The following is a 47,531-nucleotide window of genomic DNA, read 5'->3' on the forward strand; positions in this document are numbered from 1 at the left end:
CCGAGGGACTTCGGCTTCTCGAAGCGGTGCGCGGTGTGCCAGGGCTCAGCCCAGGTGAGGCGCTGCGCCTGCTTCTCCCAGAACTCGACGCGTGCCTCGTCAGATTCGAGCGCGGGGTTCGGAGTGGGGTTCAGCGGGTCGGTGAACGAGTAGGGGGTGGGCAGTCCCATTATTCTCCCATCGGTTGCTGGCATTAGCACCCTTGCTCGCCGTGCCGCTGTCTGTGTGACCGTGGGGTCTGTGTGTGCGTTGGCGAGGGGGTTGCTGCGACGTCACGGAGCCAGGTCTCTCGGTCGCTCTGGATGGTTTGCCTTCTTAGTAAAGCGCGCTCCGGGCCAGGACGCAAAGGGGACCGTCATATTCGGCATGCTGTGTATCGGTTCGTAATATTCCGAAATATTTAAAGACCCCGCCCCGCGCTCACTACTGTGGGGCGCGGGGCGGGGCACATCATCATCATTCAGTAGGCGACAGGTTTCCCCGCCGACTTCTTTCTCCGGCGCGTAGCGATGATTAGCTCACCTTTGGGGAGCAACCACGCGGCGGACATCTCTCCTAAAACTCAGCGCGTGCTGAGTGTTGCGTTTAGCTGTGGTGCTAATTGCTGGTGGCGTTAGTTGCTGGGGTACTTCGCCTTCACCCAGCGCTCGAAAACACCCACCAAGGCGTCGGTAATCTTACCGAGCACCGCCAGCGCCACAATAGCCAGCAGCAGGCGGTCGGTGCGGCCGTTGTTCTGCGAGTCGGTCAGCAGATAACCCAGGCCCATGGATGCACCCAGCAGCTCAGCGGCGACCAGGAACAGCCACGCCTGAGCCAGCGCCAGACGCAGACCCGAAACGACCGACGGCAGAACCGCGGGAAGCTGAACCGTGGTGAACAGGCGCAGACCCTTCAGGCCGAAGGCGCGTGCCGCCTCCACAAGCTTGGGGTCAACGTGCGCCAGAGCCGCAGAAACCGTGGTGTACACCGGGAAGAATGCACCAATAGCAACCAGGGTTACCTTGGAATTCTCGCCGATACCGATCCACAGCAGAAGCAGCGGAACCCACGCCAGGGACGGCACGGCACGCAGTGCACCAATGGTCGGTGCGGCAATCAGACGCACCGGCGCAGACAATCCAATCAGTGCACCCAGCACCAGGCCGAGCACGGCACCAATGCCGAAACCAATCAGCACACGCTGAGTAGAAATTGCCACGTGGCGGCCCAACTCGCCGCGCTGCGCCAGCTCAACACCGGCGCTGACCACACGGTCGGGGGAGGGCAGCTGAACCTGGGTGAACACACCGTTCGTGCTCAGAATGTACCAGAGGGCAATCAGCGCCAGGGGAAGAATCAGGCCCAGGTACTGCTTACCGGCGAACGGGTTCGACGGTAGCTTCACGGAAGAGACACGCTTCTCGGCACGCTCAGCGCGAGCGCTGGAGGCGGCGGTAACCGTTGCGGCGGTCATTACTTCTCAACCACCTTCGCGATCTTCTCGACGGCTACGCTGTCAGCCTTCTTTGCGAACTGGTCGTCCACAATGCTGTTCAGCGCCTTGTCCACGTCGGACTGGGAGGGAACGTCGCCGGACTCCACCAGAATCGGGCCGACACCCTTCAGAACCTCAACCTGCTTAGCGCCCGGAACCGGGTCGATATCCAGGTGGGTGCGCTCCATGACGACCTGGGCGGTCTCGTGCTTAATGCCGGACTCCTCCTCGACAATCTTCACAGCCTCTTCGGGGTTCTTCTTAGCCCAGGCGCGAGCGTACTCGTACACGTCCACGATGGTCTGTGCGGCGGTCGGGTTGGACTGAATGAACTTCTCGGTGGCGTTCAGGAAGCCGTAGGTGTTGAAGTTCAGGTTGCGGTAGAAGAGCACGTCGCCGCTTTCCACCTCGGCGGCAGCCATGATCGGGTCCAGGCCGCTCCACGCGTTGACCTGACCGTTATCCAAGGCGGTGCGGCCGTCGGCATGCTGCAGGTTCTGAATGGTCAGGTCCGAAGCGGAAATACCCTCCTGCTTGAGTGCCTGCAGCAGCAGGAAGTACGGGTCGGTACCCTTGGTCACGGCAACGGTCTTACCCTTCAGGTCCGCAACCTTGGTGATGCCCGAATCCTTGCGGGTCACCAGAGCCGACCATTCCGGCTGCGAGTAGAGGCTAATGACCTTGATGGGGGAGCCATTAGCGCGTGCCAGCAGCGCCGCCGAACCGGCGGTCGAGCCAACATCAATATTGCCGCTACGCAGCGCCTCATTCGCCTTGTTCGAACCGGCCGACTTGACCCACTCAACCTTCTTACCCTCGGCGGCGAGGGCGGTCTCAAGCCAACCCTTCTTGCGGATAATCAGGGACAGCGGGTTGTAGGTCGCGTAGTCAATGGTCACGGTGTTCTGATTGCCACCACCGGCAGCACCGGAGGCGTTAGCGGAACCGGAACCTTCACCGGCGCAGGCGCTGAGCAGAGTAGCAAAAGCGGCGGCTGCAGCAAGGGACTTGAGGGCGGTACGGCGAGACGGGGAGTAAGTCATGATGAAATCTTTTCGCTTCTGAAGATGATGATGTGATGTGTGAGAAATGCGTTTCGTGGCGGCTTTAGGCGTTATCTTCCACGCCGAGCTCAGCCAACAGTTCGCTACGCAGCGCCGTGATCTCTGCATCGGCGCGGTCACGGGGGTGAGAACGGTCAACGGTCACAATGCGCTGGATGGTGGCGGGCGCCTCCGGGGTGTCCTTACCGAGGACGATCACCCGGTCAGAGAGGTACAGCGCCTCTTCCACATCGTGGGTGACCAGCAGAATCGTGGTCGGGTCTTGACGGTGCACGTCCAACAGCAAATCCTGCATGTTGATGCGGGTCAGCGCGTCCAGAGCACCGAAGGGCTCGTCGAGCAGCAGCACGCCGGGGTTGCGTGCGAGCGCTCGCGCCAGGGACACGCGCTGAGCCATACCGCCTGAAATTTCCTTGGGACGGTGGGTTGCGTATTCGCCCAGTCCGACCAGGTCGAGCAGGCGCGCTACGGATGCTGCGCCTTCAGATTTTTTGGTGCCCTGCGGTAGTCCGAGAGCCACGTTGTCGGCGACGGTGCGCCAGGGGAGCAGGCGCGGTTCCTGAAAGCCGATAGCTACGCGGGGGTCGAGGCCGGTCACTGCCTTCTCGCCGATACGCACGGTACCTGCGGTGATGCGGTTCAGGCCTGCTGCTGCACGCAGGAGAGTGGATTTGCCGCATCCGGAGGAGCCGATGACGGAGATAATCTCGCCGGGGGCTGCGGTGAAGGAGACTCCGCGAAGAACTTCGTGGGTTCCGCCGGGCACGGGGAAAGATTGTCCGACGCCTTCAAAGCTCAAGGGGACGGCGGCGGTGGATACGGCACGGCGGCCGTTCTTTTCACTGGTGGGTACGTCAGTTACTGCACTGTTGAGTGTCATGTCACTTCCATCGTTCCTGGCGTTAGCACCGGGGGCGGAAGAATCCGTGCCGGTTGCTGCGACGTCGTGGAGCCAGGTCTCTCAGTCGCTCTGGATGGTTTGCTTCTCCCACCCTATGGGCTGTGGCGTGCCTCAATCAACCCTGCGGGCGCGTATGAATTTCTATGACCGTATATTTCGCATTTATCACGAAATATTTCGGTTCCACGTCACAAAAAGATTTTTTCGTCACAAACGTGACCTCCCTCCCGCGCGCCCCGTACACTCAAACCACGAGATCATGAGTCCCGGCGCTAAGCTCTGGCTAGCCGGGCGGCAACCCTCTCCCGTAGCGGGGTGCCCCAGATGATGATCTGGCCTCAACGGAAAGAGGCAAGTACGGCGCGAACGCGCCACCTGCACGAAGGCCACCACCGAACGCAGAAGGCAAGAAGGAGGCGGCGCGCGGGGTGCAGGGCACTAACCCGATCGTCCCCGATCATTCGCGAAAGGAAAATCGATGGCTGAGCAGAAGAAGCGCATCGTAGTTAACGCATTCGAAATGACCTGCATCGGTCACCAGAGCTTCGACCTCTGGCGTCACCCGCGCTCCCGCGCAACCGAGTACAACACCATCAAGTACTGGACTGACCTGGCTAAGACCCTTGAGCGCGGCCTGTTTGACGCCGTGTTCATCGCTGACGTTGTTGGTATCTACGACGTGTACAAGAACTCTGCCGCTCCCGCCATTGAAGGTGCCGCTCAGGTTCCCGTGAATGACCCCGCAACCCAGATTTCTGCAATGGCTGCAGTGACCGAGCACCTCGGCTTCGGTGTGACTGCTGCCGCTACTTTCGAGCAGCCCTACACCCTGGCTCGCCGCTACGCCTCCCTCGACCACCTCACTGAGGGCCGCGTCGGCTTCAACGTTGTGACTTCTTACCTGCCTTCGGCTGCTGAGAACCAGGGTCTGCCCACCCAGATCCCGCACGACGAGCGCTACGAAATCGCCGACGAGTTCCTGGACGTCTGCTACAAGCTGTGGGAAGGCTCCTGGGAAGACGGCGCAGTCATCAAGGACCGCGAGCGCGGCATCTACGCTGACCCCTCCAAGGTCCACCCGATTGGCCACAAGGGCAAGTACTTCTCCGTGCCCGGTATCTCCCTGACTGAGCCGAGCCCGCAGCGCACCCCCGTGATCTTCCAGGCTGGCGCATCCAGCCGCGGCCAGCAGTTCTCCGGCAAGCACGCTGAGGCTGTGTTCATCAGCGCCCTGCGCCCGGACCTGACCCGCGTTGTGACCGACCGTATTCGCGCCGCTGCAGAGGAGCAGGGCCGTAGCCGCGACGACGTCAAGATCCTCGCAATGCTCTCCGTCATCGTGGATGAGACCGAAGAGAAGGCAAAGGCAAAGTACGAGGAGTACAAGAAGTACGTGAACCTCGACTCTGCACAGGCTATTGTCGGCGGATGGTCCGGTGTTGACCTGTCCCAGTTCGACGAGGACGAGGTCCTGAACTACGTGCAGACCGAGTCGATTCAGTCCTTCCTGACCCCCTTCACCCTGCAGGCGAAGGACAAGAAGTGGACCCGCAAGGACATCGCTGAGCACACCACCCTCGGCGGCATGGGCGAGGTCATTGTTGGTGACCCGGTTCAGGTTGCTGACGAGCTGGAGCGTTGGATCGACGAGGGTGGCCTGGACGGCATCAACCTGGCTTACCACGTCTCCCCGGGTTCGTTCGAGGACTTCATCGAGTACGTTGTTCCCGAGCTGCAGAAGCGCGGCCGCTACCGCACCGAGTACGAAGGCAACACCCTGCGTGAGAACATCTTCGGTAAGGGCCACACCAAGGTTGCTGACTCCCACCCGGCTGCTAAGTACCGCGGCGCATACGTGGGCAAGCCTTCGGCTGCTGACACCCCGGCTCGCGCAATCGCTGAATAAGCGTTGCCGCTGAAGCGTACCGTGTAGGTTCGCTCAAACTTAACGATTGAAAACAAGAACGCCCGTTCTGCTGGAGGATTTGTACCCCCGGCAGGGCGGGCGTTTCTTTGCGCTGTGCTTTCTTGATGCGGGCTTTCTTGAAGCGGCGCGTTCTTTATACTGGTTGGCATGACTGAACTGAACCAGGTTGAACTTAACCACGATGACCGCTGCCCCTGCTCGAGCGGCGAGGTGTACGGCGCCTGCTGCGGCAGGTTCCTGGGCGAGTTTGCCGCCTCCGGCACGCTGACTGCTCCCGCGCCGGAGCAGCTGATGCGCTCGCGTTTTACCGCGTTTGCGACAGGGGATGCGGCGTACCTGCTGGCGAGCTGGCATCCGAGTACTCGCCCGCCCGCCTTGGAGTTGGAGGATGATATCCGCTGGTATCGCCTGGATATTCTGGGTGCTTCGGGTGGCCCGTTTGATGCGTCCGGTACGGTGGAGTTCGTTGCGTATTACCGTTCGGTGCCGGGTGTTCCTGCGGAGGAGCGGGTGAAGGGCAGCATGCATGAGCTGTCGCGCTTTGAGAAGGTGGGCGGCGCCTGGTTCTACGTGGATGGAGACGTCCGCTAAGTCTCGTCACTTTCCTTGCCTCTCGTACATGCTGAGTGCGGGTGGGCAGATAAAGAAATGGCAGAATCATTCCGAAACCGGAACGATTCTGCCATTCTTTGTTGACGCCTCTCAATGAGGCTAACTATCGGGGCTAGCGGACTTAGCTAGTCCAGCCGTTAATGATGCCCATACCGAAGTAGATCACGAACACCGCGGACACCAGGTACATCAGCCAGTGCACGTCCTTACCGCGGCCCTGCACCAGGCGAATGAAAGTGTACGCCACGAAGCCGGCACCAATACCGTTCGCAATCGAGTACGACAGCGGCATGAAAATAATGGTCAGGAACGCCGGAATACCCAGACCCCAGTCGGTCCAGTCAATATTCACGGCCTGGCGGATCATCAGGAAGCCGACCACGACCAGCGCCGGAGCAACCGCCTCGAAAGGAACGATGGTGACCAGCGGCGAAATGAAAATCGCCAGCAGGAACAGCACACCGGTCACAATGTTCGCAAAGCCGGTGCGTGCACCCGCACCAATACCGGTAGCGGATTCCACGAAAATCTGGTTCGCCGAACCGGACGCTCCACCACCGACAACGGAACCGAAAGCGTCCACGAGCAGGACCTTGTCGATGTCCTCAACCTTGCCGTCCTTCATGGTGCCAGCCTCGGCGGCAAGACCCACCGAAACGCCCATCGCGTCGAAGAACACGGACAGCAGAATGGTGAACACCAGCAGCGAAGCAGCCAGCGGACCGATGTGGGTGAATGCGCCGAACAGGTCAGCGGAACCGATGAGGGAGAAGTTCGGGGTGGTGAACTTCATGTCCGCAAGGGAAGGCACGTTCAGGGACCAGCCGGTTGCCGATTCCTTCACGGAACCGGAGGGGACAACCGCCTCCAGAATCAGGGACAGTGCGGTGGAGGCGAGCACGCCCCACAGGATCGCGCCCTTCACGTTACGGATGAACAGGGCGATGGTGAAGAACAGGCCGAAGAGGAAGATGAGGGTGGGCCAGCCGAGCAGGTGACCGCCCGCGCCGAGGCTCACCGGAACGGTGGTGCCAGCTGCGTCAGGCATGCGGCGGATAATGCCGGAGTCGACCAGACCGATAAAGGAAATAAAGAAGCCGATACCGACCACAATCGCGGTCTTGAGCGACTCGGGGACCGCCTCAAACACCGCGGTACGGAAGCCGGTGAGCACCAGAACGGTCATGATCAGACCGGCAAGAACGACCAGGCCCATGATGTCTGCCCAGGTCAGGTTCGGGGTGGTGGCAATGGTGGAGGCGAGCAGCGCGTTCACGCCCAGGCCAGCCGCCATGGCGAAGGGCTGCTTGGCGATAACACCCATGAGGATGGTCATCACGCCGGCAACCAGCGCGGTCACAGCCGCGACGGGTGCGATACCGAGGGTGCGTTCGGATGCGTCCTTGCCGAGGCCGATGACGAGGGGGTTCAGCACCACGATGTAGCTCATGGCGAAGAACGCGGCGAGGCCGCCGCGGAATTCTGCGGCGATGGAGGAGCCGCGTTCGGAAATCTTGAAGTAGCGGTCGAGTGCGCTGGTGGGCGCTACCGCCTTCTGGGGTTCAGACATGTGAGGATCCGTTGATGTTGTTCGGTGTGTACTGTTGCGCCGCCGGTTTCGCAGGTAAAGCTCGCGGGCTAGGCTCATAACCGGGCGCCACAATGGTTCAACCATTGTAGGCGCCGCCTCCTAACTTGTGCCATTGAAACGCGTTGTGTGCGGCGGTTCAGTCGGTGATGTGGTGTTTCCCCGGCCCCTGCAACCAGAATTGGGTAGTTGGGGTAGAGGGAAGAATAGCGCAGGGCGGGGTACCGGCACTCCAAAGGTGCCGATACCCCGCCCAGCTGGTGCCTGCGCCTCCACGTGTGGAGGGTTCGGCACCCGATGTATTTAGTGCATCCAGCCGGTAATCAGGCCGTTAGCGAAGAAGATGAGGAACACTGCGGAAACCACGTACATGAGCCAGTGCACGTCCTTGCCGCGACCCTGCACCAGGCGGATGAAGACGTAGGACAGGAAGCCTGCGCCGATACCGTCCGCGATGGAGTAGGACAGGGGCATGAAGATGATGGTCATGAACGCGGGGATACCCAGACCCCAGTCGTTCCAGTCGATGTTCACTGCCTGGCGGATCATCAGGAAGCCAACGAACACCATTGCGGGTGCAACAGCTTCGAAGGGCACGATGGTGACCAGCGGGGACAGGAAGATTGCGACGAGGAACAGTGCGCCGGTGACGACGTTCGCGAAGCCGGTGCGTGCGCCCGCGCCGATACCGGTTGCGGACTCCACGAAGATCTGGCTTGCGGAGGAGGAGGTGCCACCGCCGGCTACGGAGCCGAGGGCGTCCACGAGCAGGACCTTGTCGACGTTCTCAATCTGGCCGTCCTTGATGGTGCCTGCTTCGGTTGCGAGACCGACGGAGGTGCCCATTGCGTCGAAGAACGCGGAGATGAGGATGGTGAAGATCAGCAGAACTGCAGCCATGCCGCCGAGGGTGCCGAAGGCAGCGAACAGGTCAGCGGAGCCGAACAGGGAGAAGTTGGGCAGCTTGCTGGTGCTGGAGTCCCAGACGGGGACGTTCAGGGACCAGCCGGTGGGGGACTTAACCGAGCTGCCGGAGGGCACGACCTTCTCCAGGATGATGGAGAGGGCGGTGGAGGCGAGCACGCCGTAGAGGATTGCACCCTTCACGTTGCGGATGAACAGCGCAATGGTGAGGAACAGGCCGAAGAGGAAGACGAGGGTGGGCCAGCCGAGCAGGTGACCGCTGACGCCGAAGGAGACGGGCACGGTGGTGCCTGCTGCGTCGGGCATGCGGCGGATGATACCTGCGTTGACGAGGCCGATGAAGGCAATGAAGAAGCCGATACCGACGACGATTGCGACCTTAAGCGATTCGGGGACCGCGTTGAACACTGCGGTGCGGAAGCCGGTCAGCACGAGGATGGTCATCAGCACACCAGCCCATACGACGAGGCCCATGATGGCGGGCCAGGTCAGTCCGGGGGTGGAGGCGATGGTGGTTGCCAGCAGTGCGTTCACGCCGAGGCCTGCCGCCATGGCGAAGGGCTGCTTGGCGACGACGCCCATGAGGATGGTCATGACGCCTGCGACCAGTGCGGTCATTGCTGCGACCTGCGGTACGCCGAGCGCGTTGCCGGATGCGTCCTTGCCGAGGCCGATAATGAGGGGGTTCAGCACGACGATGTAGCTCATCGCGAAGAAGGTGGCGAGGCCGCCGCGGAATTCTGCGGCGATGGTGGAGCCTCGCTCAGTGATCTTGAAGTAACGGTCCAGTGCGCCCTTGGCCTCTGCCTTGGGGCTCTGGGGAGCCGCGGTGTTCTCAGAAGACATTCGTGAAAATCCGTAGATACTCATAGTCGGGGCGTGACTCGGGGTTCCGAGCCCGCATAAAAAAGTGCCACTTCCCGGTGTGTTGGGGAGGTGACACTGTTGTTACCGAAATATTCTACGGTTAAAGTTTCTCTAAGCGTTAATCCAGGAAACTCCCAGCTTTCGTTCAGAAAGCCTGAAAAGGCACTGTAGAAACTATAAAATCCGCTGACTAGCAAAAAAATATATGTTTTGAATCTAAATAATTCGAAAATCTATACCATTTAGGTTGTGAAGGTGGTAGTCTTCTAGCACCAGGCCTGCGGTGGTGAAGTTTAGACCCACCCGCTACAGACGGGGATTCAACGATGAAAAATGCTCTGAGAGTGTGCGCAGTATTGTGCACAGTTCTGACCTTTCTGCTGGGTAGCGCCCTCATCTCTGTCCTGGAGACGCAGACTCCTCTGGGTACCAATGCGCAGGCACAGCTTTCTCTCCGTGCTTCGCAACAGTCTAAGTCTGAGCTGATTCAGAACTTTGATACTCTGGTGGATCGCTACGCTGCCGATGGTGCCCAGCTACTCAAGGTGGTCGCCGACCCCGAAGATTTTTGGCACGGAAAATCCGTCTACGTGTTTGGGGCGAATTCACTGAGCTCTGACGGTGAAACTATCGATTGGTTCGACCCGGATAAGCACGGGAAAAAATATCCGTCACGAGCACTTGGGGATTCTTCGCTTGACGGCCAATACGCGCTAGCGGGTAGCCAAGAATTTGTGCGTGCTTTTGAAAACCTTGCCCGTGAACAAGGCATGGATGTTAAAGTTACCTCCGTTAACCCGGTGCGTGTTGTCTACGAGGCAGTTACTTCTTCGGGCTCTCTGACGAGCCTTATCTGCCTCGCTGTGCTCTTCTGTACCGCAATCATGGGGTGGTTGTCGGTCCGTTCGCGAACTCAGAATATTCTGCTTCTGAACGGATACTCCCCGCAGCGTCTGCAGCGAAGGGATGCACAAGACCTCCTGCTCCTGGCGCTACCTCCTGCAGTGGTAACAGCATTGTGCATGGGATGCGTAGAGGGGTTCGTGTATGGTGTGGCGCATCTTCCTCAACTGTTGGGGGTTACGGCGCTGATTTTTGCCGTGTTTACCGTTCTCATGCTGGTTGCTCTACTGCTGATCAACCTCATGACTTGGCCGAGTATTACTGCTGTGGGACGTAGGGAACCGGCGTATCGACGTTTTACAGTTCCGAGTGCAATCGCTAAGTATGCTGTGGTGGTTTTAGTGGCGTGCACTATTCCGGGTCTGGTCTCAAGCGCTCAAGTGAGTTTGGGTAGGAGCGATTCGGCGGCTGGCTGGTCTCTTCTTTCTGACCAGTACACCTTACGGGTGAACGTGCCTGAAGCGACGATACGGGATGAACAGGCGCTCGCCTCCTACGACCAGGCTACAGTGCGTGCTTTAGGTTCTCTTGAATCACGGAACGGTGTCCTCTTGTCCTATGCGTTGGAAAACGTTAAGGGTTTGGAGGGTAGCGGATACGATGGTGCTCTTATGGTGAACCGCGCCTATGTGGACCTTCTTCAGCAGCGTCTTGGCTTGTCGTTCAAGAACGTTGAGGATAGCAACTTCCCTGGATCTCAGTCTTTGCGTGCAGAGTATTCTTTCCACCAGAAGGACCGGGAGGATCGCGGATTTACTCTGCTCACTGTGGAGGATAAAACCAACTCGTCGGGGGTAAAGGTGCCTGCTTTGAGCTCTCAGGATTCACGGCTTCTGAACTATAAAAAGCCTGTTCTTGTGGTAACCGAATCGGCGACGCAGAATCTACAACCTTCCTTTATTTCTGCGGCCTTGACTACCGGTAACGTCATGGTCTCTCAGCCTGCGTCTGTACGGGCTGCCTACAACGCTGAGGAAATTGGGCAGACCCTACTTTCTGTGGACCGCGCGGGAGAAGAACACCTTTACATCGCGCAGCTGGAACGTAACCAGTATGTTGCGCATCTTGTGGGCCTAGCAATTCTCTGTGCGGCACTCATTATTGGCACAGCAATTAATACGTACATTACCCTTGCGGCTCGTGCTCGTAATGATTTTGTTTTACGTACTGCTGGTCTGCCTCTCAGAACAATTTTTAGTGGGTACCTTCTGAAGGAAGCCTGCATTGTGTGCCTTTGCTCTGCTGCTGGGTTGGTACTTCTTCTGGTGCAGGGAGCAGAGTACGCCTTTTCAGCGATGGCGGCACCGCTGTTGTACGGCACTATTCTGGCGTTGGTGCTGAGACTGAGTTTTAACCGTATCTTCTCCGCGACGGTTCACCGTCGTCACGTATAGGAGTGAATGATGAGGAATACTGTTTATCCCTCTGGCAATGTGGAACACCCTGAGGTAACTATCGCCTCCCGCAACATTGTGGTGTATGCGCAGGGGCAGCCCATTCTCCAGAGTCCCCACTTTGAGGCATATGCGGGGGAAGTAACTGGCATTGTGGGTCCGAGCGGATGCGGTAAAACGACGCTTTTGAATGTGTTGGGTCTGCTGATGCCGCCTCATGAGGGTGAGGTTGTTATTGGGGGTCGGCATATGGAACGTGCTCGCGAGAAGGAGCGTCTTGCGTTCTGGGCGGATGAAGCTTCCTTCGTTTTTCAGGATTACGGAATTATTGAGGAATGGAGCGTTATCGAGAATATTCTGCTTGATCGTAAGACCTTTGGTCGTGCTCGAATTACGGATGAGAGCCGTGAGCTTCTGAGTGTCATTGGCCTTGAAGGGAAGGAACGTACTTCGGCTGCCCTGCTGAGTGGTGGTGAGAAGCAGAGGGTGGGTATCGCTCGGGCAATCCACAAGGGTGTGCGCTACATTTTTGCGGATGAGCCGACGGCAAGTCTCGATGCTGAGAACCGGGCATTGGTTGTGGAGCTGTTGAGCTCTGCTGCTCGGCGTGGAGCCACAGTTATCGTGGCGACTCATGATGCAGATATGATGACCGCCTGCGATAGGCTATGCCGTCTTGAAGCCCCTACCAGAATTCCCGATTCGGGATTAGCGGATGTAAACGTAAATTCTCATCGGAAGGAGAATAAATCATGACGACAAGGAGCCCCCTAGCTCGTGACGAGTATGATCGTGTGCCGGAAAATTCAGGAGGCGATACCCCTCGAAAAAACGGATTGCGGCACCTGCCGCGAAAAGTGGTGGGCGTTCTAGTATCTTGCGTGGTGTTTGTTGGCGCTCTTCTGGGTCTGTACTGGGGTGGAGCTTTTGAGCCATGGCTGAATGAGTATTCGACCACTACACCAGCCTGTGCAACAGCTTCTTCACCGGAGGATGTGCAGCAAGCTCTTGCGCGGACTGAAGAGCTTAATGCTATTCGTTCGGCTGCGAAGAATGTTGAGTTCTCCCAGACTCTTCTGTGCGATGGGCAGAAGGCTGTTTTGACGATTACGTATACTGACCGGTCGGATTTTAAACATTTGGACGATGCGGTGACTTCGGCACATTTGGGTGCTGCTGCTGAGATTAAGCTCAAGAGGTAGGCATGTAAAGAACGGTGGTTGTTTATCGCCTCTACGCGAACAATGATAGTTTGTTAGGTTAGTAGACCCTAAGTTTCTGCTATATTCGAGGTGAAACAAAGCGTCGCCGGATGCAGGGTTCTGTGTGGTGAGCCTTTTTCGGCATAGATGAGAATTCGGCATAGATAAGAAGGAGTCCACCGTGACTGAAACTTCCCAAGAAAACACCGCTGAGAACTATCCCGCCGCAGAATCCCTGCCGGTACGCCAGCGCGCCGTCGTAGCAACCGACCGCCCCGCCCGATACATTAAGCAGCTCGGCTCGCACATGGGTCGCAAGCTCGGCACCGCAGAACTGCCCGACGGTCTGCGCCTCACCTTCAACCGCGACGGTATTTTCCGCGGCTACGGTGACCTGCGCGAAACCGACGGTGCACTCGTCATGGAGGTGCGCGCCGAAAGCGACGAGTTGGCTGCTGGTCTGGCGGATGTGCTGGACCGCCACCTGGTCCGCTTCGGTGAACGCGAGGAACTGGTCGTGACCTTTGAGGCGGTACCCGCCTCCTAGTCTGTACAGCTCGGTGCGGGTCGTATGTTTAGGCCCTATATACATAGCCCCCGGCGTGGTGATTTTTTCTCACCGTGCCGGGGGTTTTGTGTGGGGTTGAGCTGCTCTGAAGGAGTGATATTGAGAAGCTTTAAATTACTACGTGAAGGTATGTGACATTTTGTGTGAAATCTGTCAGTAAAATTTTTGTGGAGTATATGGAAAATAAAAACACTAGTCAAGATGATATAAAAATAAAGGTGATTTTGGTTTTAAGTGGGTTTATGTGAGAAAACCCTATGAATGATATTGGGATTGCGCTAGGGTTGAGGCACTAAGCGCACCACACCACAACGCAGGAGCATCATGCCCGCAATGGGCATTGTGCCCGCCCCTGGAACCAGCCTTTCGGTGAGCACTTCTCCGAATTCTTCGGCCACATCATCTGGCTCTGGTCCATCGAACTGGTTCGTCGCGACCTGCGTAACCGCATCACCGGTGAGCCGGACGCCGAGTACCCCGTCGAGGCGCGCTAAGCTTCGCCTCTACTAAGCTTCGGCCCTTCAACTCCTCGCCCGCATGCGGTTGAGGTGACAAAGACCCACGCGGATGCGTGTTCCACACCCTGCCCCGCCCTCCTGCACCTCGGAGGGTGGGGCAGTTTTTACGCCCGCCGCGTGCGCAGGGTTCCGGAACCGACCGTGCCGCACCTCCCCGGATTAGGTGACCCCGCCCGGATTAGGTGACAGAAAATTGTCCTATTTAGTGGGCGACGACATATAAGCCCCCGAACACCCGTCAATCCCCGGTAAAATAGGCAGGAAGTGAACACTAAGCTCACCGCCTGTTCGCGCCGCACCGGGCGCCGGACGGTGAACTTCGAAAGGAAGATTTTCGTGTCTGAAGCAGCACGCCCCCTGCGCGTCGCCGTTATTGGTGCAGGTCCCGCCGGTATTTACACCGCCGACATCCTCACCAAGTCTGAAGAGGTCCGCACCGGCGCCGTCGAGGTCGCCATCGACATCTTCGACCGCTACCCCGCCCCCTTCGGCCTGATCCGCTACGGTGTGGCACCGGATCACCCCCGTATCAAGGGCATCATCACCGCGCTGCACAAGGTCTTGGACCGCGGCGACATCCGTTTCTTCGGCAACGTCGAATACGGCAAGGACCTGACCCTCGCCGACCTGCGCGAACACTACGACGCCATCATCTTCGCAACCGGCGCGATTTTTGATGCACCCCTGAACATTAAGGGCATCGACCTGGACGGCTCCTACGGCGCAGCAGACTTCGTCTCCTGGTACGACGGCCACCCCGACTACCCCCGCACCTGGCCGCTCGAAGCTGAGCAGGTTGCAGTGCTTGGTAACGGCAACGTCGCTCTGGACGTCTCCCGCATCCTCTCCAAGCACGCTGACGACCTGCTCGTCACCGAAATCCCCGACAACGTCTACGAGGGTCTGAAGGCTTCCCCCGTGACCGACGTGCACGTCTTCGGTCGCCGCGGCCCCGCACAGATGAAGTTCACCCCGCTCGAGCTGCGCGAACTCGCACACTCCCGCGACGTGGACATCGTCCTGTACGAAGAGGACTTCCAGTTCGACGCTGCTTCCGAAGAAGCAATGGAGAAGAACGCACAGACCAAGGTCATGATGAAGACCCTGCGCGGCTGGCTGGAAGACCAGAAGAACAACGAGCAGACCGCATCCCGCCGCCTGCACCTGCACTTCCTGCAGTCCCCGCACGAAATCCTCGGCGAAGACGGCAAGGTCGTGGGCCTGCGCATGGAACGCAACAAGCTCGACGGCAACGGCGGCATCATCGGCACCGGCGAGTACGTGGACTACCCCGTACAGGCCGTCTACCGTGCAATCGGCTACTTCGGTTCCGAACTGCCCGAAATCGGTTACGACGACAAGCGCGGCGTCATCACCAACGTTGAGGGTCGCGTCGTGGACGAGAACGGCGAGGTCGTTCCCGGCCTGTACGCATCCGGTTGGATCAAGCGCGGCCCCGTCGGCCTGATTGGCTCCACCAAGTCTGACGCACTTGAGACCATCACCCACCTGCTCGAGGACCGCGAGAACCTCTACACCGCACCCGAGCCGGAGGCAGAGGCATTCAGCGCCTACCTGGACTCCAAGGGCATCAAGTACACCACCTGGGAAGGCTGGCACCGCCTGGACGACCACGAGAAGGCACTGGGCGCCGCATCCAAGGATGCAGCCGGTGAGCCTCGCGCCCGTGTGAAGGTTGTGGACCGCGACGAGATGATTAACGTCTCCCGCGGCGAGTAATCCTTACGTTGAGTACGTAGAGTATAGAAATCGACCCCGTACCGTGAACCGGTGCGGGGTCGATTTTTGTCTATATATAAGGAGGTAATAAGAAGTAGGGGAGTAGCGGGGGAGGAAGCTCAAGAAGCGCTCGCCCGGAAGAGCTATCGAAAGAGCGGTTAAAGAAACCCACCCCGCACCATGAGGTCATGCGGGGTGGGTTGGGTAGGTGCCGAAGACACTCGAGGACATACCCTCCGGCTACCCGGACGCGCAACGAGCCCATGCAGTGACTCCACGTGCGGCGCATCCCTTAACGGGGTCTAGAAAGCTAAAGAAACACCAAGATTAGCTCTCTAAACAAGCGCATAGCCGTACGGTGTGTAGACTATGCACACTTTTTGAGGACGTCTTCAATGCCCAAAATGGCCTTGAGTACGGTTTCAGTTTCAGTACCCAGCTTCTTGCGGGCTTCACCAGAAATAACGGCCTTCACGATGTTCTTGAAGGTCTTCCACTGCTTGAAGGCGTTAACGAGTGCCTTAATAAGCTTGTAAATGGCGATGCCCAGCTGAATGACAAACTTTGCAATACTGACAACGCAGGCAATAACACCAACGGGGGAGAGCGCTGCGTGGGCGCGTCCATCAGACTTACGAACAGCGGCCTTAGCGCTTGCAATCTGACGGCCTGCGTCAGTGCCCTGGACGGTGGTCAGGTTGCCCAGTGCGCTCTCAATGCCGCTATTAACGCGGTTGGAGGATCCAGGCTTCGCATACTTCAAACGGGCAGGTACCTGCTCTAGGCGGCGCAGAATCAGCTTGAGCTGCTGGTCGGCAGTCATTGCCTTCTGCGGGTGCGCCATCTGCTGTGCCTGCGCTGCAGGTGCAGCTGCACAGCCGAGAGCGATGGTTGCGGTGCCTACGCCGAGTGCACGGAATGCCGTGCGGCGATTCATCGTTGCGGACACTGGATCCCCCTTTGGATCTCTATGCGGTTTATCGGTGCTGTAATGTGCGGTGACTTTACGTCTGGGGCTCCGGAAGTGGCCCCGTGCAAGGTCCGGAAGTGACCTCACGCCCTCTATAGTACGGTGCTCAAAGAGGGGGCTTCAAGCTATTTCAGGGGGTATTTTCAGCCGGCTTTCATCTCTCCTTGTCAATCGCTAGAGGTTTATCAAATCTTTATATTTCTGAGTCGTCATAATTGCGTAGATATCTGCACTGAGAGAAAAATAAGCGTCTGACAAGCCGGTTTATTGTATTCCCAAGAGTGAATATTTGCATCTACGTGCATTCTGGCCTGTAGTTGCTTTGCGCGGCACATTTTTGAGGGCTCCGGGGAGGCTGGGGTGAACCCTCTAGAGAGGTGTTGCTGTGCACTCTCTTGCAGATATTTGCACCCAGGGTAGCGTCTTGCCTGCATGTCCTATATAAGCGCGTAGAAAGTTGTCGAAAATTTTTTGGAGATATTGTGGAGTTTTTTGGCCGCTGCGATGCGCATAAGAGGGGTGTATAAGAGATGTGAAGGTGGGTTTTTGGAATTCTTGCGGGACTGATGCCGGCATCTTCGAAACAAAATTTCGGAGGAGTTTCGGAGGAGTTTGTAGAAAATCTGTAGAAATCAGAGCGGGAAATAGGGCTTCTTCGAGGCCTCTGCAGGCACCCAAAAGTCGCTAAAACCCCTCCAAAAGCTCCTGATATGGGGTGTTGTGAAGAAATTTTAAAATTTTTTGAAGTTTTTCTGAATCGTCATTGACAAGCTTAAACACATATGTGCCAGGCTATAAATGGTCGAAAATGGGGGTCAAAATCGGGTAAAATCGAACAAAACGGTTTGCACGCCTCCGCAAATCTGTCATAGACTAGTGGAGGTTCGAACGACGGGATGAAGAAAACGGAACCTGTTCGATCGACTAGGCCCCCATCGTCTAGCGGCCTAGGACGCCGCCCTTTCACGGCGGTAGCACGGGTTCAAATCCCGTTGGGGGTACTTGCAAATCTCACGATTTGCAAAGCCAAGTTAGATGATATAGAGTTTACTTCTGTTGATTCCAACAAGGCCCCGTAGCGCAGTTGGTTAGCGCGCCGCCCTGTCACGGCGGAGGTCGCGGGTTCAAGTCCCGTCGGGGTCGCTCTGGCCGCGTAAGTTCAGATGATTATTCATCCGAAGACGCGGTCATTGCGTATCTAAAAGTAAATACGCAAGGCTCTGTAGCTCAGTTGGTAGAGCGTACGACTGAAAATCGTAAGGTCACCGGATCGACGCCGGTCGGAGCCACGAAATCCGCCTCCAGGCTTCTACAGTGGGGCGGGTTTTGTTTTTAAAAAACTTTGCGGTTGCAGATACTGCAAAACCGTCGAAAAGGCGGCATCTTGGGAATAAAACCCTGAGATGCCGCCTTTTTGTATATAGATTGTATACAGAGTCACCTGCCCTATAGCCACTGCAGAAAGGACCACCGCACCCATGACCGCTCAGAATCCCAGCTCACAGCCTCCGGAGAGCTCACCTCAGATTCCGAGCTCAGCCCAGATTCCCTGGGCAAAAAATTCTGCCGCTGACAGCAACCCCGCAGGCGGAATTCGCTTCGAGAACATCACCAAGAACTACCCGAGCCGAACCGGCGAACCCACCACGGTACTGCAGGACCTGAATCTGCACATCCCCGCCGGTCAGATTACCGTGTTCGTCGGCCCCTCCGGATGCGGTAAAACCACTAGTCTGCGCATGATTAACCGCATGGTAGAGCCCAATAGCGGCACCATCACCATTGACGGCGTGAACGTGCACGAAAAGAACCCCTACGAGCTGCGCCGCGGCATTGGCTACGTCATGCAGCAGGGCGGTCTCATGCCGCACCGCACCGTCGCACAGAATATTGCCACCGTGCCGCGTCTGCTCGGTGCCTCCCGCAAGGAGGCGCAAGCTCGCGCCCTCGAACTGCTCGACGTGGTCGGTCTGGATTCTTCGTACGCCAAGCGCTACCCCTCCCAGCTTTCGGGCGGTCAGGTGCAGCGCGTTGGTGTGGCACGTGCTCTCGCCGCCGATGCGCCCGTCCTGCTGATGGACGAGCCGTTCTCCGCAGTGGATCCGGTAGTGCGCACCGACCTGCAGAAAGAGCTGCTACGCCTACAGGGGGAACTCGCCAAGACGATTGTGTTCGTCACCCACGACATTGATGAGGCGCTTCTGCTCGGCGATACAATCGCCGTCTTCGCGGAGGGCGGCCGCCTCGCACAGTTCGGTACTCCAGAAGAGATTCTCTACAGCCCCGCCGATGATTTTGTGCGCTCCTTCGTGAGCCGCTCCGTTGCCGGTCTGCTGGATGAGCAGACGGTGCGCCAGGCGCGCGCACGCCGACTTGCCGCCTCCCGAAAAGCGCAGAACGGTGCGGTAGAAGGCGAGAAAAGCGAATGAGTCTTCTAGAAAATATTGTGCTCGCGGCACCACCTCTCGCCGCGCAGCCCCTAGTGGTATCACCCCTCGCCGCAAGCGACATGCACTGGGAATGGGTAGCCACCAATAGTCAGCGCATCCTAGAGCTGACCCTCAGCCACCTCTACCAGGGCGTCGTACCCGTCGCGATTGGCGCTCTCGTCGCGCTGCCGGTCGCCTACTACGCGAGCCGTCGCCGTGACCGCGGTTCCGAACGCCGCATCGGTGCACGAACCCTCATGCAGCTCTCCTCGCTGCTCTACACCATCCCCTCCATCGCACTGTTCGTGCTGATGCCGCTCATTCTGGGAACCTCCATTATTTCCCCGCTGAACGTGCTCGTCGCCCTGAGCGTCTACTCCTTCTCGCTCATGGTGCGCTCCGGTGTGGATGCCTTCGACTCCGTACCCGATAGCGTGCACGAATCTGCACGCGCCCTCGGATACACGCCCCGACAGGCGCTGATGGAGCTCTACCTGCCCCTTGCTACACCCGTCATTATGTCGGGAATCCGTGTGGCAACCGTGGCAAATATTGCGATGGTGTCCGTGGGTGCCCTCATCGGTGTGCCCTCGCTCGGCACGCTCTTCACCGACGGACTCGCGCGCAATATCCCTTCGGAAATCCTGGCTGGCGTGATCCTTAGCCTGCTGCTCGCGTTGGTCCTCGACCTGCTCCTTATCCTTCTGACGAGGGCATTTACGCCCTGGCAGGCGGCTACGGTTGCGAACCGCCGCAGTCCCGAAAGGAAGGCATAACCCGTGAACGTCATAGAACGAACCTTCGCCTACCTCATGGACGGCGCCAACTGGCAGGGAAGCGGCGGAATCCTCGTGCGCCTGCTCGAACACCTGAGCGTCACCGCCCTTGCCACCGTCTGCGCGGCACTCATCGTCGTGCCCCTCGGCCTCTGGGCAGGGCACCACCGACCCTCCGACGGCACCAACCGCGGCCGTAGCAACCTGCTCATGAGCACCGTTGCCGCCACCCGCGCGCTGCCCGCGCTCGGTCTGCTCACTATCCTGGCACTCTGGCTGGGTGTCTCGACCCTGCCCGCCCTCATCGTGCTCATTATTATTGCGGCGGCGCCTCTGCTCGCCGGAGTTCTTGAAGGCCTCGCCGCCGTACCCGAAGATCTCGTGGACGCAGCCCGCGCCCAAGGCCTGACCGAATGGCAGATTCTGACCCGCCTCGAAATCCCGCTCGCCGCCAACATGATGCTCGGCGGACTCCGCTCCGCACTCGTGCAGGTCATCGCAACCGCGACCATCGTCGCCTACCTGAGCGGCGGAACCCTCGGCAGGTACCTCTTCGACGGGCTCGCCGTGCGCGACTACCCGCGCATGCTCGTCGCAACCCTGCTCGTGGCGCTTCTCGCCTTCGCCGTGGATGCGCTCATGGGCCTTGTGCAGCGTGCGCTCACCCCCGCGGGGCTCACCATCAACCGGAAGAAGGCATGAACCCGATGAATCAGACGCATCAAACCTTCACGCGCCCTACCGTATCTCGTCGCACTGCCCTAACCGCCGCCGGAGCGCTCGGCATGGCGGGTATTCTCAGCGCCTGCGGGCTCAGCGGCGACAAAGTCTTCAGCGGCGAACACGAAGGAATCATCGTCGGCTCAGCGGCCTTCGCCGAATCCCAAATCCTCGCCGAAATCTACGCCGGAGCCCTCGCCCGAGCGGGATTCAACGCCCGCACCCAGCTGAGCATCGGCGCCCGCGAGGCGTACCTGGGGGCACTCGCCTCCGGTGCGGTGGACGTTATCCCGGACTACTCCGGCAACCTGCTGCTTTACCTCGACCCGAAGGCTACAGCTAACACTGCGCAGGAGATTCTGCAGGCGCTACCCGCCGCCCTCGGCACCCTCACCACGGGTGGCTCCGGGGCTGAAATTCGCGCCCTGAACGCCTCCGCGGCGGAGGATAAGGACTCGCTCGTCGTTACCGCGCAGACCGCCCAGAAATACGGTCTGCGAAGCCTTGAAGACCTCGCCTCCCACTGCACGAATCTGAAGCTCGGCGCCGCCCCGGAGTTTGCCGAGCGCGCCTACGGCATCCCCGGCCTTAAAGAGAAGTACGGATGCGTTCCCGCCGAGTTTGTGCCCCTCTCGGATGGCGGCGGCGCGCTGACCGTCAAGGCACTGTTGGATGACACCGTGCAGGTGGTTGACCTCTACTCGACCACCCCCGCAATTGAGCAGAACAAGCTGGTGGTGCTGGAAGATCCGAAGAACATGATTCTGGCTCAGCAGGTGCTGCCCATTATCAATACGTCGCGAGTTCCCGACTCCGCGGCGGAGGTTCTGAACCGTGTCTCGGCGAAGCTCACCACCGCCGATTTGCGCACTCTCAACGACCGCGTTTCGGGTACCTCCAAGCAGGAGCCCGCGCAGGCTGCGGCTACCTGGCTGAACGAGCACGGCTTCTAAAAGTCTGCCTGATATTCCACATAAATTCCTCTATAGGAATGTCTATAAACAAAACCGACCTGGGAATATTCTAGAAATAGAATATTGTCAGGTCGGTTTATATCATCCCGCCCCACAGGCCAGGGGAGAGGCGCGGAACCGCTTTTAGCCCTCAATCAGCAGCGCAAGCGCCTCGTAGGGGCGCAAGCTCAGCGTCACCGTCTCAGTCGAATCAGATACAGCAGAATCCGTCGCAGTGGAGTCGACCGCAGAATTTTTGTAATTACACACCAGCACGCGACCGGAACGAACGAATTCAGCCGGAACCTCAACCTCGGTCGGCTCACCGTAGAAGTTCGTCAGCACCAGCAGGCGCTGCGCCGGGCTACCGTTCTCAGCTTCAGCGGGAAGCTCACGCAGGTACGCAAACACCCGCTCGTGATCCAGCGCGTAGGGCGCGTACGAACCCACAGAGATGACCGGGTACTGCTTACGCAGGGCAATCAGGTTGCGGTAGTAGGGCAGAATCACACCGTCGCGCTCCTCATCCTCCACCGAAATACCGGCGCCGGTCGCCGCATCACGTACCGGGCCGGGAGCCAGCCACGGCGACTCGGAGCCGAAACCGGCAGTCGCCGGATCCGCGGTCCACTGCATCGGCACACGCGAATTATCGCGAGCCTTCGACGCCACAATCTCCAGGGCCTGCTGCTCGCTCAGACCGCGCTCACGCAGCATCGCGTAGGCGTTGTGCGCCTCCACATCCACGTACTGCTCGATCGAGGAGTAGACCGGGTCAATCATGCCGATTTCCTCGCCCTGGTACACGTACGGGGTGCCGCGCAGCAGGTGAATCACGGTCGCCAGCATGGTCGCCGACTCGGCACGGTAACGCTCAACGTCACCAAAACGGTTCAGTGCGCGCGGCTGATCGTGGTTATTCCAGAACAGCGCGTTCCAGCCGCCGCCGGCCTGCATACCCAGTGCCCAATCGTTCAGAATCTGCTTCAACTCGGCAAAACGGAACGGCACCTTCGACCACTTCTCGCCGTTCTCGTAGTCCACCTTCAGGTGGTGGAAGCTGAACACCATGTCTAGCTCGTGGTTCGCCGGGTTGGAGTAGCCCACGCAGTTCTCGATGCTGGTCGAGGACATTTCGCCCACGGTCACGGTGTCATCGTACTGACCGAACGAGGTGCGGTTCAGCTGCTGAATGCGGGTGTGCACAATCGGGGTGTCGGTGTATTGTGCCTTGTCCACGGTGCCTTCGGGGGCGTCGAGCAGCTCTTCGCCCTTACCGATGACGTTAATGACATCAAAACGGAAACCGCGCACGCCCTTCTCGTACCAGAAGTTCACGACCTTAAACAGTTCGTCGCGCACAACAGGGTTGTACCAATTCACGTCAGCCTGGGTGCGGTCGTACAGGTGCATGTAGAACAGAGGAGTGCCGTGCTCATCCGTGTACTCGCCGAAACGGGACCAGCAGGGGCCGCCGAACTTCGACTCCCAGTTGGTCGGTTCACGCAGCTGACCGTCCTCGGTGTACTTGCCGGGGCGAATGTAGAAGTAGTCCCAGTATTCGCGCTCACCGGCGAGCGCACGCTGGAACCACTCGTGCTCGGTCGAAACATGGTTGAGGACCATGTCGAACATAACGCCCACACCGTGCTCGGCGAGGACAGCAATCATCTCTTCGACGTCCTCCATGGTGCCCAGGTCGGGGTTGATGGAGTAGTAGTCGGAGATATCGTAGCCGTTATCGTTCTGCGGGGAGGCGAAGAACGGGTTGAACCACACCATGTCCACGCCCAGGGAGGCAATGTAGGGCACCTTCTCGATGACGCCGCGCAGGTCGCCGTAGGCGCCACCCGCCGCGGAGTAGAAGGACTTGGGATACACCTGGTAGATCACGGAGGACGCGAAATCCTTACCGCCTGCCGGGCTGGTTGCTGGCGTGAGGGTGAGCGATGCGGTGGGTGCCTGTGTCATAGAAACCTTCTGAAATGTAAGCAGGGTTCAGCGTGTATAAAAGCGTGTATAAATCAGTGTGTTGGAAACGAACCGCGCCGGTGCTACGTATGTTGCTACGTATGCGCAGCGAGGCCCGTACGCGGCAGGCACGGCAGCCCGCCGCCTCCCGGTGCGTTCGCCGACTGAATATCGACGCCCGCAACCTGGGCTCATTCCAGATTAGGGGGCATAATGGGGTGATGTCCCCATCTACCCCAAAGGGGGCAATTCTGCCGCAGATCCGGCACAACCCCCGTGGCCTCAACACTCCCACCGATAGGCGGTTGCAGGCTCGTGCGCGTTTCGATGCATGAAACCAAAGTGACCCTGAGCTGAAGAGCGTTGGACGCCGCGCGTAAAATCAGTACTTGCATCACTACGGAAGGTAAAACAATGCCAGAACTGCGTTCACGTACTTCAACTCACGGCCGTAACATGGCTGGTGCCCGCGCCCTGTGGCGTGCCACCGGCATGGGCGATGACGACTTTGGCAAGCCCATTATTGCTATCGCGAACTCCTTCACCCAGTTCGTGCCCGGCCACGTGCACCTGAAGGACATGGGTGAGCTGGTCGCCGGCGCGATTCGTGAGGCTGGCGGCGTCGCCAAGGAATTTAACACCATCGCTGTTGATGACGGTATCGCGATGGGTCACGACGGTATGCTCTACTCGCTGCCTTCCCGCGATCTGATTGCTGACTCGGTCGAGTACATGGTCAACGCGCACCGTGCCGACGCGCTGGTCTGCATCTCTAACTGTGACAAGATCACCCCCGGTATGCTTCTGGCGGCTATGCGCCTGAACATCCCCACTATCTTTGTGTCCGGCGGCCCCATGGAGTCCGGTGAGGGCATTGAGGGTATTGTTGAGCACCGCCTCGACCTCATTGATGCCATGGTGATGGCTGTTGATGACAGCGTCAGCGATGAGGCGCTCGCTCAGGTTGAGAAGAACGCGTGCCCGACCTGTGGCTCGTGCGCGGGTATGTTTACCGCGAACTCCATGAACTGCCTGAATGAGGCGATTGGTCTGGCGCTGCCCGGTAACGGCACCACCCTGGCTACTCAGGTTGCTCGTAAGGAACTGTTCCTGGACGCTGGCCGCCGCATCGTTGAGCTGGCTAAGCGCTACTACGAGCAGGATGACGAGTCGGTTCTGCCCCGCTCCATTGCGACCAAGGAGGCGTTCGAGAACGCTATGGCGCTGGATGTGGCGATGGGCGGTTCGACCAACACCGTGCTGCACACCCTGGCGATTGCGCACGAGGCGGGTGCTGACTTCACCCTGAAGGATATTGACCGCATTTCGCGTCAGGTTCCCTGCCTGGCGAAGGTTGCCCCGAACTCCACCAAGTACCACATTGAGCACGTGCACCGTGCCGGTGGTATTCCCGCCCTGCTGGGTGAGCTGAACCGTGCCGGCCTGCTGCACAAGAACGTTCATTCTGTTCACGCTGATTCGCTGGGCGAGTGGCTGGACGAGTGGGATATCCGCAGCGGCAAGGCGAGCGAGAAGGCGAAGGAACTGTTCCTCGCTGCTCCCGGTGGCGTGCGCACCACCCACGCGTTCTCCACCGCGAACAAGTACGAGTCCCACGAGACTGACGCTGAGAACGGCTGCATCCGCGCCGTGGAGCACGCGTACACCAAGGACGGCGGCCTGGCGGTCCTGTACGGCAACATCGCCCAGGACGGCGCAATCATCAAGTCCGCTGGTATTGATGAGGAGCTGTTCCACTTCAAGGGCCGCGCTTTTGTGGTTGAGTCGCAGGACGAGGCTGTGTACGAGATCCTGTCGAAGAACGTGAAGGAAGGCGACGTTGTCGTCATCCAGTACGAGGGTCCGAAGGGTGGCCCCGGCATGCAGGAGATGCTGTACCCGACCTCCTACCTGAAGGGTCTGGGCCTTGGCAAGAAGTGTGCACTGATCACTGACGGTCGTTTCTCCGGCGGTACTTCGGGCATTTCGATTGGTCACGTCTCCCCGGAGGCGGCTGCTGGCGGCGCTATCGGCCTGGTGCAGACCGGTGACGAGATTGAGATCGACGTGAACAACCGCATCCTGCGTGTGAACGTTTCGGATGAGGAGCTTGCTGCTCGCCGTGAGGCGAAGGGCGCTGCACCGTGGCGTCCGACCAAGCCGCGTGAGCGTCACGTATCGAACGCCCTGAAGGTGTACGGCATGCTGGCTGCTTCGGCTGATAAGGGCGGCGTGCGCATCCTGCCCGAGGACGCATAAGCCCTTCACGCATCGTGTGAGAATTTAATACTTGCCCTATGGGCTGGCGCCCCGTTCCGCGGTTTTTCTGCGGGCGGGGCGCTGTTCTTTGTCCGCGTCTTTGTTCGTATCTTTGTCCACCGTCGTGGGATACCCGGTGCGGCGTATTGCCTTGTCAGTGGTGTTGCAGTAGGGTGTAAGAAGGTATTTTAGGTACCCGATTCACCGACTCAGCACAACCACTCGACACAACGCAATTCGCAACCCTCACGAGGACGCATTCATGGTTACCCTGCCCGCGCGCGCACAGCGTGCTTTTACTCGTCGTGCCCTGACGGCTCTTGCCTGCATCGGTGCGCTCGCTTTGAGCTCTTGCTCCGCTCAGCCGCAGGCTGATGATTCTGAAACCGCCCCGATGATGGTGGCGACTTCTTCCGCGCCCGTTGATGCAAAGACCCTGTTCCACGCGGCGGATGGCTCCTGGAAGCCGAATACTGTCCAGATTTCTGCCGGCCTGGACTCCCCGGCAACCTACGACTCGGTAGCGACCCCCACGGATGAGCCGAGCACCGATGCCGAGTTCGAGGCTGCATACGCCACGGCGAGTGGCTCTGCGAACACTATTGATGCGGGCACCCGCTGCGGTGTGACAAGCCTGCTGGGTGGTTCCGCCGGTATTTACGTGTATGACGGTTCGGATTGTGCCAAGGCTCAGGAGGCGGTGCGCCTCTTCAACAGCCGCAAGAACCAGGACGGCGCGGCGAGTGTTGAGTGGTACCAGTGCGCTACGAAGGTGCAGGGCCGCGACTACATTACGGGTGCCTGCTTCACGCAGGGTGGTAGCGTTGAGAAGCCGCGCCTGGCGCTGATTCCGGCACAGACCCGCATGCTGTCGGGTACGCTGACTTTCGCTGAAGCGTACGGTGGCGGCACTTTCGGTCAGGGTGATTCTGCGAAGACTGTTGAGGCGCTGCGTTTCACCAGCCCGGACTCTAAGGTCGCGTGTTCGGTGACCCCGTCAGGTGTGGACTGCCAGGCGCTGGTGGGCGTGACCCTGGAGGGCTGGGATGCCGCATCCGGTAAGGCGCAGCAGCGCGTGCACATGGTGCAGGGCCAGGCGCCCGAGGTGAGCCTGGTCGGTCAGACCGCCACCCCGGAGCCGGTGAATACTGAGGGTATTGTTGCCCTATCTACCGGTCAGGTGGTGACTGCGTACGGTTACACCTGCAAGTCGGTGAATACCGGTAAGGTGCATTGCGTGAGCGCGACGAATGGTTTCACCCTTGATTCGGTGGAGGTTGGCGTAGAGCGCCGATAAGCCGAGAGCGCCGCTAAACCGAGAATGAAGGCGCGCTGCGAGTAGCTGCTCTCGCCTCCATAACTGACATGCGAAGGTGCCCGGCACCCCTCACTTAGGGGGTGCCGGGCACCTCGGTCTTTAACGTCGTTTAGCGGAAGTTGACGATGCGAACGTCCAGCTCGGAGGAGAGCAGCGGCTCCCATGCGGCGACAGCCTTCTGGAAGTGTTCGGTGCCCATGTGCTTTTCGAGCAGTTCCTGGGATTCCCAACGCTCGATGAATGCGAAGTCGGTGTCGGAGACGGCACCGAAGTCGTAGCTGACGTTGCCTTCGTCCTGGCGGCTTGCGGTCACGAGCGGTTCGATGGTCTTGAGGAATTCTTCGACGTGCTCGGGCTTGACGGATACTCCGGCGTAGACACCAATCATGGGGCTCTCCTTGTGGGGTGGTGCGGCGGTTGCCGCGTCGTATATGACTCTTTTACCGTACACCTTTCCCCGCGCCTCGGTGAGGTATGCGCGGGGGTTTCTCGCGCTGTGTTGTGCGCTGTGTTCTGTACTGGGTTTTGTGCTGTGCCGGCGTGAGAGAGGAATTGCGGTGATCCATTCGCTAACTGTAAAAAAGGTGTTTTATATTTGCGTGCCCCTTTCTTTTCGACCTATAAAAGAATGAGGACGATACACCGCATGAATGGAAGGAGACGCGGTATGGCACACATGGGGGGTGACACTCATGGGATTTTCACCGGCGCATATCAAACGATGCACCCTGACCTGGGAGGCGCCCGACTATAGCGCCTCGTACCCTGCCGGGTACACGGATCAGGGCGTTGCTGTGATTGCGGTGGCTCAGGAGCATCGTAAGGCGCAAGGTTTTTGTTATTCGGCGTTGTCGACGGTGGTTTTTATTTCTAAGCAGGACGGCACCCGCACTGTGGTGAATGAGGAGCCGATGCTTTTCACTCACGTTCATTCCCTCATGGAGTGTTGTGATGAGGTGCATCCGCGTCTGCTGGGTCGTGCCGTGCTTTCTGCGTGGGATGTGGTTCCTGAGCAGTACCGTCAGAACCTGGTGACGATTGCTGCTGACCGTAAGAATCTGAAGCATCTTTTCCGTGATTGCGACCAGTTGAAGGGGATTATGGAGTACCGCGCCTTTGAGAAGGTGCTGGACCCGTACGATAACCATTCTTTGGGTGAAGTGCATGTGAAGCTTGCTGGCACGCCCGCGTATGAGCGGATGCAGGCTGAGGTGTGTGCGGCACGTACCGCTGTGGATGAGATGGTGGAGGAGGCACTGACCCCTCGTCCGCTGGATCAGCTGCAGGACTATAGCGTTTTCACGGATTGTTCGTTCCGTTCGACTCACAATAAGAAGTATCAGCGTGGCGGCCGTATGGGTATCGCCGGCGTGAGTGAGGACGGCTTCTATTTTCATGCCCACTATGATGGCGTGAACATTATGACCGGTGAGCTGTCTGCAATGTTGGCGGCTTATACGGTGTTCCATAGCGGTTCGCGCCGCCTGATTATTCATACGGATTCTTTGGGTGCGTTGACGTTTGTGTTGCGTTTGGCGCATAGCCGTTGGGCTTTTGGGGCGTGGGTTTCTGAGGGTATTCAGGATGAGCGTGTGGTGTCTCAGATGCGTGCTTTGACGGAGGCTATCCGCGAGAAGCGTGTGCTGGTGAAGCATGTTCCGGGCCATACGGGCCACGGTTTGCAGGAGAGTAGCGACTCTGTGTCGAAGATGCATCGCCATTTTCCGGGGCAGATTGTGGATAAGCGTCATCAGAGCGAGTTTAATCAGCGTTGCGAGTCGATTATTACTGCTTTGTCGGGGTGTGCGAAGGCTGTTCGCCTGCTTGCGCCGGAGTGGTTGCAGATTAAACCTTCTTCAATCCACACGGGAAACCGTTTATGGCGCTAAACTAGTCCAGGGTAGAAATGAACGCGCGATACATTCGCTGCATACGAAGGTATGCGATGTCGGAGGTGTCGCGTGTTTCTTTTTGCCCTTTTGCCTTCTCCGCATGCGCTTTTACGAGGCTCACCTGTAGCGCTGCTCTAGCTTGTAGCCCCGCGCATCCTGCAATGGTGCGTGGGAAAAGAATGCGGGGGAAACGAAAGCTCCCCCTGAGCGTCGAATCAATCGAACTCAGGGGGGGGAGCTTTTAGGTTATTTACCAGCGTGGGTGAACATAATCTTCACAATCGCAAGAACAATAACGGCGAGGGTGAGCCACACGGCGCTTCGGACAGTACGCCAGCAGATTGGCTCGCCGCGGTAGCGAGCAATCGCGAAGTTGAGGGTAAAAATACGCCACACCACGGTCACAAGACAGAGAATAATAGTGCAGTCAAAAATGATGTCGTAGGTGCCGCCGGGCGGTAGGAATGTCGCCAGAATCAGGAGCGCCACGGGGTACACGGTCGTACCCAGAATAGGGCTCGCGTTGCCCAGCGCGTGCTTGACGAAATCTCGCGGCGGGGTGCCGCCGTGCAGCACCCGGTACTCCTGCATTTCTGAGATGACGTGGGCAATGTAGGTGGTCAGACCGGTACCCGTAATGTAGAGGATTGCGGTGCCGTCAAAGATCGCGTTCGCGTCGTGAATGCTCAGCAGAGCCGCCAGCACCAAGAAATTACCGTAGGTGTACGCAGAGATACGGTGAGCAACGTCGTGCGCATCGAGTTCAGCGAATTTACGGCGTGCTTTACGGAATAGAAGGGGCATTCGATAGTCCTTTGGCGGGTGCGGGGATGAAAACTCAGACCCCCGAGTGTGTGACAAATAGCTTAGAGGAGCGATGACCACAGTCGGCAGAGGTTCTCCACCATCTTGATGCGGCGCGGGCGCTCCGCCCACTGGGTGTACAGCAGCTCGGTGCAGACCTGCTCGTATTCGGCGCATACTTCATCCAGCATCGCGACCATGCCGCGGTCAATGACGAACGTTGACACTTCCATGTTCAGTGAGAAGGAACGCGGGTCCATATTGGACGAGCCAATGAACGTAATTTCGTCGTCGACCATCATGAACTTGGAGTGCAACACGGTCGGGCTGGGGTACTGCAGAATACGCACACCCGCCTGCAGCAGCTGCTCGTAGTAGGAACGCTGCGCCATGTTCGGCAGGAACTGGTCGCCCTTCTCGCACACAATCACGGTGGTTTCAATACCGGAGTAGGCGGCGTTCGTGAGTGCCTGCAGTAGGGTCTCTTCGGGCACGAAGTAGGGCGAGCAGATGGTAATACGCCGCTCGGCGTTGTAGATCAGGTAGTTAATGAGGCGCAGGTTGTTTTCGGTTTCAAAACCGGGGCCGGAGGGCACAACCTGGGCGCGCATCCCATCCTTGTAGTAGGGGATATTGGTGTTAATTTCTGCCAGGATCAGCTGGTTCGTTTCGGAGTACCAGTCGGAGACGAAAACGGCGTTGAGCTCTTCAACGATGGGGCCGGTGCAGGAGAAGGTCAGGTCCTTCCACTCCAAGCCCTTCTTAATGTTTTCGGGCATGTCGTAGGAGCGGTGAATAGCGTTCTGCGAACCGGAGAACGCGACGCGTCCGTCCACGACGAGGACCTTGCGGTGGTTACGCAGGTCGGGTCGCTGCCACTTGAGTTTCCACGGTTTGAGCGGCAGCATGAGGCGCCACTGCATACCCGAGTCGTTGAGCATTTTCACGAGTTTCTTATAGGACGGGTATTTGCGGGAGCCGATGTGGTCGAGGAGTACGCGCACCTGTACACCGCGTTCGTGGGCTGCGAAGAGGGCGTCCCAGAGGACTGCGCTCGCCTCGTCGTAGGCGGTGATGTAGAACTCGAAGTGCACGTATTTGGTGGCGCGGTCGACTTCTTCCGCCATGGCGACCATTGCCTCGTGGTTGTCGGTGTGGAGGGTGAATTGGTTGCCGCCGACCAGGGGGAGTGAGCCCAGGGTGTAGTTGAGCTGGCTGGCTGCCTTTGCGGGGTCGGAGAGGTCGTCGGTGCGGGTGAGGAAGGGCTTGTTCTCGCTGACTTCGCGGATCAAGTCGTTCATGGCGTGTTGGCGTGCGCGGCGGTAGGCGGGCAGGCGCGAGGAGCCGAAGACGAGGAATGCGATGAACCCTACGAAGGGGATGAAGAAGATGGCCATGAGCCAGCCCAGGGCAACCACGGGTTTGCGGTTGTAGGGGAGCCAACAGAGGGCTGCGAGTCGGATGAGGATATCGGCGATGCCGAGTGCGAGGCGTAGCCAGTCTGGCAGGAAATCGAGATAGGCGGGGGCAAACAAGTTCATCCCTCTATTATGCCGATGTTTTGTGTGGGGCTGGAGCTTAGCTGGCTATGCTGTGGGCCTTAACGCCAAAAATGCACTTGAGCATTGTGTGCAGTGATGAAATAATTGCAGTTATGCAGAAAAAGGAACAGAGCCTTCGCGAACGCCGCCGCGAACAAACCTGGACGGCAATCCACGAAGCAGCCCTCAAACGCGTCCGCGAACACGGGATGCGCGGAACCACCGTTGAAGAAATCGCCCAGGAGGCGGGCGTCTCCCCGCGTACCTTCTTCAACTACTTCCCCTCTAAAGAGGATGCCGTCCTGGGTCTGCGCGAACCGGTGGTCAGCGAGGAAATCCTCGAAACAGACCGTGCCCACGAGGATGACAACACGATCATTCGTGTAACCCACCTTCTCTGGGAGGTCATTTTCCAGAGCTTCCACTACGCCAAGGGCAAGGACCCTCGAGCTCCCTATCAGGAGTTCCCCGAGTCCGCGAAACGAATGAAGATGCACTACATGAAGTGCGAACAGGTGCTCACCGAGTACCTGAACACCATCGACTGGGTGGCTTTTGATGCTGCTGGTCGCCGCGGCCCCTTCCCGCGCCGAACCCCCGCTGACCCGCTGACCGATCACTTCCGGGAGCGATCACGCGCAAAGGTCCAGCTTGCCTCCGCGGTGCTTCGTCAGCTGGAGTTCGCCCGCGACCTGGAAGATAAAGAGGATATTGCCCGCCATATCCGCCAGACGGTGAAGACCTTCCAGTTCCTGCTTTTTGAGCAGAACCGACCGGCAATCTAGCGGCGGTTCACTGCTACAAACTACAAAAGCCCGCCGGAAACCGAATCCGAGGCCCCGAATCGAGGCAACCGAATCAAGAACCTGGCGGACACATAACAGAAACATATAGAACGTAACTAAGGATTATCGATGAGTACAGAGGAAAAGAAGCTACCTCAGCCGCCAGCCGGCGAGGCTAAGCAGGAAAGTAAAAACCGCATCCGCGCCATGTTCCTGGGCCTGGTCATTGTGATGCTCATGTCCTCGCTGAACCAAACGATTCTGGCGCCGTCGCTGCCCACGATTGTGGGTGAGCTTCACGGCGTGGAGCACATGAGCTGGGTGATTACTATTTTCATCCTGCTTTCGACGATTACGATGCCGGTCTACGGCAAGCTTTCTGACCAGTTCGGACGCAAGCCCTTCCTGATTTTTGCGATTGTCGCTTTCATGGCGGGTTCGATTGTTGGTGCGCTCGCTCAGGACATGAACTGGCTGATTTTTGCTCGTGCCCTGCAGGGTCTGGGCGGCGGCGGTCTGATGATTCTTTCTCAGGCTGTGATTGCTGATGTGATTCCTCCCCGCGACCGTGGCCGCTACATGGGTATTATCGGTGGCGTTTTTGCGTTCTCGTCGGTGGCTGGTCCGCTGATTGGTGGCTGGATTACTGAGGGGCCGGGTTGGCGTTGGGCGTTCTGGCTGAACCTGCCGCTGGCTATTCTGTCGATTCTTGCGGTGATTTTCTTGCTGCCGCACCGCCCGTTCCGTGAGCGTGAGAAGCACAGCATCGACTACCTTGGCTCGCTGATTCTGATGGCGGGTACGAGTGCGCTGGTGCTTGCCACGATTTGGGGCGGTAACCAGTACGAGTGGGCTTCGCCGCAGATTATTGGTCTGCTGATTTTCTCGGTGGTTGCTGCGCTGGTGTTCATCCCGGTGGAGAACCGTGCGGCTGAGCCGGTCATGCCCATGTACCTGTTCAAGAATCGTAACTTCCTGCTGACTCTGGGTGCTTCGCTGGCGCTGGGTGTGGCAATGTTCGGTGCGGTGGAGTATATCCCGACTTATCTGCAGATGGCGCTGGGTGTTAGCGCTACGGTGGCTGGTCTGCTGATGATCCCGATGATGGGCGTCATGCTGGTGGTGTCGATTGTGACGGGCCGCGTGGTGTCGAAGACCGGTCGCTATAAGCGTTATGTGACGAGCGGTACCGCGATTGTGGCGCTGGGCCTGTTCCTGCTGTCGACTGTGACTGTTGAGACTCCGACCTGGCTGTTCTGTGTGTACCTCGCGGTGATGGGTGCCGGTCTGGGTATGTCTATGCAGTTCTTGACTCTGATTGTTCAGAATGCGTTCCCGGTGAGTGTGGTTGGTACCGCGACGGCGTCGAATAACTTCTTCCGTCAGGTGGGTGCTACTGTGGGTGCCTCGCTGGTGGGTGGTCTGTTTACCTCGCGTCTGACCTCGCTGATTTCTGAGCGTATGCCGCAGCAGGCGCTGCAGTCTTCGGGTAGCCATGCGTCTTCGTCTCTGACTCCTGAACTGGTGGCGTCTTTGCCGGAGCCGGTGCACGGCATCATTGTGAATGCGTATAACGATGCGCTGATTCCGCTGTTCCTGTACCTGGTGCCGCTGGGTCTGGTGTCTACGCTGCTTCTGCTCTTCATTCGTGAGGACGCGTTGGCGACGACCCTGGAGACTGAGCCGGCTGTTGATATTGCTCGTGCGGCGACTGGCGCGATTCCGGTGATTACTCCGGAGATGGCTGCTAAGGACGCGCAGGCTTTGAAGAGCATGCACGGCTCTGCTCGTGCTCGTATTGATGAGTCGTTGAGCTCGGAGGCTTCGCCGGATTCGGAGCCTAACGCTAAGAGCTAGGGTCTTAGCACTAGATGCGGAGGCGTTGCCTTCCTATATAAGTGGCGCCCCGGTGCGAGTCGTGTGCTCGTGTCGGGGCGCTGTTTTTGGCTGAGTTGCCTTAAATAGCGCGCTTAAGAGGTGTGCCTTAGTGCTTGGTTTAGGGGTTGGAAGTGTTGGTTTAGTCCCCTAAATGGTGGGTTTACGTGGTGTTTTACCCTGTTAAAGCGCTTATCGAAAAGGTTATTACGTCCCTATGTCGAGAGAATTGTTTCGGATGTAAAATTTTCGTAAAAATTGTTAATCCGCCCCTTTTCCCCGGTATTCCGGGGCATTTTTTTACCCAGCTCCCTTTTAGCTTGCATACAGGCTGTTCTAAGGGGTGAAAGTGCCCAATGTGGGTTTGGTGGAAGTGTTACAGGCTATATAAGATAAAGTACATATGCTCCTAGTGACAGTCATCACGAAGCAGTGCGCTAGGACAGCATGACACACATGCCTTAACACCGACATCTACACAAGGAGGGGAACCGTCCCATGTTTAGGTACATCCTCCAGCGATCGCTGACGTACCTCGTCATGGTCTTTATTACGACCACGATGGGTTACTTTGCAGCGGTTACTGCCCTGAAGCCTGCCCTCTTGGAGCAGGAAAAGGTTCCGAAGCCTAGCCCCGAGCAGGTGAACCGTAACTTCGCATCCCTGGGTCTCGATCCCGAAATGAACCCCTGGGACCGCTACGTTCAGTGGCTGACCAATGTGGTCACCAAGTTCGATTGGGGCCGTAGCCCCAACGGCGCGTACATTAACCAGGAATTTGGCCAGCGCGTGTGGGTTTCTACCCGCCTGCTGCTGGTGGCTACCATTCTCTCGATTGTGATTGGTATTGCCCTGGGTGTGTACTCGGCAGCTCGCCAGTACAAGTTCTCTGACCGTGTTATCACCGGTTACTCCTACCTGGTCTACATCATCCCCGCTCCCGTTGCTTACTTCGTGGTGCAGCAGGGCGCGACCACTATCAACAACATCGCCGTTGCTAATGGTGGAGAGAAGATTTTCTATGTGACCGGTATTTCGACTCCGGGTCTGACCGGATTCTGGGAAATCACCATGGATATGGCGGCGCACTACGTCGTGCCGACCTTCTGTATGACCATCTTCGGTTGGGCTGGTTACCAGATTGCACAGCGTCAGTACCTGCTCGATAACGTGAACGCTGACTTCGTGCGTACCGCTCGTGCTAAGGGCTTGACCCGTAACCAGGCGATTACTCGCCACGCACTGCGCGTCTCCTTCATCCCCGTGGCACAGTCCATCGCGTACCAGATTCCGATGATTTTTGCGGGTGCATTCTTCGCCGAGACCGTCTTTGCATGGCCCGGTATCGGTAAGTGGTCGATTGACTCCATTTCCGCGCAGGACGTGAACGCTGCGACCGTGACCCTCGCGTACGGTTCTGCACTGTTCGCTGTCGGTGCGATCATCGCTGATATCGCTACCACCATCGTCGACCCCCGAGTGAGGATCTCATGAGTCAGGTAACTGCAACTTCCTCCGTACCGGTGGTACAGGAGAACGGTGACTTCAAGGTCATCAACAAGAGCGTTATTATTCTGCGCCGCTTCCTGCGTAACAAGGCTGCAGTCTTCGGTCTGTGCGTGTTCATCGGCATGGGTCTGTTCGGTCTGTTCGGTAAGTACCTGACCAAGTACAAGCCCAACGACATTGACTACATGGCGCTGGGTGAAGGCCCCTCGGCCGAGCACTGGTTCGGTACCACCATCGCGGGTAATGACGTGTTCGCCATGATGTCTGAGGCCGTCTGGACCTCTCTCCAGATTGGTGTGGTCGTCGGTTTGGCCACTGTGTTCATCTCCGCAGTTTACGGTTGTGTGATGGCGTACTTCGGTGGCTGGATTGACAAGATTATGCTGTTCATCCTCGAGACCCTGATCATGGTTCCCTCGCTGCTGATTCTGGCAATTCTGATTAACGGTCAGGTTGGTAAGCAGATTCAGAAGAGCGTCCCCACCTGGGTTCTGCTCTCTGCAGTGCTGATTGCCTTCGGCTGGATGGGTAGCGCCCGTGTTATTCGTGCAATGGCGCAGTCCCTCATCAACCGCGACTTCGTGAAGGCTGCACGCTACATGGGTGTGCACCCCTTCAAGATTGTGATGCGCCACCTGGTTCCGAACATTGGCTCCCTGCTGGTTCTGAACTTCACCAGCGGCATCATGGGCGCTGTGCTCTCTGAGGTCGCTTACTCCTTCATCGGCATCGGTATTAAGTACCCCAACTACTCGCTGGGCTCGCTGATTTCGGATGCTTCGCAGCAGATTAACACCCTGCCGCACATGTTCTGGTTCCCGGTTCTGTTCTTCTTCCTGCTGGTTGGTCCGCTGGCCCTCATGAACGACGGTCTGCGTGACGCATTCGACCCGACTTCGATGTCGGTCGGTAAGATCAAGAAGTCCAAGAAGAACGAGAAGGCAGAGGCACCCGCTGCCGCTGCAAAGGAGGCGAAGAACTAATGAGTACCTCTCCCGTTCTGAGCGTTAAGGACCTCAACGTCCGCTTCAATACTGAGAATGGCATCGTGCATGCTGTTCGCGGTGTGAACTTTGACCTGTACCCCGGTAAGACCCTGGGTATTGTGGGTGAGTCCGGTTCCGGTAAGTCCGTTGCCTCCATGGCGATTATGGGTCTGCACCCGACTACCGCTGACATCACCGGTTCGGTCAAGTACAACGGCACCGAGCTGCTGGGCTTGAGCGATAAGGAAATGTGCGCATACCGCGGCAAGGAGATCTCTATGATCTTCCAGGATCCGCTGTCCTCGCTGACCCCCGTGTACACCATTGGTGATCAGATTGCTGAGGTGCTCAAGGTTCACAACAAGGGCATGAGCAAGCAGGCTATCAAGGACCGTTCCATCGAACTGATGCGTATGGTGGGTATTCCTTCGCCGGCTGACCGCCTGCGTTCCTTCCCGCACGAGTTCTCCGGTGGTATGCGTCAGCGCATCATGATCGCTATGGCGATTGCGAATGACCCCCGCGTGCTCATCGCCGATGAGCCCACCACCGCACTGGATGTGACCATTCAGGCGCAGGTGCTGGAGGTTATGCAGAAGGCTCAGGATGAGACCGGCGCAGCGACCATCATGATTACCCACGACCTGGGTGTTGTGGCTGGTATGGCTGACGACATTCTGGTGATGTACGCCGGTAAGCCGGTGGAGATTGCGAAGGCAGAGGACCTGTACAAGCATCCCTCCCACCCGTACACCATCGGTCTGCTGGGTGCGGTCCCGCGTGTGGACCGTTCCGAGAAGGTCTCCCTGGTTCCGATTGAGGGTACCCCTCCGAACCTGATTAACCCGGTGACCGCGTGCTCCTTCCGCCCGCGTTGCCCCATCGCTAAGAGCGGTGGCCAGTGCTGCCAGGACTCCAACGGCGAGCCCGATCTGCAGCTGCTGGAAGGCGTCGGCGAGGGCCACTACTCCTCCTGCACCATCTCTCAGGAGCTGGTCGGTAAGACCGCTGACGAGCTGTACCCGGTTCCGGAGCCCCCGGTATCGAAGTACGACGGCATTCCGCGTGAGGAGCGTGCCCCCGTCCTGGAGGTCCGCAACGTCAAGAAGCACTTCCCGCTCATGAAGGGTGCGCTGATTAAGCGCCGCGTGGGCACTGTGAAGGCTGTGAACGGCCTGTCCTTCGACATTCGCGAGGGCGAGTGCTTCTCCATCGTGGGTGAGTCCGGTTGTGGTAAGACCACCACCCTGCTGGAAATCATGGAGTTCAACAAGAACACCGACGGTGAGATTCTGATTAACGGAACCTCCACCAAGGACGGCAAGTCCGCAGGTGAGATTCTTGAGCTGCGTAAGAACCAGCAGATGGTGTTCCAGGACCCCACCGGTGCTCTGGATCCGCGCTTCACCGTTTACGAGGTGCTTGCTGAGCCGCTGGAAAACCAGGGCATGAACAAGGCAGACATCAAGAAGCGCGTCATCGAGCTGATGCACATTGTGGGTCTGCAGCCTGACCACGTGAACCGCTTCCCGAACCAGTTCTCTGGTGGTCAGCGTCAGCGTATCGGTATTGCTCGTGCGCTTGCTGTGAACCCCAAGCTCGTGGTTCTGGATGAGCCGGTGTCTGCACTGGACGTGTCCGTCCAGGCTGGTGTGATCAACCTGCTGGAGGAGCTGCGTGCAAACCTGGGCCTGAGCTACCTGATGGTTGCTCACGATCTCGCGGTGATTCGCCACGCATCCGACCGCGTTGCAGTGATGTACCTGGGCCGTATTGTTGAGATTGGTGACGTCGATCAGGTGTTCGACAACCCGATCCACCCGTACACCCGTGCACTGCTCTCGGCGATTCCGGTTCCGGATCCCGAGGTTGAGGCAAAGCGTCACCGCATTATGCTTGAGGGCGACCTGCCCACTCCGGTGAACGCGCCTAAGGGCTGTGGCTTCTCGAGCCGTTGCCCGGTTTTCAAGCTGCTGCCTGAGGACAAGAAGCGTCGTTGCCTGGAGGAGATGCCGGAACTGACCCCCGTTGAGGGCCAGGATCACGGTTATGCTTGCTACTACCCTGAGGCTGAGGCCGCTACGGTGTAGCTCTAGAGTCGGCTGAATAAGTCGCATGTGTGCCGAGGGGCGAATATTCGTTGAATATTCGCCCCTCGGGTTTTTTAATGCCCGGTACTGGTGAGGCGCGTGCAGCTTGAGATTGTCACCTGGTGAGACGGCGGGAGCCTCAGAATGTGGCGCTTGGCACTGAAACCAGCAAGAAAACAGGAAAAACTGCACTGACTAGGCGTAACCTTTCTCACCATTCAAGATATGAATATTTATAGGCGAGCTTCTATACCGCGGGTAAGCCATAATTAAGCCTGTGGGTGCGCCGCTAGGGGCGTGCCTCAAGGAACACATTCATAGACCGGCACTAATTCATCGCTCACCGCACCCTAATTGCGGCGCATGAGCAGGGAACCCTTGACGCTTTCCTGCAGGATTATTGAGGGTCAAACGTATAAGAGGACACTCTCATGGAGAAGAATTTCATCCTGAACCGTCGTACCGTTCTCGGTGGCGCTGCAGCACTGGGTACCGTGGGCGTACTGGCTGCGTGCGGCTCGTCCAAGGACTCCAAGGCAACCACCAAGGGTGCAACCGTGGGCACCGATGCCAAGGAGCTTTATGACCTTGGCGAGGCCGCTGTTTCTGAGCTGAAGGATGGCGGCACTCTGCGCCTGGCTATTCCGGGTATTGGTCCGGACTTCAACCTTTTCAGCGCGGATGGCAACTCCCTGTACACCCAGACCGCTATGAGCCCCGTGGCTTACGCAGGCCTGTGGCAGGGTGACCCCCTGGGTAAGCGCACTCTGGCTCCCGAGTTTGCGAAGAGCTTCGATGTCGCCGAAGAAAACGGTCTGCCCGTCGTCTCCATTGAGCTGAACCCCCAGGCTAAGTTCAACGATGGTACCCCCATCGACTACAAGGCTCTGCAGGCTACCTGGAACATCCTCAAGAGCACCGATGGTGACTACAAGGTCGGAAGCAGCGGCATCTACAGCAGCATTGCTTCCGTGGAGCGCGACGGTGATGACTTCAAGGTGAAGGTAACCTTCTCCGCACCTTACTACCCGCTGAATACCCTCTTCGCTGGCATTGTGCACCCGGCTCTGCTGGACAAGGAACTCTTCAACACTGGTTTCGTTGACAAGCCGCACCCCGAGTACTGGGTTGGCCCCTTCACCATTGCTGAAGGTGGTTGGAACTCGACCGAGAAGACCCTGACCCTGACCCGCAACGACAAGTGGTGGGGCGAGAAGCCCGTTCTGGAGCGCATTGTCTTCCGTCAGATGGATCCCGCTGCTGAGCGCGCGGCATTCAAGAACGATGAGCTTGATGCGATTGGTGCTACCACCGCTTCCGCATACAAGGAGCTCAAGGACGTTGCTAACATCGAGATCCGCCGAGGCTCTCGCCTGTTCTCCGGTGGCGTGACCATGAACCCCGCCCGCATGCAGGATGTTGCTCTGCGCCGCGCTGTGGTTACTGGTCTGAACCGTGAGGCTCTCGCCAAGGTTCGTTTCCAGGGCCTGGATTACGAAGAGAAGCTTCCCAACTCGATGATTCACATGCCCTTCAACGAGTACTACCAGGACACCTACCCGACCCCGAACAACGATGCTGCTGCTGCATCCAAGATTCTGGAAGATGCAGGCTACACCAAGAACGGTGAGTTCTACGAGAAGGACGGCAAGCAGGCTGCCTTCAAGTTCTCCATCTTCGGTGAGGATCCCACCTCCAAGGCTGTCGGTCAGACCCTGGTTCAGCAGCTGAAGTCCGTAGGTATTAATGCTGAGCTCGACTCCCGTGCTGTTAGCGAGTTTAACAAGACCATGGCCTCCAAGGACTACGACGCAACCTCCTCCGGTTTCGCTCCGAGCTCCCCGGATGCTACCGAGGCTACCGAGCAGTTCTACATGCGCCGTAAGCCTGAGGAAGCTGGTTCCGATGAGATCAATGAGATGATCGCAAAGATGAAGCTCATTGCTGACGACAAGGAACGCAACCAGGCTTGCAATGAGATCGAGAAGAAGCACCTGGCTGAGTTCGCAGTGCTGATTCCGCTCATGAACGGCCCCGAGTACAAGTTCGTGAAGAAGGGTCTGCGCAACTACGGCGTGTCCCTCTTCCAGGGCACCGGCATTCACTGGGAGAAGGTTGGTTGGGCTAAGTAAGTCCTCATCCCTTCACCTCCTAGGTGAATAGCCTAGAGCTATTGAAAGTGTCCACCCGGATTATCCGGGTGGACACTTTTTGCATTTCTGGAGGGGGCTTTGGGTGCTTTTGTGTACCTATGTGGGGGAGTGATGGTATAGCTATCCGGCAAAATCCGAAAAATTCGCGCAAAAACAGGGTATTCATAGTATGAATATCCAAAAGACACGATAAATATTAAGAAATATTGTGATAATTCTTGGTTTTCGATCCTGGGGCGCGCTACAGTGGAGTCATACAAAGTTATGCAGTGCTCTGCATAAATAATCAACACTTCGGGGATACGGGATACACCCGCCCACGCAAGACAGAAGGAAACCACTCCCATGACCGCCCACACCGCATACACCGCGAGTAGCCACGAAGCGACCAAGAACAGCTTCAGCCGCCGCGCCCTCATTGGCGGCACCGCGGCTCTGGGAGCTGTAGGTCTGCTCAGCGCCTGCGGCAACGGCAGCGCAAGCTCTGAAAAGACCAAGGCCGCCGGCGCCGGTGCCAATATCGAAGACCTCTACAACATCAACGCTCAGGATGTGAACAGCCTGAAGAAGGGCGGCACCCTGCGCCTGCCCGCCGGATCCATCGGTCCGAACTTCAATTTCTACACCCAGAGCGGTAACACCAGCGATAACGTCAACGTTATGAGCACCATCAGCCAGGCCGGCATGTGGAACCTCGACTTTGACGGCACTTACAAGCTGAACACCGACTTTGCTGTCTCCTTCGAGCACAGCAAGAAGGGCGACAAGGTTCAGGTTGCCGTCAAGCTCAACCCCAAGGCTGTCTTCAACGATGGCACCCCCATTACCTACAAGGCGCTCCAGTCCACCTGGAACATCTTCAAGAGCCTGGATAACGGCTACAACATTGTCTCCAGCGGCATCTACGAATTCGTCGAATCCGTAGAAAAGGGCGAAGACGACTACAGTGCAATCGTCACCTTCTCCAAGCCCTTCTATCCGCTGCAGAGCCTCTTCTCTGAGATTCTGCACCCCGCACTGGAAGACGTCGAGCTCTTCAACAACGGCTTCGTGGATGCGCCCCACCCCGAGTACTGGGCTGGCCCCTTCACCCTGGCGGATAAGGGCTGGGACTCCACCGCGAAGACCTTCAGCGTTGTACCCAACGACAAGTGGTGGGGCACCAAGCCCCTGCTGGACAAGATCGTCTTTACCCAGATGGAATCCAGCGCTGCACGTGCCGCGTTCAAGAACGACGAAATTGACGCTATCGGTGCAAGCACCTCCTCCACCTATGCCGAGGTGAAGAATATTGCGGGTACCGAACTGCGTAAGGGCACCCGCCTCTACGCCGGTGGTCTGGATATTAACCCCCGCCGCGTCAAGGATGCTGCCCTGCGTAAGGCAATCTTCGTCGGTACCAACCGTGAAGCACTGGCAAAGATTCAGTTCCAGGGTCTGCCCTATGAGGAGGCTATTCCCGGTTCGATGATTCACATGCCCTTCTCGCCCTACTACCAGGATTCTTACCCGACCCCGAATAACAGCGTTTCGGAGGCGCAGAAGATTCTGGAGGCCGCCGGTTACACCAAGAACGGCGACTACTACGAGAAGGACGGCACGAAGGCTGGCTGTGCAGTGGTGGTCTTCGGTGACGATCCGACCAACAAGGGTAAGGCTCAGACCTTCACTCAGCAGATGAAGGATGTCGGCATTGAGATCCGGATCGATCAGCACGCCGATAGTGAGTTCGCCACCATTCTGGGCAACTGGGACTACGATATTTCCTTCAGCGGCTACTCGGTCTCTGCTGACGCAACCGAGGGTACCAAGCAGTTCTACTACTCCGAGAACAACGAAGGTATCGGCAGCAAGGAAATCGATGCCCTCATCGACGCCATGACCCTCATTGAGGACGACAAGGAACGTAACCTCGCCTGCAACGAGATTGAGAAGAAGCACATGGCGGAGTTCGCCTTCCTGGGCACCATTACGAACGGTCCTGACTTTGTGATGGTCAAGAAGACTCTGGCTAACTACGGTCCGCGCCTGTACAAGTCGATGGACTGGACTGCTGTGGGCTGGATGAATTCCTAGGGGTTCCTGCCCTATGAGCGGGTCGAATGCGTATATGCGCGTTCGGCCCGCTTTGCTGTGCCCGCTGACTATTTCTGGAGGTGGGGGAGGGGGCACTGCGTGAAGGGTGGTGGGGTTGTGCCGACATGGATTTAGGCTCGGTGTCTTAGGGCCGGGCGTAATAATTGAGAAATATTTATCGTGTTGCGCACCTGTAGTGATGTGTGTGGTGTACACTACTAAAAATATTAAATGTGGCTTAGAACATAGCTTTAGGTCACATTATTTTGCATGGCTTGACCTGCCCGCCCATCACCGCAGATAGCAGGCGCTCCTACAGGCGGAAACCCCGCCTCCAGAGCATGCGAGCCACCCACTCTACACTGCAAACACTGCATCAGCGCAGTCCACACCCACAAGGAGCCCATCATGAGCCCCCACCCCATCCCCTCCCTCTCCGGATTCAACCCGATCATGAGCCGCCGCGTACTGTTCGGCGGCGCAACCGCCGTCGCTGCTGCCGGCGTACTGAGCGCTTGTGGCTCCTCGTCCTCCAAGACCGAGCACAAGGCAAGCGAAACCCCGTTCTACGAAATCAACGAGCAGGATGCCTCGAAGCTCAAGCAGGGCGGTACCCTGAACCTGAGCACCTACTCCCTTGGCCCGGACTTCAACCGCTTCTCCCAGAACGGCTCGAGCACCTCCGTCTCCGAAACTATGGGCGTTATCGCCGGTGCCGGCATCTGGCGCAGCACCTTCAAGGGCGAAGACGAGCTCGACCCCAACTACTGCCTCGGCTTCGAAGCTAAGGAAGTAGACGGCAAGATCACCGCAGAGGTTCGCCTGAACCCCAAGGCAGTCTTCAACGATGGCACCCCCATCGACATCGACGCCCTCAAGGCAACCTGGCAGATCCAGCGTGACCCCGACGGTGAATACAAGATTGCCGCAGCGGGTATCTACGAATTCATCGAAAGCGTTGAAGCTATCGATGGCGACCGCTACCACGCACGCGTTGTTTTCAAGACTGCGCACAACCCCGTCAAGGGTCTGCTCTTTGGTGGAATCCTGCACCCGGCGATGCTCGACGTAAACCTCTTCAACGAAGGCTTCGTCGACAACCCCCACCCCGAGCTCGGTTGCGGCCCCTTCACTCTGGCACCCAACGGCTGGAACTCTTCCGAGAAGACCTTCACCGCAGTCCCCAACGACAAGTGGTGGGGTGAGAAGCCCAAGCTGGACCGCATCGTCGTGCGTGAAATGGCAGACGCTGCAGCTCGCGCCGCCTACAAGAACGGCGAACTGGACGTCGTCGAGTCACGTACCCTCAGCGCCTACAACGAGATGAAGGACGTTGCGAACTCTGAAATTCGCCGCGGTCGCCGCCTCTTCGCCGGCGGCATGAACCTGAACGCAGAGCACATCACCGATGTTGCTGTGCGTAAGGCAATCTTCCTGGGTATCGACCGTGGTGCTCTGGCAAAGATTCGCTTCCAGGGTCTGCCCTATGAAGAAGAAGTTCCCGGCTCGATGCTTCTGTTGGGTTCCTCCCAGTACTACCGCGACAACTACCCGGCACGTAACCCGGAGGAAGCACGCAAGGTCCTGGAGAAGGCAGGCTACACCAAGTCTGGCGACTTCTACGCGAAGGACGGCAAGACCATCACCCTGAAGCTGACCACCTTCGGTGATGACGCCACCACCAAGGGCCAGGCACAGACCTTCATTCAGAGCATGAAGGAAATCGGCATTAACTTCGAGCTCGATTCGCGTGCACAGTCCGAATTCTCGAAGGTTGTTGGTAACCGCGAGTACGACGTGAGCATTTCGGGCTTCGGCGTGGGCTCCGAGCCGACCAGTGCTGCCGAGTACTTCTACCACTCCAAGAACTGGAACGGCGTCGGCACCCCCGAAATCGACGCTATGGTCGATGAGATGGTCACCATTCTCGACGACGCTAAGCGCGCCGAGAAGTGCAACGAAATTGAGAAGAAGCACATGAGCGAGGTTTGCCTCTTCATCCCCTTCCTCAATGGCCCGGACTTCAAGGCATGCCGCCCGAAGCTCGCTAACTACGGTGCATTCCTCTTCAAGAGCCTCGACTGGTCTTCGGTTGGCTGGATGGCATAAGCCGCAGTTTTAAGCTCCCTGCCCCTATACGTTTTCGCAGTGTCGTATAGGGGTGGGGAGCTTTTTCTTGTGGAGGGTTCAGTGCGCTTTAGCTGCCCCGTCGCTGTGCTTGTAGCTTGTAACGATTCTCAAAGCACCGGATGTGACGCGCTCGCGCGCCAATGCGACATAATATTTCATTTTTTAGTTTTCGCACGCGGCTTCCGCGCAATGATGCGGGTTTAGATGCCGAACCCGTGATTTTTAGACGGTGTATAGTTCTTCCACGGGTTGGACTGTGGTCTGCGTCGCTTCTTTTGGGGGTATACTGTGTTTCAACCACAAACAATGTGGGGGCTCTCACAAAGGTGATGGGCGGGAGCTTCGGCGCTCCCGAAAAATCGGCGCACAACACGGTGCGCTTATCGAATAGCACCTGAGCCCTCCGGCATGAGGAGAATACATGACTCATCTACGTATTAATCGCCGTACCCTGCTGACCGGCACCGTTGCCCTGGGTACCGTCGGCCTGCTCGCTGCCTGCGGCGGCGGCTCTGACAAGAAGATTAGCGGTAAGGCTGCATCAAGCACCGAGGAAATCGTCAAGAACCTCGAAATTAACAAGCAGGACCGCTCCTCCCTCAAGCAGGGTGGCGAGTTCCGCGGTAGCGTCTCTGCAGTCGGCCCGAACTTCAACATTCTGACTCAGAGCGGCTACACCACCGCGAACCTCACCGCATTCGGTGGCCCCTGCAACATCCCCTCCGCTATCGGCTTCACCTCCCTGAGCCCTGCTGGCGAATACAGCCTCAACGACGACTATGTCAGCGACTACAAGGCAGAGACCGTTGGCGGCGTGCAGACCATCACCTTCAAGCTCAACTCTAAGGCTGTCTTCAACGACGGCACCCCCGTTGACGTTGAGGCAATCCGCGCCGCGTGGACCGTCTACCGCAACCCCGATGACGGCTACAACGTCATCGCAACTCCCTTCTGGCAGCAGGTGGCGTCCATCGACCCCGTGGATGGCGACAAGACCCGCGTCAAGATCGTCATGTCCAAGCCCCTGTACCCCGCTGAGACCCTCGGCCTGCTCGGTCTGCACCCCGCACTGACCGACAAGGAGCTCTTCAACAACGGCTTCGTGAACAAGCCCATGGATCAGTACTGGTCCGGCCCCTTCAAGATTGGCGAGTGGAACTCTTCGGCTAAGACTCTCACCCTTGTGCCCAACGACAAGTGGTGGGGTGAGAAGCCGCTGCTGGACCGCATTATCTGGCGTGAAATGGGCGACGAGGCAGAGCGCGCAGCGTTCAAGAATGGCGAGCTGGACAGCATTGGCTTTGCTGGCCTGGCAACCTACAACGCTGTCAAGGGTCAGCCCGGTGTCCAGATTCGTACCGGCCAGAGCCTCGGCGTGATTAACCTGCAGTTCAACCCGACCCGCGTGACCGACACCGCCCTGCGCCGTGCAGTCTTCGCCGCGGTTGACCGCTCCCAGCTGGCTAAGGTCAAGTTCGGCCAGATCAACTGGGAAGAGCCCCTGACCGGCTCCATGATTGCTATGCCCTTCCAGAAGGGCTACCAGAACAACATGCCGTCCAACCCCGGCGCCGAGGCTGCGGCAAAGATCCTGGAAGCAGCAGGCTACTCCAAGTCCGGCGACTACTACGCCAAGGACGGCAAGACTGCAGGCTTCTCCATCACCTACTTCGGTTCGGATGCAACCTCTCTGGCTCAGTTCCAGAACCTCGAGCAGCAGCTCAAGGCAGCAGGTATTAAGCTCGAGCAGGACAACCAGCCGCAGTCCCAGTTCAACTCCGTGATGGGCTCTAAGCAGTACGACTGCGCCTTCTCCGGCTGGGGTATTGGTGCTGACCCCGCAGACAGTGTTCAGTACTTCTACACCAGCGAAATCAACGAAGGTGTGGGCGATCCCGAGCTGGATAAGTTCATCGCGTCCATTTACGAGAAGGAATCCCACGAGGAGCAGTTGAAGATGGCTGCTGAGGCTGAGAAGCAGCACATGGAGAAGGTCGCTATTTACTTCCCCTACGCTAACGGCCCCAGCTACGCAGCTGTGAAGGAGAAGCTGGCTAACTACGGTCCTTCCCTCTTCGCAACCAGCTACACCGACCCCAAGCGCTGGGTCAATGTGGGTTGGCAGAACTAAAGCCACAGGTTAATTTTCTGGATTTCTATTCGGTAGTTTCTGAATTTTTGGAGGCGCCGGCATAAGACTCCGGAAGGGTAAAGTCCCGCGGTATTCCGCCTTAGAGGCGGGGTGCTGCGGGACTCTTTTGTTTCTCGGGGGAGGGTCGGCTGAAATTGAGGAAAGAAAAGTTTCTGCTGAAATATTTCCCGTAAAAGGTGAGGCGGGTCATGCTGTGTGGGTTTTGTGTGTATACTAATCCCAATGCAAACGTGTGTTCCATCATAGATGTGTATCACGAGTATGCGGGGTGGGTTGTGTTCCCCCACCCTCAGATTGTCGAGATGGCGCCACGTTTCAACACTCATCCCGGGCCGGGAGCGCATGGTACCTCACGTGCGCATCCCGGTCCTCAGACAAGGACAGATCATGACCACTTTCACCCTCAACCGTCGTACCCTACTCACCGGCACCGTTGCCCTGGGTACCGTCGGCCTGC

34 protein-coding genes, 3 tRNA genes, 1 pseudogene and 2 riboswitches (1 of these 40 only partly in view) are annotated in these 47,531 nt (G+C 58.2%); of the genes and pseudogenes, 27 read left to right on the forward strand and 11 right to left on the reverse strand.

The features are described 5' to 3' along the window. From HMPREF2845_RS06930 to HMPREF2845_RS06945, 4 genes are all read right to left on the reverse strand, one after another. On the reverse strand, window positions 1-170 hold the 5' end (the start) of the coding sequence (locus HMPREF2845_RS06930) for an AMP-binding protein (protein WP_070634276.1). 1,945 nt of this gene lie to the left of the window's left edge; 170 of the gene's 2,115 nt are visible here — the first part of the coding sequence; the start codon lies at window positions 168-170; its stop codon lies off the left edge, out of view. A 443-nt stretch (window positions 171-613) separates the two neighbouring features. Further along, window positions 614-1,456, reverse strand: a complete 843-nt coding sequence (locus tag HMPREF2845_RS06935; protein ID WP_049340216.1) for an ABC transporter permease — start codon at window positions 1,454-1,456, stop codon at window positions 614-616. Further along, window positions 1,456-2,520 (reverse strand): aliphatic sulfonate ABC transporter substrate-binding protein, encoded by a 1,065-nt coding sequence (locus HMPREF2845_RS06940; RefSeq protein ID WP_049346576.1) that lies wholly within the window; start codon window positions 2,518-2,520, stop codon window positions 1,456-1,458. The genes HMPREF2845_RS06935 and HMPREF2845_RS06940 overlap by 1 nt, the downstream gene beginning before the upstream one ends. A gap of 64 nt (window positions 2,521-2,584) precedes the next feature. Further along, a complete protein-coding gene (locus tag HMPREF2845_RS06945; RefSeq protein WP_012904246.1) occupies window positions 2,585-3,421 on the reverse strand; it encodes an ABC transporter ATP-binding protein in 837 nt (278 codons plus the stop codon). Between the two features lie 4 nt (window positions 3,422-3,425). Continuing rightward, window positions 3,426-3,522, reverse strand: a riboswitch (SAM riboswitch). 175 nt (window positions 3,523-3,697) lie between these two features. Then, window positions 3,698-3,806: riboswitch (SAM riboswitch) on the forward strand. 114 nt (window positions 3,807-3,920) lie between these two features. Here HMPREF2845_RS06945 and HMPREF2845_RS06950 point away from each other — a divergent pair. Both HMPREF2845_RS06950 and HMPREF2845_RS06955 read left to right on the forward strand, forming a co-directional pair. Beyond that, a complete protein-coding gene (locus tag HMPREF2845_RS06950) occupies window positions 3,921-5,348 on the forward strand; it encodes an LLM class flavin-dependent oxidoreductase (protein WP_070634277.1) in 1,428 nt (475 codons plus the stop codon). A 168-nt stretch (window positions 5,349-5,516) separates the two neighbouring features. Beyond that, window positions 5,517-5,960 (forward strand): YchJ family protein, encoded by a 444-nt coding sequence (locus HMPREF2845_RS06955; protein WP_012904244.1) that lies wholly within the window; start codon window positions 5,517-5,519, stop codon window positions 5,958-5,960. Window positions 5,961-6,102: 142 nt separating this feature from the next. Here the strand turns inward: HMPREF2845_RS06955 and HMPREF2845_RS06960 are convergent, their stop codons facing one another. Both HMPREF2845_RS06960 and HMPREF2845_RS06965 read right to left on the reverse strand, forming a co-directional pair. Then, complete coding sequence (locus tag HMPREF2845_RS06960; protein WP_070634278.1) at window positions 6,103-7,551, reverse strand: NCS2 family permease; 1,449 nt, start codon at window positions 7,549-7,551, stop codon at window positions 6,103-6,105. 321 nt (window positions 7,552-7,872) lie between these two features. Beyond that, the gene (locus HMPREF2845_RS06965) at window positions 7,873-9,339 is read right to left on the reverse strand and encodes an NCS2 family permease (protein WP_070634279.1); all 1,467 of its coding nucleotides are present in this window, start codon (window positions 9,337-9,339) and stop codon (window positions 7,873-7,875) included. Window positions 9,340-9,686: 347 nt separating this feature from the next. On the opposite strand from HMPREF2845_RS06965, the gene HMPREF2845_RS06970 reads away from it, so the two are divergent. From HMPREF2845_RS06970 to HMPREF2845_RS06990, 6 genes and pseudogenes are all read left to right on the forward strand, one after another. After that, the gene (locus HMPREF2845_RS06970) at window positions 9,687-11,657 is read left to right on the forward strand and encodes a hypothetical protein (RefSeq protein ID WP_070634280.1); all 1,971 of its coding nucleotides are present in this window, start codon (window positions 9,687-9,689) and stop codon (window positions 11,655-11,657) included. A gap of 6 nt (window positions 11,658-11,663) precedes the next feature. Next, window positions 11,664-12,413 (forward strand): ABC transporter ATP-binding protein, encoded by a 750-nt coding sequence (locus HMPREF2845_RS06975; RefSeq protein WP_070634281.1) that lies wholly within the window; start codon window positions 11,664-11,666, stop codon window positions 12,411-12,413. After that, a complete protein-coding gene (locus tag HMPREF2845_RS06980; protein ID WP_246824635.1) occupies window positions 12,410-12,859 on the forward strand; it encodes a hypothetical protein in 450 nt (149 codons plus the stop codon). The genes HMPREF2845_RS06975 and HMPREF2845_RS06980 overlap by 4 nt, the downstream gene beginning before the upstream one ends. A gap of 181 nt (window positions 12,860-13,040) precedes the next feature. After that, window positions 13,041-13,406, forward strand: a complete 366-nt coding sequence (locus tag HMPREF2845_RS06985; protein ID WP_070634282.1) for a DUF2218 domain-containing protein — start codon at window positions 13,041-13,043, stop codon at window positions 13,404-13,406. A gap of 398 nt (window positions 13,407-13,804) precedes the next feature. Continuing rightward, window positions 13,805-13,921: pseudogene (locus HMPREF2845_RS09255) on the forward strand (DUF1440 domain-containing protein); the annotation flags it as partial. A 360-nt stretch (window positions 13,922-14,281) separates the two neighbouring features. Further along, the gene (locus HMPREF2845_RS06990) at window positions 14,282-15,685 is read left to right on the forward strand and encodes an FAD-dependent oxidoreductase (protein WP_070634283.1); all 1,404 of its coding nucleotides are present in this window, start codon (window positions 14,282-14,284) and stop codon (window positions 15,683-15,685) included. Window positions 15,686-16,052: 367 nt separating this feature from the next. Here HMPREF2845_RS06990 and HMPREF2845_RS06995 read toward each other — a convergent pair whose 3' ends face one another. Continuing rightward, window positions 16,053-16,634 carry a hypothetical protein gene (locus HMPREF2845_RS06995; RefSeq protein WP_005507238.1) on the reverse strand — a complete coding sequence of 194 codons (582 nt, stop codon included), beginning with the start codon at window positions 16,632-16,634 and terminating at the stop codon, window positions 16,053-16,055. Window positions 16,635-17,583: 949 nt separating this feature from the next. Here HMPREF2845_RS06995 and HMPREF2845_RS07000 point away from each other — a divergent pair. From HMPREF2845_RS07000 to HMPREF2845_RS07030, 7 genes are all read left to right on the forward strand, one after another. Beyond that, window positions 17,584-17,656 (forward strand) — tRNA-Glu (locus tag HMPREF2845_RS07000). Between the two features lie 68 nt (window positions 17,657-17,724). Continuing rightward, window positions 17,725-17,798 (forward strand) — tRNA-Asp (locus tag HMPREF2845_RS07005). A gap of 73 nt (window positions 17,799-17,871) precedes the next feature. Then, window positions 17,872-17,944, forward strand: a tRNA-Phe gene (locus HMPREF2845_RS07010). 189 nt (window positions 17,945-18,133) lie between these two features. Next, the gene (locus HMPREF2845_RS07015) at window positions 18,134-19,084 is read left to right on the forward strand and encodes an ABC transporter ATP-binding protein (protein ID WP_070634284.1); all 951 of its coding nucleotides are present in this window, start codon (window positions 18,134-18,136) and stop codon (window positions 19,082-19,084) included. Continuing rightward, on the forward strand, window positions 19,081-19,860 hold the full coding sequence (locus HMPREF2845_RS07020) for an ABC transporter permease (protein WP_070634285.1): 780 nt from the start codon (window positions 19,081-19,083) through the stop codon (window positions 19,858-19,860). Before HMPREF2845_RS07015 ends, HMPREF2845_RS07020 begins: the two co-directional genes overlap by 4 nt. 3 nt (window positions 19,861-19,863) lie before the next feature. Next, window positions 19,864-20,562: an ABC transporter permease gene (locus HMPREF2845_RS07025; RefSeq protein WP_070634286.1), complete on the forward strand. Its 699-nt coding sequence runs from the start codon at window positions 19,864-19,866 to the stop codon at window positions 20,560-20,562. Between the two features lie 5 nt (window positions 20,563-20,567). Beyond that, the gene (locus tag HMPREF2845_RS07030) at window positions 20,568-21,533 is read left to right on the forward strand and encodes an ABC transporter substrate-binding protein (RefSeq protein ID WP_070634349.1); all 966 of its coding nucleotides are present in this window, start codon (window positions 20,568-20,570) and stop codon (window positions 21,531-21,533) included. 144 nt (window positions 21,534-21,677) lie between these two features. Here HMPREF2845_RS07030 and HMPREF2845_RS07035 read toward each other — a convergent pair whose 3' ends face one another. Then, window positions 21,678-23,504: an alpha,alpha-phosphotrehalase gene (locus tag HMPREF2845_RS07035; protein WP_070634287.1), complete on the reverse strand. Its 1,827-nt coding sequence runs from the start codon at window positions 23,502-23,504 to the stop codon at window positions 21,678-21,680. 414 nt (window positions 23,505-23,918) lie between these two features. Between HMPREF2845_RS07035 and ilvD the strand changes: the two genes are divergently transcribed. Both ilvD and HMPREF2845_RS07045 read left to right on the forward strand, forming a co-directional pair. After that, entirely contained in the window at window positions 23,919-25,763 is a 1,845-nt protein-coding gene (ilvD, locus tag HMPREF2845_RS07040) for a dihydroxy-acid dehydratase (RefSeq protein ID WP_070634288.1), read from the forward strand. 262 nt (window positions 25,764-26,025) lie between these two features. Then, the gene (locus tag HMPREF2845_RS07045) at window positions 26,026-27,060 is read left to right on the forward strand and encodes a 2-oxoglutarate dehydrogenase (protein ID WP_070634289.1); all 1,035 of its coding nucleotides are present in this window, start codon (window positions 26,026-26,028) and stop codon (window positions 27,058-27,060) included. Between the two features lie 130 nt (window positions 27,061-27,190). Here the strand turns inward: HMPREF2845_RS07045 and HMPREF2845_RS07050 are convergent, their stop codons facing one another. Further along, window positions 27,191-27,469, reverse strand: coding sequence for a putative quinol monooxygenase (locus HMPREF2845_RS07050; protein WP_044150828.1), 279 nt, complete (start codon window positions 27,467-27,469; stop codon window positions 27,191-27,193). A gap of 304 nt (window positions 27,470-27,773) precedes the next feature. Between HMPREF2845_RS07050 and HMPREF2845_RS07055 the strand changes: the two genes are divergently transcribed. Continuing rightward, window positions 27,774-28,970, forward strand: a complete 1,197-nt coding sequence (locus HMPREF2845_RS07055) for an RNase H family protein (protein ID WP_070634290.1) — start codon at window positions 27,774-27,776, stop codon at window positions 28,968-28,970. A 249-nt stretch (window positions 28,971-29,219) separates the two neighbouring features. Here the strand turns inward: HMPREF2845_RS07055 and HMPREF2845_RS07060 are convergent, their stop codons facing one another. Beyond that, window positions 29,220-29,777 (reverse strand): hypothetical protein, encoded by a 558-nt coding sequence (locus HMPREF2845_RS07060; protein WP_005507226.1) that lies wholly within the window; start codon window positions 29,775-29,777, stop codon window positions 29,220-29,222. 62 nt (window positions 29,778-29,839) lie between these two features. Next, window positions 29,840-31,318 (reverse strand): cardiolipin synthase, encoded by a 1,479-nt coding sequence (cls, locus tag HMPREF2845_RS07065; protein WP_049340251.1) that lies wholly within the window; start codon window positions 31,316-31,318, stop codon window positions 29,840-29,842. Window positions 31,319-31,431: 113 nt separating this feature from the next. Here cls and HMPREF2845_RS07070 point away from each other — a divergent pair, with 113 nt between their 5' ends. The 9 genes from HMPREF2845_RS07070 to HMPREF2845_RS07110 all read left to right on the forward strand — a co-directional run bounded on the left by HMPREF2845_RS07070 (window position 31,432) and on the right by HMPREF2845_RS07110 (window position 47,053). After that, window positions 31,432-32,103, forward strand: coding sequence for a TetR/AcrR family transcriptional regulator (locus HMPREF2845_RS07070; protein ID WP_246823120.1), 672 nt, complete (start codon window positions 31,432-31,434; stop codon window positions 32,101-32,103). A 129-nt stretch (window positions 32,104-32,232) separates the two neighbouring features. Beyond that, window positions 32,233-33,960, forward strand: a complete 1,728-nt coding sequence (locus HMPREF2845_RS07075; protein WP_070634292.1) for an MDR family MFS transporter — start codon at window positions 32,233-32,235, stop codon at window positions 33,958-33,960. 516 nt (window positions 33,961-34,476) lie between these two features. Further along, a complete protein-coding gene (locus HMPREF2845_RS07080) occupies window positions 34,477-35,472 on the forward strand; it encodes an ABC transporter permease (protein WP_005507218.1) in 996 nt (331 codons plus the stop codon). Beyond that, entirely contained in the window at window positions 35,469-36,470 is a 1,002-nt protein-coding gene (locus tag HMPREF2845_RS07085) for an ABC transporter permease (RefSeq protein WP_005507216.1), read from the forward strand. Before HMPREF2845_RS07080 ends, HMPREF2845_RS07085 begins: the two co-directional genes overlap by 4 nt. Continuing rightward, window positions 36,470-38,563, forward strand: coding sequence for an ABC transporter ATP-binding protein (locus HMPREF2845_RS07090; RefSeq protein ID WP_049338246.1), 2,094 nt, complete (start codon window positions 36,470-36,472; stop codon window positions 38,561-38,563). The genes HMPREF2845_RS07085 and HMPREF2845_RS07090 overlap by 1 nt, the downstream gene beginning before the upstream one ends. A gap of 431 nt (window positions 38,564-38,994) precedes the next feature. Continuing rightward, window positions 38,995-40,695 (forward strand): ABC transporter family substrate-binding protein, encoded by a 1,701-nt coding sequence (locus tag HMPREF2845_RS07095; RefSeq protein WP_049338245.1) that lies wholly within the window; start codon window positions 38,995-38,997, stop codon window positions 40,693-40,695. 366 nt (window positions 40,696-41,061) lie between these two features. Next, on the forward strand, window positions 41,062-42,792 hold the full coding sequence (locus tag HMPREF2845_RS07100) for an ABC transporter family substrate-binding protein (protein ID WP_070634293.1): 1,731 nt from the start codon (window positions 41,062-41,064) through the stop codon (window positions 42,790-42,792). A 408-nt stretch (window positions 42,793-43,200) separates the two neighbouring features. Beyond that, the gene (locus tag HMPREF2845_RS07105) at window positions 43,201-44,901 is read left to right on the forward strand and encodes an ABC transporter family substrate-binding protein (protein WP_070634294.1); all 1,701 of its coding nucleotides are present in this window, start codon (window positions 43,201-43,203) and stop codon (window positions 44,899-44,901) included. Window positions 44,902-45,343: 442 nt separating this feature from the next. Then, window positions 45,344-47,053 (forward strand): ABC transporter family substrate-binding protein, encoded by a 1,710-nt coding sequence (locus HMPREF2845_RS07110; protein ID WP_070634295.1) that lies wholly within the window; start codon window positions 45,344-45,346, stop codon window positions 47,051-47,053. Window positions 47,054-47,531 lie beyond the last annotated feature (478 nt).

This window comes from Rothia sp. HMSC065B04, assembly GCF_001812285.1.
Lineage (GTDB): Bacteria > Actinomycetota > Actinomycetes > Actinomycetales > Micrococcaceae > Rothia > Rothia mucilaginosa.

What these genes read in the sequence shown, in the direction of transcription:
- HMPREF2845_RS06935 (WP_049340216.1), bottom strand. Translation starts at nt 1,456, where the DNA reads ATGACCGCCGCAACGGTTACCGCCGCCTCCAGCGCTCGCGCTGAGCGT.
- HMPREF2845_RS06940 (WP_049346576.1), bottom strand. Translation starts at nt 2,520, where the DNA reads ATGACTTACTCCCCGTCTCGCCGTACCGCCCTCAAGTCCCTTGCTGCA.
- HMPREF2845_RS06945 (WP_012904246.1), bottom strand. Translation starts at nt 3,421, where the DNA reads ATGACACTCAACAGTGCAGTAACTGACGTACCCACCAGTGAAAAGAAC.
- HMPREF2845_RS06950 (WP_070634277.1), top strand. Translation starts at nt 3,921, where the DNA reads ATGGCTGAGCAGAAGAAGCGCATCGTAGTTAACGCATTCGAAATGACC.
- HMPREF2845_RS06955 (WP_012904244.1), top strand. Translation starts at nt 5,517, where the DNA reads ATGACTGAACTGAACCAGGTTGAACTTAACCACGATGACCGCTGCCCC.
- HMPREF2845_RS06960 (WP_070634278.1), bottom strand. Translation starts at nt 7,551, where the DNA reads ATGTCTGAACCCCAGAAGGCGGTAGCGCCCACCAGCGCACTCGACCGC.
- HMPREF2845_RS06965 (WP_070634279.1), bottom strand. Translation starts at nt 9,339, where the DNA reads ATGTCTTCTGAGAACACCGCGGCTCCCCAGAGCCCCAAGGCAGAGGCC.
- HMPREF2845_RS06970 (WP_070634280.1), top strand. Translation starts at nt 9,687, where the DNA reads ATGAAAAATGCTCTGAGAGTGTGCGCAGTATTGTGCACAGTTCTGACC.
- HMPREF2845_RS06975 (WP_070634281.1), top strand. Translation starts at nt 11,664, where the DNA reads ATGATGAGGAATACTGTTTATCCCTCTGGCAATGTGGAACACCCTGAG.
- HMPREF2845_RS06980 (WP_246824635.1), top strand. Translation starts at nt 12,410, where the DNA reads ATGACGACAAGGAGCCCCCTAGCTCGTGACGAGTATGATCGTGTGCCG.
- HMPREF2845_RS07015 (WP_070634284.1), top strand. Translation starts at nt 18,134, where the DNA reads ATGACCGCTCAGAATCCCAGCTCACAGCCTCCGGAGAGCTCACCTCAG.
- HMPREF2845_RS07020 (WP_070634285.1), top strand. Translation starts at nt 19,081, where the DNA reads ATGAGTCTTCTAGAAAATATTGTGCTCGCGGCACCACCTCTCGCCGCG.
- HMPREF2845_RS07030 (WP_070634349.1), top strand. Translation starts at nt 20,568, where the DNA reads ATGAATCAGACGCATCAAACCTTCACGCGCCCTACCGTATCTCGTCGC.
- HMPREF2845_RS07035 (WP_070634287.1), bottom strand. Translation starts at nt 23,504, where the DNA reads ATGACACAGGCACCCACCGCATCGCTCACCCTCACGCCAGCAACCAGC.
- ilvD (WP_070634288.1), top strand. Translation starts at nt 23,919, where the DNA reads ATGCCAGAACTGCGTTCACGTACTTCAACTCACGGCCGTAACATGGCT.
- HMPREF2845_RS07045 (WP_070634289.1), top strand. Translation starts at nt 26,026, where the DNA reads ATGGTTACCCTGCCCGCGCGCGCACAGCGTGCTTTTACTCGTCGTGCC.
- HMPREF2845_RS07050 (WP_044150828.1), bottom strand. Translation starts at nt 27,469, where the DNA reads ATGATTGGTGTCTACGCCGGAGTATCCGTCAAGCCCGAGCACGTCGAA.
- HMPREF2845_RS07055 (WP_070634290.1), top strand. Translation starts at nt 27,774, where the DNA reads ATGGGATTTTCACCGGCGCATATCAAACGATGCACCCTGACCTGGGAG.
- HMPREF2845_RS07060 (WP_005507226.1), bottom strand. Translation starts at nt 29,777, where the DNA reads ATGCCCCTTCTATTCCGTAAAGCACGCCGTAAATTCGCTGAACTCGAT.
- cls (WP_049340251.1), bottom strand. Translation starts at nt 31,318, where the DNA reads ATGAACTTGTTTGCCCCCGCCTATCTCGATTTCCTGCCAGACTGGCTA.
- HMPREF2845_RS07070 (WP_246823120.1), top strand. Translation starts at nt 31,432, where the DNA reads ATGCAGAAAAAGGAACAGAGCCTTCGCGAACGCCGCCGCGAACAAACC.
- HMPREF2845_RS07075 (WP_070634292.1), top strand. Translation starts at nt 32,233, where the DNA reads ATGAGTACAGAGGAAAAGAAGCTACCTCAGCCGCCAGCCGGCGAGGCT.
- HMPREF2845_RS07080 (WP_005507218.1), top strand. Translation starts at nt 34,477, where the DNA reads ATGTTTAGGTACATCCTCCAGCGATCGCTGACGTACCTCGTCATGGTC.
- HMPREF2845_RS07085 (WP_005507216.1), top strand. Translation starts at nt 35,469, where the DNA reads ATGAGTCAGGTAACTGCAACTTCCTCCGTACCGGTGGTACAGGAGAAC.
- HMPREF2845_RS07090 (WP_049338246.1), top strand. Translation starts at nt 36,470, where the DNA reads ATGAGTACCTCTCCCGTTCTGAGCGTTAAGGACCTCAACGTCCGCTTC.
- HMPREF2845_RS07095 (WP_049338245.1), top strand. Translation starts at nt 38,995, where the DNA reads ATGGAGAAGAATTTCATCCTGAACCGTCGTACCGTTCTCGGTGGCGCT.
- HMPREF2845_RS07100 (WP_070634293.1), top strand. Translation starts at nt 41,062, where the DNA reads ATGACCGCCCACACCGCATACACCGCGAGTAGCCACGAAGCGACCAAG.
- HMPREF2845_RS07105 (WP_070634294.1), top strand. Translation starts at nt 43,201, where the DNA reads ATGAGCCCCCACCCCATCCCCTCCCTCTCCGGATTCAACCCGATCATG.
- HMPREF2845_RS07110 (WP_070634295.1), top strand. Translation starts at nt 45,344, where the DNA reads ATGACTCATCTACGTATTAATCGCCGTACCCTGCTGACCGGCACCGTT.